This window comes from Calidifontibacter indicus (assembly GCF_003386865.1).
In the GTDB taxonomy this organism is placed as follows: Bacteria; Actinomycetota; Actinomycetes; order Actinomycetales; family Dermatophilaceae; genus Yimella; species Yimella indica.
This window is the reverse complement of record NZ_QTUA01000001.1, coordinates 3,240,579-3,297,196: the sequence shown is the minus strand read 5'-3', so window position 1 is coordinate 3,297,196 and position 56,618 is coordinate 3,240,579. Positions and strand designations below refer to the sequence as shown.

Below are 56,618 nucleotides of genomic sequence, written 5' to 3'. Positions count from 1 at the left end.
CGCTCGAGCGACAAGGAATGGACCGGACAGTGGAGCATCTCCTTCGTTGCGAAGAGCGCGGCCGGCAGGTCGCAGTCGAGCCTGCATCTCTTCGGCGACATCGCGCCGGTGTGGGCGAATCAGTCAGGCACGGTGCTCCGAACGGGAGAGACCGCCGACATCAAATTGGGCGTGACGCGCTCCGACGGCAAGGGGATCGACCCGGCGTCCTTGGGCGACAAGACGGTGCTCAAGGCTGACCTCGTCACCAAGGCCGGCAAGAGCACGCCGGTGGCGGCGAAGCTTACGAAGGCAGCGATCGCGGGAGCACACAAGCTCGACTTGGGCAACGTCGACCCTGGGCCGGCGGTGCTGCGGTTGACGCTGAACGTCACGACGAACTCGTGGAAGTCGGGTGCGAAGACCATCACGGGCACGTCTCTGGAACCTCAAGTGAAGGATTACGCGGTCACGGTTCAGCCACCGGCCTCGTACCCGCAGTTGCCGGCGCGGATCGACCTGGGCACCAGCGAGGGCGACGAACCGGTCAGCGGACGGATTCCATTGACCGGTGCCGGGTGTGGCTGGCTCGCCGAAGGCGCGAAGCTGACCGGTGCTCCGAGCGGCGTGACTGCCGCGGTGTCATCCGGGGTCAGTGCGTCGACAGCGTGCGCGAGCGGCGGAATTCCGATCACGGTCAAGCCATCTGGTGTTGGCAACGGTCTCCTTGCCGGCACTGTGACGGTGATGGTGCGGTCGAACGACGCGGGGGCGAAACCCGTTGCGCAGCAGGTAGATTACCGACTCGAAATGCAACGGCCGGTTGACAAAAAGGTCTTCTACCCGCTGCTGATCGGGCTGACCCTGCTGGGTCTGGCCATTCCCCTGGCCCTGCTCTACGCGGTGCGATACGCAACCACCAAGCTTCAGGGAAACGCGGTGGCCGTCGGTTCTGTGCGCGGGCCGGTGAACGAGGAGCACTCGTTCCTCACTCACGCAACAGTTCTGGACGAGTCGGGCGTCATGACCGTGCCGCTTTCCGGGCAACGCTCGGTGAATGCCGACGGCAAGGTGTTCAAAGCGAAGATGAGCCTGTCGCCGACCGAACCCGGTCGAGTGGTTGTCGAGCAACCGCGCACACCGGCAGCAGGAGAAGGCGGGCGTCAGATCGGCGGACGTGCGGTGCTCCCGCTCGCGCTGGCCAATACCTGGATGGTGTCGCTCGACGCGCAGAACCCGCACTCGGGCGACGTCGAGGTGACCTTCTTGACCACTCCAGATCGTTCCGGTTGGAGCGAGCTGGTCGCCGACGCGGCGACGTTCGTGCCGGACGTCGTGCGCAAGCTGCGTGCGGAACTTCCGGCGGACGGGTCCATTGCAGCACACACGGGCCAGGACGACTGGGGCTCAGGCGGATCGGACGGGTTTGGCGGATCGCCGGGGGCTGATCCGTGGAGTACACCGTCTGCTGCAGCGGACCCCTGGGGCGGTGCCGTCACGACAGCCGCGCCGCCCGAGGAGTCTCCCGGCACCTCGAGGTCCGCGGCGGATCACGACCCGTGGGCATGAGCAGCCCGACCAACGAGATCTGCAAGACAACCGAGTCTGGAGAAGGTGGACGATGCGCAAGTTCTTGATCGTGGGTTGCGGTGGTTCCGGTGGGGCGACCGTTCGCCTGTTGATGGATCAGCTGCAAGCCGACCTACGCCCGCTGGGTATCACCGAGTTGCCGGCCGCCTGGCAGTTCGTCCACGTCGACGTGCCGGTGGACCCGGACAAGGGGCCCGGTCAGTTGCCGGACATCGTCCGGATGGGCGGTGCCTACCAGTCGTTCAGCAGCCCCGGCAACACCTATAGTGCAACGGCGTCGAACGTCGAGGCCAAACTGAAAGCGTCGGCCGAAGGTCGACTTGACCCGCTGTTCGGGTGGGCGCCCCGCAACAAGGAGCGGGCAAACCAGGTAGCGGTGAACAACGGGGCGGGACAGTATCGCGCGGTCGGGCGAATGCTGACGCTCTCCCGGCTGCGGGAGACGCGTGAGGTGCTCGACGCCGCCGTGCGTCGCGCCGTGGCGCCGGACGCTTGGGGCCAGGTACCTGCACACGACCGTGGATCTGACGTGGTCTTCCCGATCGTTGTGGGCTCGATGGCCGGTGGCTCCGGAGCGTCGATGTTCCTGGATGTGTGTCGATTGCTCGGATCCATCCCGGGAATCTCACCGGCGACAATCGGGTGCTTCCTCTACACCGCGGATGTCTTCGGCAGCCTGGACGACGGGTTGCGCAAGAACGTCGAGGGCAACGCGATGGCGGCCATCCCGGAGCTGTTCGCCGCGATCTCGCGACTGAGCGACGACGTTGACAGGCAAACGTTTGAGACGTTCGGTGTACATCTCCCGCGCAACGGGCAGCCGCCGTTCGCCCGGGTACTTCCGGTAGGGCGCCGGGTCGGCGAAACCGGGGCATTCTTCGGGGACGGCACGCAGGAGGGCATCTACCGTGGGATTGCTCGTGCAATCAGCGGGGTGATGCAATCCGAACGCGCCTCGCAGCAGTACGTCGACTACTTCCTCGGCAACCCGACTCCTGTCGTCAGCCACAGTGAGCGTTTCGGATGGGGCATGAGCCCGTTGGCGCTGCCGTTCGGGTCGATGGGGTACGCCAGCCTGAGCCTGGGGCGCGATCGATACGCGCACTACGCGGCTCAGCGTCTGGCCCGCAGCGCCGTCGATCACCTGATTGCAGGGCACGAAGATCCGACGAACACGTTGCCGACCACAGAGCAGTTGCGGATGCTGCTGTCCAACCAACTCGCGGCAAGCATCGAGCGGGTCGGCCTGCCTGCCCAAGGCAGCGCCGCGGCAGACTGGTTCCGCGCAATCGCCTTCCCGCCCATGCAGGTGCAGGTCGGGGCACGGGACGCGCTTGCATCGGTGCGTCAAGGAGTTGCCGGCGTTCAAGGAGCCCAAGCAGCCCAATGGTTGGACATGGTGCGAGCGGGAGCCACCGGACGTCGCAACGCCGTGGCAGCCGAGCTCCAGCAGCAGGCCTATCGATGGGCAGAAGGATGGGCCACCACCCTGGAGACCGCGACCAAACGGGAGTTCCTTCGGGTCACGGCCCAGTTCGGCCTTCCCTACGCGCGCGAACTCATGCGCGAACTGCGGGGGGTTTGCGACCACACCATTGCCCAATTGAGTCAGGCCGGTGCCGCGGCCGACGCCGCCGATCCGCTTCAGCTGCCGCAGGAAGTCACGAGTCAAGTCAGTGCGCTCGGCAAGGCCGTCGTCGGCGCCGGGCACGCGCTTGTCGATGTCGTGCTCCGCGGGTGGCAGACGAGCACCGAGAAGAGGCTGCGACTCGAGGGTGCCAGGATCGGTGCCGAGGTGCTGCGCTCGTTCGCGGTCGATGTGCTCGGTGGTTTGGAGAATGTCGCGAACACGACGCTCGCGCTCCTGGAGTCACGCTCGGCGGAGACCGCACACCAAGCGGGTCTTGCGCAATTGCAGTCGACCGCCTACGTCGACTGGCCGGACGAGGGCGGCCTTGTACCGCCGCGGTTCGAGCATGCTCAGAACGAGGTGTTGCTCACAACCGCGGAGCACTTCCCGCAACACTTCGACGCGCACGTGCAGTCGGCCTCGTCGGACGGAATCTATCAACGTGGCCTGCGGACCCTGCGCGCAGAAGTCATCGGTGGAGAGTGGGAAACCACCGGCGCCGCCGAGCGATTCGAAGTGCTCGAACAAGTCGGCCACTGGCGCGCGCGAGTGCTGAACCGCTCCGCCGCCGACGGCGCACCGACCCCGTCGTCGACTCCGGTCTACAAGCTGCATCTCGATTGCAACGACCTCATCGGTCGCGCCGATGCGAGGGTGTGGGCGAAGGGCAGCCCCTTCGAGACGTTCACGAACCAGTCGATCAGCGCGTATCTCGCCGATCCCACCGTCGCCCAGGTCGAACAGGAGCAGCGCCTTGCGACGTTCGTCGATCGGTTCGTGATGGCGATGGACCTCGCACGTCCGGTCATCGGACTAGACCACGAGATGGTGCAGCGGTTGCACGGCGTGAGCGTGCGCTACTTCTTCACCTTCAGCGAAATGCCGTTCGACAAGAACTCGCCTGTCATTGACCGAATCATCGAGCGCATCACAGGGAACGCGAAGGTCACTGCGGACACCGCGCAGCGCATCAAGGACGCCGCGAACCGTAGCGAAGAAGTGCGCAAGATCGCCGTCTTCGGCAGCTACGAGAAATACGCCCCGCTGTGCTTTAGCTCGCTGCTCGACGGGGTGCGTGACCGGTGGGCGGGCAGCACTCCCGGGGAACAACACGCCTTGTGGCAGTGGAAGCGCACGCGCCCCCTCTCCGCAGCCGTGGCCATGTCGCCGGAAGAAGTGCTACGGGTGGTTGCCGGGTGGTACCTCGGTGGCGCACTGGGCCTGCTGGAGGTCTCGCAGGACCACATATCCGTGTCGTCGTCGCGTGGGTGGCTTCGGTTCCCACCGCAGCTGGCTACCGAGGAAGCGCGGCTACGCGACCCGATCGATGCACCGGCGAGCCTGCTCATGTCACACGCTTGGGCCATCGCTCAGTGCAGCGGAGATCCGGACCTGACTGCGCTTGCGCCCTACGAGGCGCTGCGGCACATCGTCGACACATCGCCCAGTACGGCAACGGCGTCGCCGGCCGAGATGAGCGGCGTGCAACTTCTGCGCGGAGCGGTCAACGGCGACGAACTGCGCATTGACGACCAACCGGTGCGACACCACGCGTTTGCCGCATCGCTCGACGGGACCGACCCGGAGGCGAAATTGGCGTCTTTCCGTGCGCAGCTCGCCTCGATGCGCGAGGTTGTGCTCGCGAACGGCATGGTGGAGGAAAGCAACGGTGGCTACGTCTCGAAGGTGAAGAAGGAGCAGGAGCTGATGCAGGCGCCGCTCTGGACGGAGATCGCCCCCATCGTCCTGAAGGCGTTCGACCTTCTCGACGAGATTGCCCAACACGCAGCGACCGCGTCCGCGTGGAGCACCGGCGCGACCGGAGGGGTGGTGAAGGACCTTGCCTTCTGATTCGCTCGTCATCGTCGCCGCCCGCCGAGTGCTGGCGACTCCACTGCGCGCAATCCTGCGTGACTGGGCGTCTCTCGGTCTCATCCACCCGGTGTTGCTCGTCGACCTTGACCAACATGTGTCGGACATCGCTGACCTGCCTGCGCTGGAAGTCGACGAGGCAGGAGCACGCATGGTGCGGCTGCAGGACCGGATTGCAGATGCAACTGTCGACCGCGTGCGGCTCGGCGTGCTGTCGTTCACCGCCGGCCAGGGGTCGGTCTCGGGCGAGCAGGCACAAGCGCTCGCCGCCGCGGTATCTGCCGGTCTGCCGTACGCGGCGCTGGTCCGGGTGGCAATCACTGTTGGCGCGCCGGAAGCGAACTTTGCCGACGCGATCCCGAACCTCATCGACTGGCAATCGATGGTGTTGTCTCCGGAGGACTCGTTGTCGCCGTTGCAGGGTGCGACCGATCTGCGGCCGAGCTTCGATGCACCGCAGTGGCACCTGCACGTCGCCGGCGCGGCAACATCGATCCTCGGCCTCTGGCGTGGGCAGTCCGACGCCGTCGTCGACGATGACGGCGTCGCCTCGGACGGCAGCGTCATGCCGGTGAGTGTGTTCAGCCGTTCCGTTGCGTCAGATGAGATCGAGACGGAACTGCGCGAACGGCTCGTCGCGCTGGGCGACCGATACCCGACACCAAGGGTTGAGAACCACCTCGCTGTCGCGGTCGACAACGAGCCGGCTGCGGCCGCGCAAATGGCGTCCGCTCTGCTCACCAAGCATCAGGACGTGCTGCCGCGAAAGCGGAATGTTGCTCCTGCGCCGCCGGCCAAGGAGATTGGGTTCGGTGAGGCACTGCGCCAGTTCTTCGCGTTCATGATGGCTGCCTTGAAGAATGCACCGCGGGCGTTCGCCGAGCACCTCGTGCGCAGCGCTGCTCGTGTGACCGCGGGCGCTGTTGATCACCTTGTGTACGGCTCCGGGAGCGGATTCGTCGTCGTTGCCCGCGGAGTGCGCGCCGACGGCTCGCCCGCCGGGTGGGACGAGATCGAGGAGCAACTCGACCAGACATTGCGGCATCAAGGAAACGACCTCGGCGTGCTCCCCCAACAGGCGCAGCTCTGGCGGGATTACGTCGGGGGCGGCCTGACATTGCTCGACGCCGGGAGACACGCACAGGATCTACCGCCGGTCACGCTGGGTGCGACATCCGCCGTCATCACGAACACCGCGATGGTGGCACCGGCGCCGAACGACTTCTACGAGTTGCCGGGTCACATCGGGGCCTACTTACCCAACTGGCGGCTCGAGGTGGCTGACGACGTAGGCGCGAACCGGCTCGCCGCGGGCCTGGACAATTTGGCTCGGTCGAATCCGCAACTCGCGCACGAGATTTCAGGCGAGAAGCAGCGCCTCCACCAGTGGTACCAACAGAACAGTCAGTCGTACGTGGGGCGCATCGGGTCGGTGCTCGGGGACGCATTTCGAGCGACGACGCAGGAGATCGAGTCGTTGGAGAAACGAGTCGAGGAGCTCAAAGCGATTCCCGACTTCACCGAGGACATCGCGGAGGATCAGCGCCGGCTTGCCAAGAAGTTCCGGTTCGTCGGCGCGGGCGGGCTGCTTCTCGTGCTGGCGACCATCGCTCTGATCGTGTTCAACGTGCTGGTGCTGCTGGTCGGCGCGGTTCTGGTGGTGGCCATTCTGGTCGGCACACTTGTCACCGGCTGTCTGCTCTACATGCGTGGTCAGCGCCGGCTGTACCAGTTCATCCACCGCAAGGAACAAGCCGCGAGCGCGCTCGAGACAGCCGTTCGTCACCGCACTGAGGCGCTGGAGGATCTGCGTCGCCTCGTACGCGTGTATCGACAGTATCTCGATTGGTCACGGGCTTTCGGGGCGTTCGTTCATGCCCCGCTCGGATCCGTTGACAAGACCGAGGTGGCCGGGCTGAGCATCGGTCAGGGAATGCCCAGAAGTATCAGGCTGGGTGTGGCACAACTGGATTCGGATGTGCTGGACGAGGTGCTGGGTTCGATTCGACGTGACCTCTTCCGGGCCGGCTGGCTCGGGGCGGCCTGGGACGAATATCTGGGAGCCGTGCCCGCCGAGCTCGGGCAGCAGCGTTATGCGATCCAGTCCGACCCGACGATGCTGGATCGGGATCCGAACCCCGACGGTGCCGGGCCGATCCTCACCAGATGGAGCCAGGCAGTCTCCCGGAACGCGGCCGGCCGCCCGACGCCGCGCGAGTTCCTCAGCCGTGCCGATGAGGTGCTTGCTGGGAACCCGGTTCTGCGGGACAGGTTGTTGTCCGAGGTTGCCTTCCGCGACTCTGTCACGGGCGAGCTCAAGGTGATGAGCAGGCTCGAGTTCGAGCAAGGCCTTGAGGTGCACGAGGCGCAAGGCCGGTTCCGTCACGGACTCATCTCCCGTAGCGCTACCAACATCGACGCTCCGATGGTGCGTCGCTCCGTCCCGCAGAGCCAGTTCGCCGGGCTTGCCCACGCGACGGTGCTCGTGCAGTTCGGTCATCGCCTCGACCGTTCGTCCTTCTGGGGACAACAGGACACGTTCTTGGGTGAGCCGGCACCTGGGCAGGCCGACAGGATCGATGGAACGGTCAGCGTGCCGGCGACGCAGCCTTACCAAGCCGACCCCTTCTCCCTCGGCGTCGGGGGTGGTCCCGGAACTGATCAAAACGGCGTGACCAGCAACGGACCTGATGCAGCAGCACCCGCAGGGCCGTCGGTAGACCGCTCAGATCCGTTCGGCTTCGGAACGGCTCGTCACGATGCCTGACTCGCTGGCTGTGATCTTTCTGGTCTGCACGGCGCTGCACTGTGCGATGTCAGGAGTCGCGGGCTATGCAGTGGCCCACCGCCGTGGCAAGCACCAGATCGCATCCGTCGTCGTTTGCGCCGTACTTCCCTGGCTCGGAGTGCTCGCACTGATAGCGGTGACCTCGGGTCGACTGCCAACGAACCGATCCCCACGAAACCCGTTGCGCTGGGCCGGGATTGTCGCGTTGGCTCTCGGGGGCGTCCTCGTTCTCCTCTCATTGGCTGACGACTGGGCGAGCGCGCACGGGACAGCTGACAAGTACCGCGAGACTCTCGGCGGAGGTCCGTCGGACAGCGGTGCGGGCACTGCAGTCATCGCCATGCTCGGACTCGTGCTCATCGCGTTCGCGGTGGCGGCTTGGCGACACGGCGGCCTGCGCTTCGCGATCCCGGTCGCCTGGGTCGCAACCTGCGTGGCATCAGTGCTCATCTCGGCCATTCTGGTCACGGATGTCCTGAACGACCTCGCCGGAGGAGTGGCGACATTCACCGGTGGGCAAGCAACAGCGTCCCTCGAGGTTGGCAGTGGGGCCTGGTGCGCGCTGGGCGGAGCGATCCTGTCGGTCCTTGGCGCCGTCGCGCTCATGTTGTCGGCAGGAGCACCGACATCCCGGTTCTCAGCACCGGCGCCGACCGCGGAATATGGCGTCTCCCGCCTGGACTCGTGGCAGCCGACTGGCGGTGCGGTGCCGGCGTCGGGTGCGTTCGGGCAGGCGGGGACGACCGGCATCGAGTCCGGTGGGCCGCACGCCGCAGGTAGCACCTTCTCGACGGAAGATTGGTAGGCCGAGATTGGACAGGGAACGTTTCGTCGCGAGCATTCGGCGGTTGGCCGAGGAACGTGGTTCGGCGCTGTCGCCCGACGACCTCACGCTCGCGGAGCTACTGGCTGGGGCATCGGTCGCAGGCGCCCGTGAGGTGCTGTGGACCGACCCCGGGATCGTCGACCTGTGGTCGGCTGCCAAGCGCGAAGTCGTCGCGGTCGACACTTCCGCACCGCCGACCGCCGTCGCTGACCCGCGTCGGGCACCCGGGACTCACCAGGTCGAGCCGGGCGTGGTCGCTCCGGAGCGGGAGCATGCGATGGCAGGTGGCGGCGGCTCCGCACACCAGACCGAAAGGTCGCACATGCAGGGCATGAGCGGAGGTGCTCCTTCGGGTGTCGACGAACGGGCGTCCCGGCTTTCGCAGTGGCGGGAAGACAAGGTGCGGCAGGACAGTCAGGTCGAGGCCCTGAGTCGGTGGGACATCAATACGCTGGCCGAGTCGGGCGCAACCACACCGGAGGAACTCCGGGAGGTTGCCCCACGCCTGAACGCTGCGGTGGTGGTGGAGCAGTACGCCGACGCCATTTCGAAGGTTCTCACGGCGACAGACGCCGGCGGGTCGGGTGTGGGGGCTGGGGTTGCGGCGGCAGCGCCCGCTCTTCACGAAGGGTCGGTCGGCGGCTCAGACGACGGGTCGGTCGAGGGTCCATGGATCGGCGACGGTTGGTTTGCGCCGACCGACTACTCGCAGATCGTCTCGGACGACGTTGTCCTTCCCGGCCTTGAGTGCTCGGTCGAGGGCGGTCGGACGCGGCTGCGGTGGCCAGGGACGTCCGATGGGGCATCCGAGGTGGTCGTGTATCGGGTCGTGGAGTCGCCAGACGGATGGGTCCGGGTCGCCCCCGAGGACGGGAGTCTCGTGGGTGTCACGACGCAGACGGAGGTGTCGACGGAGCACTTGGGCGCGCGTGGCGCAGTCAGCTACCTCACGGTGTGGGCCAACCTCGGCAGCGACGAACAGTCCGCCCGCGGTGCGCAGGGGAGGGTTGTTGCCCAAGGCGAGATCCTCTGGCCGGTCTCCGATCTCGAGCTGAGGGTGACTCCGGCGGACACCGTGGTCGGCACGGTGACGGCGGCGCCCGGGACGAAGCTTCGCGTGGTCCGGTTCGAACCTGGCGAACGCATCACGAGCAATCCCTCGCATGTGCCTTCCGATCTGTCGGTCGCCGACAGTGCGTTCACCGATCGTCGGCCTCCTCGAGCAACAGATCTCACCTATGCCGTTTACAGCGAGGTCGTGTTGCCGAACGGGCAACCGCGTACCTCGGAGTCATACGCCTCAGCCACCGTTCGCGTCGACGCCGCACCGCAGCCCGTGCAGCTGCACGTTTCCGGCAATCAGGACACACCGGGCACGTGGGATCTGGCGTGGGTGCCGCCCGACTTCGGTGAGGTCGAGGTTTATCTCACCGATGAACCGGTACCGCCAGGGCTCGGTGACGGAGTGCTGAGCAGGGAAGCACTCGAGCGCAATGGGCTGACCAGCGCCAACCGGCTGCCGAAGTTCACCGTGACCGAAGGCGAGCGGGTCGTGCTCAAGGAGTGCCACGTCGACCAGGACTGGGTGCGCTGCTATTTCACTGCTGTGCACGTCGTTGGCGACCGTCAATTGCGGGTCGGTCCGTCGGTGTCCCAGGTTCGCCCTGCGCCTCCGCGCCACGTTCAACTCAGTGAGCGAGTCGACAGCCAGATCCTGACGTTCGACTGGCCGCGTGGGGTCAGCATGGTCGAAGTCCATTCGGGCTCACGCAACCAGACGGCATTCGACGAAACCAGCGCCCGCGACATCATCGCCACGATCGACAGCCCGGACACCTATCTGCGGCTCGGCGGACTTCTCCTCACGAACCTCCCCGCTATCGGCTGCACCCTGCATCTCGTCGGGGTCATCTACGACGGAGGTCGTGCGATACGGTCCGCGCCGGCGACCGTCGACTATCCCGGCCTGGTCCGGCTGCGCTACCACGTTCGTCCCGCCAGAGCAGACGGAGCGCCGGTGACGCCCACCGCCCCGGCGGATCGCCTGCAGGTGCTCCTGCGTTCGGACGCGGACCTTCCGCAGGTGCACGTCGCCTTGGTGGCCAACGACCGGCGCTTACCGCTCTTCCCCGGCGACGGTGCACACCTGGGGGCCGAACTGGTGTCTCTCGCGGCGGGGAAGGCAGCCACGGTGTTCGAGCTCCCACTGGGCACGTCGCCTGCCTTCGTCCGATTGTTCGTCATCGACAAGGCGCAGGCCGACCGCGTAGCTGTCATCGACCCGCAGCTCAGTCAGATGTTGCACACGGTGCTTCGATGACAGGCCAACTCACGTACGCCATCGCAGATGGCGCTCGCGGTGGCCGGCAGGGTGGGTGGGGCGTCGTGGAGATCGGGGGAGCCCTCTCCGAGGACGCACAGGACCTCCTGGTGCGCGGGCGAACGGTGTCGCTGCCCCAGCGCGTGACACCGTTCGTCAGCAACGCCGAACTCGCGTCGCGTGCCGCCCGCTGGCGCGTTGTTCCGTTCGGGAACGGTAGTTCGCCGAGCGTGCTCGCGTGGCACAGCGTCGAGGCGGGATCGGACTCGACGGGTCGGCCGGGCAACGTCTTCACCCATGCGGCGCAGCTCGACCTGACCCCGCCTGCGCGCCCGATGGATTGGGCATTCAGCCCGGACTGGCTGCGCCCCTACGGCGTCACCGAAGTCTCCGAGGCGCGCCTTCCTGAGACTGTCCGGCTGCCGGCGGTGCAGCTACCGTTCATGGCCTGGTTGCACGGCGACACGGCGATGGCGCAGAACACCGTCGAGTCTGCGGTCGCGCGGGCCATGCCTGCGATCGTCGAGCATCGTCAGGTCGTCCTGGTCGTACCTGACCACCGCGACGCGGCCGGCCTGCTGGATTTCCTCGCGTGGTTGCTGCCCTTCGGCCGTAGTGCAATGACCCGCTGGGCATGCTACGAAGACGCGGCCAGCGCCGTAGACCTCGTCGACAGAGGTTTCGACATCATGACGGTGGAACGCAGCGAGCACGCACCCCGCACCTCGGCCGACGGCCGCGGGCTTGTCGTCGTCGACTGCACCGAGTCCGCCGAGGGCGACGACCGGTGGCTCGAGGTCGTCCGGGCGATGAGCGGGCGCGATCCGGGATCGTTGCGTGAGCTGCTCGTCGACCGCGATCACCGGCCGGACGCTGAGCGCGACCCCCTCGGTGCGCTCCGGCGCATGGTCGGCCTGGAGCCCGACCTCCCGCCCGAACCCTTCTTCGTGCACCAGCAACACTCCGCCTCGGAACCTGTCGTCGCCAGGTCGGCCGGAGGGGTTGAAACACGTCGGGGTGCGCCGACTCCCGAGCTCCCCGGCGTCGGCGGTGTTGACCTGTTGAAGGACCCGCCGTCTGTTTCGGAGCCGTTCGAACTGGCGGCGGCGACACAGGGCTCGAAGCACGGGGTGCTGCGGGGGTCGCCGTCGACCACGAGCGCGCAACAGGAGGCGCAGACGGAAGGGCTTGCCGAGGATGCGTTGGACAGCTACGACCTCCCGTCGCCGGGGTCAGCGCTAGCCGCACATCGGGTGTTGGCCGGTGAAGGTCTGTCGTATGCGCAGTTGGTCGCAAGTCGAGAATGGACCGCAGCGTTGCCGGCCGTCTCCCCGCTGTCGGGCTTGGCTCTTGCACACATCGCGGCTCAGGACCGCCTCGTGATGAGTTCGCTGACCCAGCTGCGGGCGGTCGCCGACGGAGCAGACCGCGTTGACGGCTTCGCGTTGCGGATGCGTGGACCGCTGTTGCTCGCGATCGGTCGGGCGGAACTCATCGAGCCCGACGCCGCACCTTGGCACGGGGGTGACGGTCTCGATCTGCTGCGCGGTTACGTCGCGGAGTTCGATCCGGACGAGCTGATGCCGTTCGCGTTTCAATTCAGCGGGCTGCGCGACGCGATCGACCAGATGAGTCGTCCCGATCTCGGGGGCAGCGGCCATGTCCTGCTCGCCCACCGCATGGACTTCGGGGCAACGAGTGTGTGGTCGACCGTGACCCGCTCCGGGGGCACGCTACGAGATGTGGTGTTGACCTTGCTCCGTGGCCTCGTGGGGTATCGGTGACATGGCCGACGCGTGGCAGACAGCAGGGCAGAGAACCAGGAAGAAGGACTAGGAGATGGCAATCGTCAATTTGACCGACGGTGCAGCTACGCCGCTGCCGGCTGCCCGGCTGCGGGTATCACTGTCGTGCTCGTCGGCGGCACAGCTTTCGTTGTCGAACGGCACCGCACCGGGGGCGACCGTGGCCCCGGTTGCCACGATTTCGGCCACCTCGATGATCGTTGACGCCAGCGACGGTCTGGCGCTCGTGGCGACTCCTGCGGTCGGTGTTGTCTTCCCCGAGGGCGCCACAGCGGAACTCACGTTGGTGGGTGCGGGGGCAGGGAACGTCACCGTGCGGCGATCGTCCTCGATCGGTGGGCGGCGGCAGGCTGTCCTGGCCGAATTCGTCGGTGGTGAGATCCATGCGGGCGGCGTGCCACAGGCCGTCGGCGCTCGGGTCGTCGAGCAGCCTTGGCACGCCGCCGGTCGGCAGGCGTACTTCGAAGCGGGCCGTAACGGCACAGGTCCCGGACGCCCGTGGGCGGCGGTCGTCGACTGCTCGGCGTCAATGCTGGCGGCGGGTCGACAGGCACAGGTCCGTCCGCTGCTGGAAGTGGTGTTCGGAGCTGCGATCACTCACGCTCAGGTGGCACCGGTCGAGGTGCTCGCACCATCCGGGGCCGGGTACCGCAACGTGGCTCAGTTGCTCGACGGCCCGACCGTCCAATGGTCGGATGTGCTCGGTGCGGTGCCGTCGCCGTGGCCACGGCTCACCCCGGCGATTCGTCAGGCGGCAGCACTCGCGGGCACCGACGGTGACGTGTTCGTGCTCTGTGACGGCGTACCTGCCGACGCAGCCGAACTGATCGAGTTCGGATCGCGAACCCCGGTCGCCCGGCTGCGCATGCTCGTGCTGGGAAGATCGCCGTTCGAGGCCCTCGCTGAAGATCGTCCATCGGCCGCCTGGGACGACGAGTTGGCGGCGCTGCGACCGTTGCACGAAGCCGGTCACGTCGTCGTGTCGTTGCAGCGTTCGCAATTGGACGCGTCGGCTGCTGGACAACTGATGCAGTCCTTGTTCCCGCTGGACCGGCCATGACAGCACATTCGATGGCATGCCCGACCTGTTTTGCGCCGGCATCCACCGCGGGGCGTTGTGGCTCCTGTGGATTCGACGTGCCCGCTGAGTGGTTGGCAGCGACCGATCGCGTCTCGATCGCCATGACTGGCGCACGGTCCAGTGGCAAGTCGGTGCTGATCGCGGTGCTGATCACGCAGCTGGAGGAATTTCTGAGCAGGCACCACGGCACCTACTTGCGACCGATCGGCGACGTCGGGCAGATGAGCCCGGAGATCGCGCGCGAGGCGCCGCCGTGGTTCTCCTCTCTCGGTGGCCGGTTCGCACAGAACTATTTGGTGCCGCTATACCACCAACGGGGCCTGCTGCCGGGTACCGCCCGGTTGGAAGAAGCCCGGGTCGAACCGTTGATCTGGTCCTTCCGGGTGGGAGAGCGCACCTGCTGTCTCTCGTTGATCGATGCTGCCGGCGAGGACTTCCAGGACCTGGAGCCCACCGACGAGCGCTTCAACTACCTGGGCAAGGTCGACGTGCTGGTCGCACTGATCGATCCACTCAAGGTGCCGCAGATCCGCGCCGCGCTCGCGGGCATCATCAACTTCCCGGCCGGTGCCGGCGACGACCTCAATGTCCTGCGGCGGGTTCTGGACGCTCGTGAACGGCACCTCGCGGCCGAGAGCTCGCACCAGACACTCGCGGTGGTGCTCAGCAAGTTCGACGTGCTCCATCAGCTCAAGGACATTCAGGCAAAGCCGTTCGACGACATCATGTTGCGCCCGGGCGCCGCCATGCGGAGGGATCCATCGATGAGCACCCGTTGTTACGACGAAGCAGACGGTCAACTCCTCGACGCCGAACTACGTGGCCTTTTGGAGTTCCTTCAGGGAGTCGGGCTGTTGAACGCCATTTCCCAGAGTCGAATGCCGGCGCGCCTGTTCGCGACGGCTGCCCTCGGTGTCGTGCCGGGTACGGATTCACTCGGGCGGGGCGGGATGAACCCGTTCCGGGTGCTCGATTTCGTCAAGGACGTGCTCACTCGAAGGGGCGTCATCGCATGACAGCTCTGGTGAAAGGGGCGAACGCAACGCTCCGGCGGACGGACGGAACGACCTGCGGAGCACTTCTCGTCGGGATCACGTGGCAGAACCATTCCGCGGAGGTCGATGTCTGCGCCTTGATCTGCGCTGCGGACGGCGCGGTGCTGTCCGATGGACACTTCCTGTTCTGGAATTCGCCGGCCAGCCCCACGGGCAATGCGATGGTCCGTTCCGCGCCGCTCGGCGGTTCGTCCTCAGTCGTCGACCGGGCACAGTTAGTCATCGACCTGAGCAGGCTCGAGCCAGACGTGGAGCGGGTGCTCTTGTCGATATCGACGCTCGTGCCGGGACAATCACTCGCCGCAGCCGGCGCTGTCGGCATCAGGGCCGTCGACCTCGAAGCTGAAGACGGCGAAGAGCTCTACACCTATGTGAATGCCGCCGGGTACACGACAGAACAGTGTGCGGTCGCTGCGGAGTTGTATCAACGACGTGGCGAATGGAAGCTGCGCATAGTCGACCAAGGCTATGCCGAGGGGCTCGCGGCGCTTGCGCGGGAGCACTCGGTCAACGTCGAATAGAGGGCGCGCTGGAGGAACCGGTGGATCGCTTCCTCCAACGCGCTACGAGCCTGCTCAGCCGACCTGCAGCCCGAACGACGTGATCACCTGAGCCAGACCACCGCTGGTGCCCTGGCCGGTCGCACGGAACTGCCAGTCGGACCCGTTGCGGGCGAGTTCACCGAAGATGAGTGCGGTCTCGGTCGAGTAGTCCTCGGTGAGGTCGTAGCGGGCCAACTCGCGACCCGATTCGTTGTCGACCATGCGGATGTAGGCGTTCTGCACCTGGCCGAAGTTCTGCCCGCGCGCCTGTGCCTCGTGGATCGACGCCACGAAGACCAGTCGATCGATCTCGGGCGGCAGCGCGGCGAGATCGACATTGATCGTCTCGTCGTCGCCCTCGGCGGCACCGCTGCGTTCGTCTCCGGTGTGCTGCACCGACCCGTCGGGGGAGGAGAGGTTCCCGTAGAAGACGAACCACTGATCGGAGTAGGCACGACCGTTGGTGCCGAGTCCCAACAAGGACGCGTCCAGGTCGAACTCGTAACCGGTGGTGGCGCGAGGGTCCCAGCCCAGGCCGGCGGAAACGGACCGAAGGCCCGGCGCCTCCTTGCTGAGGCTGATGGCTGATCCCTTGCTGAGGGCGATCGACATGACGGTGGCACACCTTTCCTTAGGCTTGGTGCCTAGCGTGCCTCATGACACCACACGCCACCCGCGGTGGGCTGTCGCGTGTTTTCAGGACATGCGATTCGCCCGCGTGGCTCATTGACTTTGCGTGTGAAGGACTCCGAAAACACCCGGCGTCCGATTCGTCTCGACAAGAACGATGCGTTTCGGACCGCTTCTGCGCCGTCGGCTACGCCGATCAATTTGAGCAAGCCCACCTCCGCGCCTGTTGCGTCATCCGCTACTTCGTGGCAAACCGCACACGCCCCGGTGCAGGCCTCATCTAGCGAGCAAGCGTCCTCGGCGCAGCCCGGGGGCAGCGGTGGTCAGGGTGTGCCTCCAGGCCCCATAAACAACAAGGGGTCCAACCGTGGGTGGGTCGCTCTCTCCGGTGCGGCAGCGGCAATCGCGCTCGTCGGCGTCGCCGTGCTCGCACTCGGTGACAACGGCAGTGGTGCCGCGTCGGCGGGGCGATCGACGGTCACGGTGACTGCCTCGGATTCCGGTGCGCCGGACGGCTCGGCTCAAGGAGTCGGGTCCGGCACACCGGGCTTGGCGACGGAGTCAACACAATCAGCGTCGTCCGAGACATCCCCCGAGACGCCCTCGGAATCGACAGAGGAGACGACGTCCGAAACCTCGTCGAGCGAATCTTCGGACGAGTCGCCCACCGATTCGACAGAACCGACCGATGACGGATCTGCCCTCGGCGCACTCGACACCGAGCGTTCTACGTCGTTGTCGACCGTTCAACTCGACGGCACCTGGGCGGCGCAGTTGGCGAGTCCGTACGTGGGCGCGGTCGACACACTGATTCAGCCCACACCGTTCACCGCGACGGACATCTACAACCAACACCAGCGTCTGAAGTCCGACCCCCGGTTCTCCACATACGGCGTCATCCTTCTGCGCCAGAACGATTTTGGTAAACGGTCGTCGGACGGCCGGGAGATCTGGGTGACGCTCGCCCTGCTCGATGCCTCGTCGGCCGATCAAGTGCGCGCGTGGTGTCGCACCACCTTCGCGTCCGAAGGCGCGAACTACACCAACTTCTGCCTTCCTCGGCAGATGGTGCCGTTACATTCCTGAGAGGTTGCGGAGGGATCCGAATGGGGACGAATCAAGTCATTGTCCGACTGGCTGCGCCGGTGTTGTTGGCGAGCGTGCTCGTCACCGGGTGCAGGTCCTCCGACTCCACATCTGCGCCGGCTGCCGAGGCTGGGTCGGTCGCCGCCACGACCTCTGGTGGTGACGCTCCCAGTGCGACGGGCGGCGGTGAGGGGACTCCGTCGTCGGCAGCGTCGTACTGCGCGGTCATGAACCGCTACAAGAAGCAGTATCTCGATACGTTCGCGTCAGCGAATAGCAACGTTGAGAAGACCTCCGACCCGGGCGCATTCGTCACCGGAATGCTGCAGGCGCTGATGGCAACCTCGGCCCTCCCGTCCATGTTCGCCGACATGGCAAAGGTCGCACCACCGGAGATCCAGAGTGACACTCAACGGGTCGCGGACGCGTTTTCCAAGCAACTTGGCAATGCTGCCGACGACCCGATGAATCCGGGAACTGCGCTCATGAAGAATCTTGCGGTCGGCATGACGGTGCTCGGACCGATCTCGAACGTCAACAGCTATGTCGCTGAACACTGTGGGTGAGGGAGGCCGGCTAATGTCCAGCTGCGTTGCTTGTGGTGCACCGGCCGGTGAGGTCGGAGTGGCGTGTGGGCTGTGTGGAACGGTGCGGCAGCCGACTGTGCGGGGAATCTCGTTGACCAAGGAGCCGATCGGACCGGCGCCTGCAGCGACTGTGCAACCGGCCGTTCAACCATCGATCGAGGCTTCCGGTCAGGCATCCATCGCCCGAGCGGACGCCTCCTCGCAGACACAGTCTTGGCAGCGACCGCCTCAGCAGGTCCGAGGGAGCGGGCACGCCACGCCGGCAGGTCCGTTGGGTGCCATCCACGCCCCGGTCGGGCTGCGCAGCGCCGCGGCACTCTTCGCGATCGCGGCCGGCCTTGGCCTCCTGAACGCATTCCCTGCGCTGCGTGACCTTCAGGGAGCACTCGGGGCATCGGAGCTGCGCACACCCGCTTACCTCTACCCGCTCACCCTGTCGACCGTTGCGGCGGTGCTGTTCGCAGCATGGTCCGCATTCGTTGCGTGGTCAGCCGGCCGTGGCCGATCGGCCACGGGATGGTCGGCCGCCGTGCTTGCCGTGCTCGCAGTGGCGGGTCTGCCGGGCGATCTGACAAGTTACGAGGCGGCAGCGCGGGCGGCCGCCCTCGGTGGCTGCGCAGCACTTGCCGTGGCGCGGCGGTCCGGCCATCCGGTGGGTGGCGATGCGATCGCCGTCCTTCGTGGCTTCCAACTCAGCGTGACCTGCGCCGCGAGTGCGGCGAGCGTGGGAGCGGTGGCCGCACTGCCACGCGTGTCGGCCGCCGGGGCGGGAGGCGTGTTCACGCTCCTGTTCCTGGTCGCATCGGCCGCCTTCGGGTGGATCGCCTACTCGGGACTGCGACGATCGCGGGCCAAAGACTCCCGTGTGTATGCCACCGGCGCCGTGATCGGGCTCCTGGTGGCGGTGCTTCTGTGCCCGAGCGGTGGCCTACCTCGCCCGGTCGCGTTCACCTTCGGGTCGACGGTCGCTCTTGCTGGATTGCTCTGGCTGGTGCCGCAGTGTCGGGAGTGGTTCGGTGACGCGCGCACATCGGTCGTTCCTGTTCCAGATGAACTGCGTGCCTTCGTTCGGCCGTCGCGGCCGTCGACCACCGCTGCGCGGGTGGCTCCCGCGGCGGCGGCCTCGGGAGCTCAGGGACCTTCGCCATCGGCCTCCGCCGGCTACATGGCGTTGACCCGCTCTGGATGGAACCGTGCCCTGCTTGCCGGCGGCGTCTGCGTGGCGGTCGCCGTGGTGGGGGTGATGTCCCGCCGACCCGGCGGCGCGTTGCTGATCGACATCGCGCTCACCATTTGGCTCGCAGGGGTCGTGTTCGCCCGGGCGTGGGTGCCTTCGCGGACCAGCGTGGTGGTCGGGGTGACCAGCGCGGCGATGAACATCTTGCGACCCAGCGGCGGCATGGGTGGTGACGGGAGCGCCGTCGTCGGTGCCGAACGGCGCGGCCGGACGGCGGCGGCTTTGGCGGCACCGCTTGCTGTCGGGCTGGTGGGTGCACTGGTCGTCGGAGCGGCGACGGTCGATCGGGCACAGTTGTGCTCCAGTTATCAGGCGGCGTCTACGCAGCTGAACGGTTACTCCGACTCGGAGTTCTTCGCGGCCATTTCGAAGTTGGGCAAGGACGCCAGCGCCTACGACGGCAAGGACGTCGACTCCACAACGACCGACTCCATCCACTCCGCCGGGTCCAGGCTCACTGCCCTGGGGGATCGAAGGTCGGTGTACGTCTACGAGGCACGATCCGCCATGGCCCCTATCAGCTCCGTGTGCCTCCTCGGTGAGTAGCACCTGCGGTGACCGACCCAAGGGCAGGCACCGCACGATTTGGGCGTAATGGTGCCTGCGGCGTAAGCTAGTGCGTCGGTTCAGTGTGCCTTCGTGTGCCCTGAATCCATCGAGGGTCCGCCCAACCGGGGCGGAGCCCGTTGACCAGTGAGTATGTGGAGGATATGGCCAAGAAGGACGGTGTCATCGAGATCGAGGGCACGATCGTCGAAGCTCTCCCGAACGCAATGTTCCGGGTGGAGCTCACGAACGGTCACAAGGTGCTCGCACACATCTCGGGAAAGATGCGTCAGCACTACATCCGGATCCTCCCCGAGGACCGCGTGGTGGTGGAGCTTTCCCCGTATGACCTGACCCGCGGCCGCATCGTTTTCCGCTACCGCTGATCGCAATCCGCATTCCGTCGCGTCCCGCCTTCGGGTGAGTCGCGGCCTGATCCGAAGACAGTAGGCAGATGAAGGTCCAGCCGAGCGTCAAGAAGATCTGCGACAAGTGCAAGGTGATCCGCCGCAACGGTCGGGTCATGGTCATCTGCGAGAACGCGCGCCACAAGCAGCGTCAGGGCTGACCAGACCCAGCACGAGTCGTGTCTTCGAGCAAGACGCAGACGAACAATTGAACACCACAACAGCAGCGCCCGACCCCGGAAAGTATGTGCGAATCCGGACGTCACCTTCGGCTCGGAGGCCGAAGACCCGCAGCACTCACTCCTGAGTGGACACGGGACCGGCGCCTGCACCAGACCTCCGGACGAAACAACAGGAGAAAGCCGAAATGGCACGACTCATCGGTGTCGACCTGCCGCGCGACAAGCGCGTCGAGGTCGGTCTCACCTACATCTACGGCGTGGGCAAGACCCGCGCCGCCGAGGCACTCGCCGCCACGGGCGTGAACCCGGACACCCGCGTTCGCGACCTCAGCGAGGAGGAGCTGGTTCAGCTCCGCGACCACTTCGAGCAGTACCGCCTCGAGGGCGACCTGCGTCGTGAGGTGGCCGCCGACATCCGCCGCAAGGTGGAGATCGGTTCCTACCAGGGCCTGCGTCACCGCCGCGGCCTGCCGGTGCACGGCCAGCGCACCAAGACCAACGCTCGCACCCGCAAGGGTCCGAAGAAGACGGTCGCCGGCAAGAAGAAGGCCAAGTAATCGCGGCCTGACGGCCAGTCCGGTGCGCACTGCCGCATCAACCCCATCGCTGAAGTCTTACCCGTAGGAGAAAGTTCATGCCTCCCAAGAGCCGTATGGCTGCGGGCGCCAAGAAGGTGCGCCGCAAGGAGAAGAAGAACGTTGCCGCTGGTCACGCATACATCCGCAGCACGTTCAACAACACCATCGTTTCGATCACCGACCCGACCGGTGCGGTGATCTCGTGGGCCTCGGCCGGCCAGGTCGGTTTCAAGGGCTCGCGTAAGTCCACCCCGTACGCCGCTCAGATGGCTGCCGAGGCTGCTGCCCGCCGCGCCATCGACCACGGCATGCGCAAGGTCGACGTCTTCGTGAAGGGCCCGGGTTCGGGCCGCGAGACCGCTATCCGCTCGTTGGCCGCTGCCGGCCTCGAGGTGGGCGCGATCTCCGACGTCACCCCGCAGCCGCACAACGGTGTCCGCCAGCCCAAGCGTCGCGGCTGAGCTGACGACAACTTCAAGGAGACAATGACATGGCCCGTTACACCGGTCCCATCACCAAGAAGTCGCGTCGTCTCAAGACCGACCTCGTCGGTGGCGACAAGAACTTCGAAATGCGCCCCTTCCCGCCCGGCCAGCACGGCCGTGGTCGGGTGCAGGAGAAGGAATACCTGACCCAGCTGCAGGAGAAGCAGAAGGCTCGCTTCGCCTACGGCGTCATGGAGAAGCAGTTCGTCCGGTACTACAAGGAGGCGGCCCGCCGCCCCGGTAAGACCGGTGAGAACCTGCTCATCATTCTCGAGTCGCGTCTCGACAACGTGATCTACCGCGCCGGTCTGGCCCGCACCCGTCGTGCCGCCCGTCAGCTGGTCACCCACGGTCACTTCGAGGTCAACGGCGTGCGCGTCGACGTCCCGAGCTACCGCGTCGAGCAGTACGACATCATCACCGTCCGCGAGAAGTCGCGCGAGAAGTTCCCGCTGCAGCTTGCCCGCGAGACCTTCGGTGAGCGTCCGGTGCCGGCGTGGATCCACGTCGCCCCGGGCACCCTCCAGGTGCTGATCCACCAGCTGCCGACCCGCGAGCAGATCGACGTGCCGCTCACCGAGCAGCTCATCGTGGAGCTCTACTCGAAGAACTGATCCTGTCTCCCGGGTTCGCCTGTGCTGCAGGCGAACCCGGGACTCAGTAATTCTTCATCGCACAACCCTGGCCAGGGAGACAGAGCCCGGTCAGGTTTCGTCAGGCGTCAAATAGCGGTCGCCTGTGGAAAGGAATCGAAGTGCTCATCGCACAGCGCCCCAACCTCTCCGAAGAGGTCGTTGCGGAGAACCGTTCGCGGTTCGTCATCGAGCCCCTGGAGCCGGGCTTCGGCTACACCCTCGGCAACTCCCTTCGTCGCACCCTGCTCTCGAGCATCCCGGGTGCCTCGGTCACCAGCCTGCGCATCGACGGTGTGCAGCACGAGTTCTCCACGATCCCCGGGGTCAAGGAGGACGTCACCGAGGTCATCCTGAACATCAAGGGTCTGGTCGTCTCCTCCGAGCACGACGAGCCGGTCGTCATGTACCTGCGCAAGCAGGGCCCCGGTGTTGTGACCGCCGCCGACATCGCGCCGCCGGCCGGTGTCGAGGTGCACAACCCCGACCTCGTGATCGCCACCTTGAACGACAAGGGCAAGATCGAGATGGAGCTGACCGTCGAGCGCGGTCGCGGCTACGTCTCGGCGCAGCAGAACAAGTCGGCTGACCAGGAGATCGGTCGCATCCCGGTCGACTCGATCTACTCGCCGGTGCTGGCTGTCACCTACAAGGTGGAGGCCACCCGTGTCGAGCAGCGCACCGACTTCGACAAGCTGATCGTCGACGTCGAGACCAAGAACTCGATGGCTCCCCGTGACGCGATGGCGTCGGCCGGTAAGACCCTGGTCGAGCTGTTCGGTCTGGCTCGCGAGCTCAACGTCGAGGCCGAGGGCATCGACATGGGTCCGTCGGCCACCGACGCAGCCCTGGCCGCCGACATGGCGCTGCCGATCGAGGACCTCGACCTCACCGTGCGCTCGTACAACTGCCTCAAGCGCGAGGGCATCCACACCGTGGGTGAGCTCGTCGGACGCAGCGAGGCCGACCTGCTCGACATCCGCAACTTCGGCACGAAGTCGATCGTCGAGGTGAAGGACAAGCTGCACGAGATGGGCCTGCAGCTCAAGGACAGCCCGCCCGGGTTCGACGCGAGCGCGATCGCCGACCGTTACGACGACGACGCTGACGAGATCAGCTTCGCCGAGGACGAGCAGTACTGAGCCGCAACGCTTCCGCGTTAGCAAAGACCAACAGGAGAAACCATGCCTACCCCTACCAAGGGCCCCCGTATCGGTGGCGGTCCGGCGCACGAGCGGCTCATCCTCGCCAACCTGGCGCAGGCGCTGTTCGAGCACGACCGCATCACCACCACCGAGGCCAAGGCCAAGCGCCTTCGCCCGCTGGCCGAGCGTCTGGTCACCTTCGCCAAGCGCGGTGACCTGCACGCCCGTCGTCGCGTGATGACCGTCGTCAAGGACAAGGGTGTCGTCCACCGTCTCTTCACCGAGATCGCGCCCGACATGGCCGAGCGCCAGGGCGGCTACACCCGCATCACCAAGATCGCCCCGCGCAAGGGCGACAACGCTCCGATGGCCGTGATCGAGCTCGTCCGTGAGCAGGTCAGCGCCAAGCCGAACCGCGCCGTCGTCGCCGAGGCCGAGGCTGCCACCAAGCGCGCCGCCAAGGACGCCGACGCCGCCGAGGCCGCTGAGACCACCGAGGCTCCGGCCGAGGCTCCCGCTGCCGGCTCCGAGCCGGCTGGTGGCGAGGCCGCCCAGCAGGAGGACTGAGTCCCCAGCACGCAGGCCGGCGCCGCTCCCGAGAGGGGGCGGCGCCGGTTTCGTTGTCCGGCGAGAAGTTTGCGCGACTCCGCGGCGCAGGTGCACGATCCTGCAAACACTCGCAGGTGGCGTGACGGCGAACTGAAGCCCCCGGGCGAACTAGAGTCCCTGAACATGGGGGCACAGTTGCAACCCGGGCAGGTCTTCGCCGGCTTCCGGGTGCACCACCGGCTGGGAGCAGGCGGGATGGGGGACGTGTACGCGGCCGACCATCCTCGACTGCCGCGTCGGGTTGCCCTGAAACTGCTCACCGCCGACACCACCGACCGGGGCGCCGCCGCTCGGTTCGAGCGTGAGGCCGAGACCATCGCCCGTCTCGATCATCCGAACATCGTCGACGTGCTCGACCGCGGCATCGAACACGGGCAGCCGTGGATCTCGATGCAACTCGTCGACGGCGTCGATGCCGCAGCGGTGCTTCGCGCCGAAGGTCCGATGCCGCTGCCGCGGGTGCTTCGGATCGGTATGCAGATCGCCGGGGCACTCGACGCCGCGCACCGGCGCGGGGTGGTGCACCGCGATGTGAAGCCGGCCAACATCATGCTCGCCCGCACCGACCACGAGGGGGAGCGGGCGCTCATCACCGACTTCGGCATCGCCCGCTGGCAGCAGCAGCCGCCGGTGCTGCGACCCGGCGCCGAGGGCGGCACGACGATGGCCGCGGCGGCCGACATCACCGGCCAGTTGGACGGCGTGCGCGCCACCGCCGCCTACGCCTCACCGGAGCAGTTGAGCGGTGAACCCACCGACGGCCGCTCCGACCAGTACTCGCTCGCCTGCACGCTCTATGCGCTGCTCACCGGTCACGGGCCGTATCCGGGCACGGTCGCGCGGGCGATCAAAGGCCACCTGACCGACCCGGTGCCGAGCCTGGAGCAGGTGCTGCCGCAGGTGCCGCACGGTGTCTCGGCCGCGATGGCGCGGGCGATGAGCAAAGATCCCGCGCGCAGGTTCGCCACCTGCGCGGAGTTCGTGCGGGCACTCAGCGCCGATGCCGTCCCCCCGGCACATGCCGGGCCCACCCGGTCGGCTCCATCGCCTGCCACCGGGGCCTCGACCGGAAGCGGGCGCCGGGGCACCCGCGCGCTCACCGCGTCCGTCGCCGCGGTGGCGCTCGCGGCCGGCGGCTACGGCATCTGGCACCTGACGGACGGCGGCACGACGGTGACCGGCGGGGGACCGACCATCGGCACCTCCACCACCGCAATCGCGACGACCACCTCCACCACGTCGGTGAACGCCGAGGACGCCCTGTGGGAGACCGGCACGCCGGTGCTCGGGTTATGGCCCTCGCTCTTCCCGCAGACCCCCACCGGCAAGGGTTACCAGGGCATGGTCTGCACCCCCAACGACGAGCGACCGTCCCACCGGGCGGTGCAGAACAAGTACCGCTTCGTCTGCGCGGCACGACCCGACGGCATCAACCAACCGGTGATCACGGTCGACCTCGTGGTCTACAACCCCGGCGACCGTGACCGCGCGGTCGCCGGCGCGGTCGGCTCGGTGCCCCCGCTGCCCATCCCGGCGCACGGCACCAAGCTGCGCACCTACCACCTCACCGACCCGGTCGCCGGGGCGTGGATCCTGGTGACCTACACCGCCGCCGACCGCAACGACTACGTCATCCAGGTCGGCACGCCCAAGGGCGAACTCACCTACAGCGAACTCTTCGACTGGATCGCCGCCGCGCCGTTCTGACCGAACAGCGCCTCGATGGTCTCCCGCAACGCGGCGGTCCACGGCGTCGGCGCCAGGCCGAAGGTCTGCTCGGTGTGGCGCGCATCGAGCAGGAACGGCCGCTCGAACTGGTGCTTGGTTTCATCCAGTGACCGCACGATCGGCGCGATCCGCATCGCCCCACGCACCGCAGCGGGTAGCAGCGACACTTTCGAGACGCCGCGTCCGGTGATCTGCGCGACGTCGGCCACCACCTCGCGCACGCTACGCGCGGGCGCCGTCGGCACATGCCAGACGTGTCCCCAGGAGCGGTCGTCGGTCGCGAGCGTCGCGGCGAGGCGTCCGATGTCGGGCAGGTAGGTCCAGGAATGTGGGGCATCCGCGGCGCCCATCATCAACCGCACCGCACGACCCGCCGCCGCGGGCTTCAGCACGTACGTGTTGAGGTAGGAGACCCCTGCGCCGGCGCCCGCCCCGAAGTAGTCGGACGCGCGCAGTTCGGTGGCGCGCACGCGTCCGGCGTCGTGTGCGGCCTTGGCAGCGGCCCACATGTCCGCACGCACCCGACCTTTGATGCCACGGGGCCGCAATGCTTTCGGGTCGTCGACCTCGACCATCGGGGCATCCACTCGGCCGTACCCGTAGAGGTTGCCGATAGTGACGAGCCCGGCGCCGGAGCGCTGCGCGGCGGCGAGGACGGCCTGCGCCATGGGCGGCCAGTCGCGGTCCCAGTGGGTGTACTGCTTGGGGTTGAGCGCGTTGACGATGCTGTCGACGCCGTCGGCCGCAGCCGCCAACGCGGCGGGGTCGGTGCACTCGACGGCGAGGGAGCGCACGTCGTCGAGACCGGTCGGTCGACCCGACCGCGAACCGACGGTGACGTCGTGCCCGGCGTCGCGCAGCACTTGCGCCGTGCTTCGCCCGATGCCGCCGTTGCCCAGAACCAGATGCTTGCCCATCGCACGTTCCTTTCGAAAATGAGAGCGGTGCTCTCTGTTGCGTTCAACCATCCTCTGCTTGGACAAGAAATGCAAGAGCAGTGCTCACAAACACGATCAGCGCTCGCTAAGGTGGTTGCATGACCCCAGGGAACGAGACCGCAGCCGGCGGCATCCGCGAGCGCAATCGGGCGGCGATCGAAGCCGAGATCCTGCGACTCGGGCATCTGCACCTGGCCGAGTACGGTGCAGCGGCGCTGTCGCTGCGCGCCATCGCCCGCGACCTCGGCATGGCCTCGTCAGCGCTCTACCGCTACGTCGCCAGCCGCGACGAACTGCTCACCCTGCTCATCGTCGACGCGTTCAACTCACTCGCCGACGAGGTTGACGCAGACCTGGCGTCGTTGCCCGCACGCCGGCGCAGTCCGGGGCAGCAATTCCGCGCGATCTCAGTCGCATTGCGACGCTGGGCGCTCGCCAACCCGCACGAGTTCGCGCTGATCTACGGCTCGCCGGTGCCCGATTACCGGGCGCCCGAGGAGCAGACCAACGAACCCGGCACGAGGGTGGTGCGTCATCTCGCTGGACTGCTCTCGCAAAGCCGCAGCAGGCGTCGCGGCGAAAACCGGGCGGTGTCGGCGGCCGGTCGCCAGCTGGCACCCGTGCTCGCCGACCCGATGTTCGACGATCTCGAGGTGGAGCCGAACGACCTGGTGCGGGGGCTGGCTGCCTGGTCGCTGGTGGTCGGCGCCGTCACTGCCGAGGTGTTCGAGCAGAACGGCCCCAACCTGAGCCTCGACCCCGGCGTGCACTTCGAGGCGATGGTTGCGCTCGCGAACTCGCTTGTCTTCGAACGCGACTGAGGTAACTCCTTGTCGCCGAGGGAACTCCTCGTCGGGAGTTGTCTCGGCGACGAGGAGTCACCTCGGCGGGTGGTCAGATCGGCAGGCTCGGCGGCGGGTCGGTCGGGGTGGTCTCCGACTCGAGCCACTGCGTGATCCACGGCTTGAGGTCGACCCCGATCGCGGTGGAGAAGTGCTTGATCAGGTCGTCGCGGGTGACGTTGCCGTACTTGCGCACCGTCGACCACGACTTGAGCGCGGCCCAGAACTTCTCGCCGTAGGCGGTGGCCATCGCGTCGTACATCACTGCGCCACAGACGTATACGTTCGAGGCGGCGAAGTCGTCCTTGTGGTACTTGCCGGGCGGACCCGACTCCCGGCGCAGTTGCTGGTCCATCGACTTGTAGCCGCCCATCGTGATGTCGTACGGCGTGATGTCGGCGTGGTCCTCGTACTTCGCCTGGACGAACAACGCGAGGCTCTCGTTGAGCCACACGTCGCGCCAGTCGGCGGGCGACTGCACGTCGCCGACCCACTGATGGGCGTACTCGTGGGCGAGCGTCGGCAGGAAGTACTCCTCCTGGGTCGCCGTCGACTGCCCCATGGTGTTGAGCGTCTGGGTCTCCATCGCCGAGTCGCCGGGCACCATGACCGACCCCGCACTGGCGAACGGATAGGGCCCGAGCACCGACTCGAGGTACTGCAGGATCTGCGGCGTCTGGCGCAGCCCGGCGATGGTGTTCGCCGAGTCGGAGCGGCCCTCGCGGTACCAGTAGTAGAGCGGCAGGTTGTTCGGTCCCTTGTCGGTGGCGAGGGTGTAGGGCCCGAACGCGACGGTCGTGAGGTACGACGACGCGGGCTGGTCGAGATGGAACTGCCGCACGCTGGTGTCGCCGCTGACCTGCTCTTGCCCGGGCACGCCGTTGAAGACGCCCTTCTGCCCCTCGTGCGCGGTGAGCGTCGCGTCGTAGAACGCCTTGTCGGCCGGCTGGTCGTTGACCGGATACCAGGTGAACGCGCCGAATGGCTCCTGCATCGTCCAGGCGGAGCCGTCCGGCTCGATGGTGAAGCCGAGCCCGTCGGTCTGGTCGCCGCGCTTCGAGGGCGCGACGGTGGTGGCGGGGGTGCCGCCGTAGTCGACGACCAGCACGTGCTGGGTGCCCTTCGGCACGGTGGCCGACACCACGAGAGTGTCGGTGCCGCGCTTGGTGGTGGCCGCACGTCCGTCGACCGTCGCCGAGCGGACGGTGAGCGCCGAGCCGAGGTCGAACTGCAGCTCCGAGCGGTCTTCGGTGACCCGGAAGGTGATCGTGGCCCGACCGGTGAGCGTGCGAGTGCTCGGCCGCCAGTCGAGGGACAGACCGTAGTGAAGCGTGTCGAGGTAAGGCTCGCCGCGCTGCGGGTAGTAGCTGTCTTCGACTGGGTGCGACTGTGCGGCAGTGAGATTGGTCGGGGCACTGGGCGGGTTGGGCAACTGCGTCGGGGCGGGTGCTTCGCTGCCCTGGGCGGTGGAACCGGTCGTCGCGGACGGCGGCTGGTTGGGGCCTTCGTGCACGGTCACCCGGGTGCTGCAGCCGACCAGGCTGAGCACCGTCATCGTGGCGGCGAGCGCACGGACGCGGCGTGCTGCGACTGGCATGGATCCCCCGGAAGTGTTGACGGACCCCCAGGCTAGACGCACACACCTCCCGCACACGCTGCACTTGCCGGCACACGCTGCTGTTGCAACAGCAGCGTCTGTCGGCAGGCGCAAGGTTTGCGGGAGGGGCGTGTGCTCAGGAGCGGAAGGCGCGGGCGAGGGGGACGATCGCGAGCACGAGCACCATCGGGATCGCGAAGCCGGCCGCGTCCGACGAGGGACGCGGCCAGGTAGGGGAGCGTCGCCACCGACACCGTCGACGCCGAGGCGAGGAACTGCTTGTCGAGGTAGGTGGGGCCCCAGGTGGTGATCGCGGTGTCGGCCATGTAGAAGAGCACCATCGCGGCGCCGACGAGCATGATCCGCCGCCACGGCACCGCGGCGCGGGCACCGCTGATCGCGGCGATCGGGCCACCCACGGCGAGGTAGGGCGCGAAGACCAGTAACACCGGAATCACCGCCAGCCCTAGAGCGGACGCCTCGAACGAAACCTAGTGCGTGGCAAGCGAACCCAGCGTGCCGATGATTCCGCCAAGGGTCCAGGCGCCGTGGAAGGTCGGCATGATCGGACGCCCGTATTCGTGCTCGACCGCCACGCCCTGCATGTTGGTGCCGGCGTCGACGAGACCGAGGGCCAACCCGTAGCCGGCCATCGCGGCCGCGACCGGCGCGATCGTCGAACCGAGGGCGAGCAGCGGCAGCATCACCGCCATCAGGGCGAACCCGAGTCGCAACGCCAGCGCGCTGCCCCGGCGCGGAGCGAGCCACTCGCCGAGCAGCGACCCCACCCCGGCCGCCAGCACCAGTCCGAGCAGCAGCACCGACATCGTGCCGGGCTTGATGTGGAGGGTGTCCTGGATCTCGGGAAGCTTGGTGGTGAGCGAGATGAAGACCAGGCCCTGACCGCAGAAGGCTGCCGCGACCGCGACCCGCTGCCGGCTGTGCGGGTGCCGCGCGGTCGCGACCATGGCATCGGCTGTCATGCGCCGCATCGTTGCACGCGGCAGGGCCCGCGCGGGGCGTATTGGACAACTGTCCAACTGGCGGCGCCCACTAGGCTGCGACGGTGCGACTGCGGGTGGACTTCGGGTACGACGGCACCGACTTCTCCGGGTGGGCCGCCCAGCCGGGCCGGCGCACCGTCGAGGAGGTGCTCGCCGGCGCGTGGGCGACCATCCTGCGAGCCGAACCGCCGAAGCTCACCGTCGCCGGGCGCACCGACGCCGGGGTGCATGCCCGCGGCGCCGTCTGCCACCTCGACGTCGACGAGCCGTTGCTCGCCGCACTGCCCGGGCGCTCGCAGCGCGGCCCGCTCGAGGCGGCAGTCACTCGGCTGGCCGGGGTGCTGCCCGCCGATGTCGTGGTGCACCGGGTCAGCGCGGCGCCCGACGGATTCGATGCCCGCTTCTCGGCCACCTCGCGCCGCTACCTCTACCGGATCGCCGACAGCGACGCCACGCACGACCCGCTGCGGCGCCGCGACACGGTCTGGCTGCGGCACCCCCTCGACCTCGACGCGATGAACGAAGCGTCGGCCTCGTTGCTCGGCCTGCGCGACTTCGCCGCGTTCTGCAAGAAGCGCGAGGGCGCGACCACGGTGCGCACCCTGCTCGCCTACGAATGGACCCGCGACGGCGACGGTGTGCTGCTCGGCACCGTGCGAGCTGACGCGTTCTGCCACTCGATGGTGCGCGCGCTGGTCGGCGCGGCCGTGCCGGTCGGCCACGGACGGCGTCCGGTCGAGTGGCCGGCCGAGGTGATGACGACCGCGGTGCGCGACCCCGGCGTAGCGGTGATGCCCGCGCACGGGCTCAGCCTTGAGGAGGTCACCTACCCGGCCGACTCCGAGCTTGCCGCCCGCGCGCAGGAAGCGCGCAACGTCCGCAGTCTGTAGTGGCTCGGGTCATCGGGAGGCTCGGCGGCCGTGCGGCAACTCGTGCAAGCGGCGGTCGATCGCGTGCAACTCCTCGGACGCCGCGCGCACCCCGCGGTGATGGAGGTCTGACAGTCGACTGGCAGACGGCCACCGAATATTGCACAATAGTTGTGCAATCGATCGGCAGGGATCTGACCCAGGCTCCGTTGAAGCATCGAATTCGGTTGCAGCGCAACGTTTCCATTCGATTTGGGGCCCCGTTGCGGCGTCCGTATCATTGAACGAGTGCCCGGCTGTACCCAGTCGGCGTCCGGCTCGCCCCGAGCTGAGCCACCACCGAACGACCAGAAGGAAAGACGAGTGCGTACTTACACGCCCACGACCGTCGGCGCCCAGGCCGACCGCAAGTGGCACGTCATCGACGCCACCGACGTCGTGCTCGGCCGTCTCGCGGCGCAGACCGCGACGCTGCTGCGCGGCAAGCACAAGCCGACGTTCGCGCCGCACATCGACACCGGCGACTTCGTCATCATCATCAACGCCGACAAGGTGGCGCTGACCGGTGCGAAGCTGGAGAAGAAGCGCGCCTACCGCCACTCCGGTTTCCCGGGCGGTCTGAAGTCGGTGTCCTACACCGAGCTCATGGCCAAGGACCCCGCGAAGGCCGTCGAGAAGGCCGTCCGCGGCATGCTCCCCAAGACCAGCCTCGGCCGCGCGCAGATCGCGAAGCTGAAGGTCTACGCGGGTGGCGAGCACCCGCACGCTGCCCAGCAGCCCGTTCCGTTCGAGATCAACCAGGTCGCGCAGTAAGCGCCCCGCGGTCACATAGCTTTCAAGGAGAATCGTGGCTGACCAGCAGTACGACAACGAGGCCCTCGAGGCCGACGAGCCGACCCTGAGCTCGTACACCAGCGAGTCCACCGAGGCTCCCACCGACGAGCCCACCCGCCGTCCGTCCGCTTCGGCGCCCGGCGCCGGCACCGGCCGCCGCAAGCAGGCCGTCGCCCGCGTCCGCATCGTGCCGGGCACCGGCGAGTGGAAGATCAACGGCCGCACCCTCGAGGCCTACTTCCCGAACAAGGTGCACCAGCAGATCGTCAACGAGCCGCTGACCCTGCTCGAGCTCGACGGCGCCTACGACGTGCTCGTCCGCGTGCACGGTGGTGGCCCCTCCGGCCAGGCCGGCGCCGTCCGCCTGGGTGTCGCCCGTTCGCTGAACGGTGTCGACGAGGAGCTCAACCGTCCGGCACTGAAGAAGGCCGGCTTCCTGACCCGTGACGCTCGCGTCCCGGAGCGCAAGAAGGCCGGACTCAAGAAGGCCCGCAAGGCGCCTCAGTACTCGAAGCGGTAATTCCGTTCGCCGACGAAGCCCCCAGCACGTAGCCCGTGCTGGGGGCTTCGTCGTTGCAGCTGCGCGGGTTGTCGAGATCCGCGCGCGTCATGACCCGCGCGGATCTCGACAGCCCGCGCGGTTGCTGCGACCCGAACGGGCCGCGACCTTCAGAGCCTTCTGAACCCGCCCGACGGACGCGCCGCAACGGGCGGACGCGGTCAGCGCGGGGGATCGACCGGGTAGGGCGCGAAGAACAGCGCCATCCGGCGGGCGCCCGGGCTGCCGGCGCCGATGCGGCGATAGCGCTCGTTGAGCTCGTCGAGTTCGGCCAGGTAGGCGACGAACTGCTCCTCGGTGGCGAGCACCGCCGAGTCACGCAGGCCGCACGACTCCTGCCAGATCGGCGCCCAGTCGTCCTGCTCGTCGATCCACCGGTGGGCCCGCTCGGCGAAATGGTCGACATAGTCGTGGTCGAGCCAGCGGTCGGTCGCTTCCTCGTCGTCGTCCAGTGGCGCGTCGAACTCGTCGTCGTCCTCGGCGATCGCCCACACCCGCGTCTTGGCGTTGCCGAGCCCGGTGTCCTCCACCAGACCCGCCGCTTCCAGCACCCGCAGGTGGTAGCTGATCACCCCGGTGTTCGTCTCGAGCACCCGCGCGAGCTCGGCGCCGGTGGCCGCGCCGTCGATGCGCAGATGGGCGACGATGCGGGAGCGCAGGGGGTGGGCCAACGCCCGTCGTGGCTGTGACATCGCCCTCGATTCTAGGGTCTCTTCGCTGGTCAGAAGCGTGCAGCGTGGCGTTTCGTCCGGGGCGGCGGTGCCCGGGCGTACACTCGATCGGATGCTCCGCCGAAGGGACGCGGAGGGTGCACGGGCAGCGGCCCAGCTGGGTGCTGCACAAGTCCGATCAAGGGTAGGTGAATTCGTGGCGCGACTTTTCGGCACCGACGGGGTGCGTGGACTGGCCAACGGCGACGTGATCAACGCCGACACGGCGCTGCGACTGGCCGAGGCGGCCGCGCGCGTCTTCGGGCGCACGATCACCGGCGGTGCACACCGCATGACCGCGGTCGTCGGACGCGACCCGCGCGCCTCGGGCGAGTTCCTCTCGGCGGCAGTGATCGCCGGCCTCGCCTCCAGCGGAGTCGATGTCTACGACGTCGGCGTGCTGCCGACCCCGGCGGTCGCGTTCCTCACCGCCGACCTCGAGGCCAACTTCGGCGTGATGCTCTCGGCCAGCCACAACGCGATGCCCGACAACGGCATCAAGTTCTTCGCCCTCGGCGGCCACAAGCTGCCCGACGCGGTCGAGGACCGCATCGAGGCCGCCATGGAAGAGCCCGCCGACCGTCCGACCGGTGAAGGAGTCGGCCGCGTCCGCCAGTTCACCGAGGGCGCCGAGCGTTACACCGCGCACCTACTCAAGGCGTTGCCCCACTCGTTGGATGGCCTGCACGTCGTGATCGACGCGGCCCACGGCGCCGCCAGCCAGGTCGGCCCCGAGGCGTTCCGCCGGGCCGGTGCGAAGGTCACCGTCATCGGCGCCGAGCCCGACGGGCTCAACATCAACGACGGCTACGGCTCCACCCACATCGACCACCTGCGCGAGATGGTGCCGAGCGTCGGCGCCGACCTCGGTGTCGCCTTCGACGGCGACGCCGACCGCTGCTTGGCCGTCGACGCCACCGGCACCCCGGTCGACGGCGACCAGATCATGGCGATCCTCGCCGTCGGTCTCAAGGAGCGCGGCGCGCTCGCCAACGACACGCTCGTCGCCACCGTCATGAGCAACCTCGGTCTGCTGAAGGCCATGGACCAGCACGGCATCAAGGTCAAGCAGACCGCCGTCGGCGACCGCTACGTGCTGGAGGAGATGCGCGCCGGTTCGTTCAACTTCGGCGGCGAGCAGTCGGGTCACGTCATCCTCACCGACGTCGGCACCACCGGCGACGGCGTGCTCACCGGACTCATGCTCGCCGCGCAGGTCGCCGCGTCGGGCCGCACCATCGGTGACCTTGCCACCGTGATGACCCGCCTGCCGCAGCACATGATCAACGTGAAGGGCGTCGACAAGGCCGCTGCCGGCACCCACCCGATCGTGCAGGACGCGATCCAGGCCGTCGAGGCCGAGCTGGGCGACGACGGACGCGTGTTGCTGCGCCCGTCGGGCACCGAGCCGGTGGTGCGGGTGATGGCGGAGGCGCCGACGCTGGAGCAGGCGAAGGCCGTCACCGTGCGCCTGGCCGACGTGGTGCAGCGCGAACTCGCGATCTGACACCACCCCCGGAAGGTTTGCAGGGTGCTGCGCGTGCGTCGCGTGTCGTGCAAACTTTCGGTGGTAGGGGGCTCGCGAGAGTTTGCAGGGTGCTGCGCGTGCGTCGCGTGTCGTGCAAACTTTCGGGGTCAGGTGGGGGTGATCTCGTCGCCGACGGCGATCTCGCCCTCGCCGTCCGGGATGAGGTGCACGGCCATCCAGGTCTTGCCGTCCCACTTGCGGAAGCCGGCGAGGGTGCGGATCGGGTCCTTGCCCTTCGCGTAGGTGACCGGGTCGATCGTTGTCATCACGCACCGGTCGATCGGCGCCGCCACCCGAAACGGCACGTCGGCGATCCGAACGTTCGACCAGCCGTCCTCGGCGAATGCCTCGGCGCCCTCGACGAGCACGTTCGCGCGGAAGCGGTGGTGATCGACGGGTTCGGTGGCGCGGTGCTGCAACTCCCGCACCGACGCCGCCCCGAGCAGGCTGACCGGCGAACCGTCCTGCAGCGCAGCGTGATCGCCGGGTCGGCTGTACGCCGGGTTGAGGCTGCGCGCCCGCGGGTCGGAACACCACACGAGGTGCAACCCCTGGGTGCCGAGCGCCCGGTCGAGCCACGCGTCGGCCTCGTCGCCGGCCGCCCGCACGGTCATCGGCGGACGGTTGAACATCCGCACCGACACCTCGGCGCCGGCGACCGGCCGATCGAGCTGCAGCGGCGTGATGGTCGGCGCGCTCAACCGGAGGTCAGAGTCGGTGAATCCCGTTGCCGCACAGTCGGCCACGATCGAGAACAGAGGCGGGAACTCGCGCGCGGTGATCATCTCGCCGAAGTCGTTGACGACCATCCACTCGCGGTCACCGGCGAGACCCGCCGGCCCGACGTACGCACGCTCGACGGGTCGGATCGCGGTCGATTTCACCGGGTGGATCGCCAGCGCGGCGACCTGGATCACGACTTGTTCCGGGTGCCCGGCAGGTAGCCGACGTCGATGACCGACTTCACGAACGGGCGCGCGAGGTCGAGGATGTGTGCGGCGTCGGGCACCTTCGCCCAGAACGGCGCGGTGGCGTGGTCGGTCTCGCGTTCGAGCTCGGCGTAGAGGGTCGCGCCGGCAGCGGTCATCGAGCCCTCCGAATCGAGAACTCCCTTGCGGCGCAACGATTCCACCGCAGCTTCCCAGTCCTCGTCCGACCAGCCGCGGGTCATCTGGCTGGCCTTGCGGCCGAGCGTACGGCGGCGCGGCGCCGGCTCCGGGTGGGGCGACTCGTGGAACACCAGCGCCTCGGTCGGGGAGAGCCCCGCGAGCACCAGGGAGGCGATGTGGTTGTCGCCGCGATATTCGCGGGCGACCGAGATCGCGTGCCAGAGCTGCAGGTGCGGCTCGTCGGGCCACGCGGCGAACGCCCACGCCGCGGCGAGCGGACGCCCGGCGTACGACGCCTCCGTGATGCCGGCCCGGATCGCGCCGACGATCGTCGACAGGTCGGGGGAGTCGACGGCGTCGCCGAGCGCGTCGCGCAACGCGTGGTCGAGCGCCCTCGTGCGGGCCGCCTCGACCTGCGGCAACCCGGCGGTCAGCGCCGCGTTCCAGCCGTGGTTCACGTACGCCGGGTTGAAGTTGTAGAAGGTGGCGGCCACCACCGGCGCCGTGCAGCGTCCGAGGGGCGCGCCGCGTCCGCCGAAGTAGAGGCCGAGTTCGTCGAGGCCCTGCGAGGCCGCGGCGTCCTTGAGGTAGGGGTTGAAGTAGGCGAGCACGTGGTAGGGCTCGAGGGTTTCGTAAGCCGCACGGGCCAGTTCGCTACTCATGCATCGACCCTAATCCCACGACGCATCGAGGGCACCGGGAGCTTCCGCGCCTCCGGCGAGCCTCGAGAGGTGCAAACCGCGGTTCGGCGCTGTCAGGTAGTGCAATCCGCGGGCTATCGAGCGCGGTTTGGACTACCCCGAACCCGGCAATCCGCGGTTTGCACTACCCGCGGGTCACACCTCGTTCAACAACCCCGTGTCGACGTCGTAGATGAAGCCACCGACCTCGGCGCGCTCGCCGATGAGCGGGTGGCTGCGCACCTTCTCCAGGTCGCCCAGCAGGGTGCGCCGCTGGTCGTCGATGACGTGGAAGCGCTGCCACGCGACGTTGGTGCCGGCGAGGCCGCTGATCTTCTCGTGCAGTTCGTCCTCGGTCTGGCTGGTCATCGCGCAGCGGGTGTGCGGGATGACCAGGATGCGGTCGACGTTCAGCAGGTAGACCCCGAGCACGAGCGCCTCGAGCGCGGCCTCGGTGACGCGGCCACCGGGGTTGCGGAAGATCTTCGCGTCACCCGGCTTGAGGCCCAGCATGCCGAGCGGGTCGATACGGCTGTCCATGCAGGTGACGAGCGCGACGCCCGCCTTGGCTATGCCGTCGAATCCCTCGAGGGAGAACGTTTCTGCGAACCTTCGGTTGGCATCGAGCAGGTCGTCGAAACTCATGGTGCAGTCCTCACAGTCCGGGGCGAGTGGTGATGGTGAACGCGGTCGGCTTCGCCGTCGCGGTGAAGAAGTCGTTGCCCTTGTCGTCGACCACGATGAAAGCGGGGAAGTCCTCGACCTCGATCTTCCAGACGGCCTCCATGCCGAGCTCCTCGTACTCTACGACCTCGACGTGCTTGATGCAGTCCTTGGCCAAGCGCGCCGCCGGGCCACCGATCGAACCGAGGTAGAACCCGCCGTGCGCGTTGCACGCGTCGGTCACTTGCTTGGAGCGGTTGCCCTTGGCGAGCATCACCATGGAGCCGCCTGCGGCCTGGAACTGGTCGACGTAGGAGTCCATCCGGCCGGCGGTCGTCGGGCCGAAGGAACCGGACGCGTAACCCTCGGGGGTCTTGGCCGGCCCGGCGTAGTAGACGGGGTGGTCCTTGAGGTACTGCGGCATCTCCTCGCCGGCGTCGAGCCGTTCCTTGATCTTTGCGTGCGCGATGTCGCGCGCCACCACCAGCGGGCCGCTCAGCGACAGTCGCGTCTTCACCGGGTGCTTCGACAATGCGGCGCGGATCTCGTCCATCGGCCGGTTGAGGTCGATGCGGACGACGTCGTCCGAGCCCTTCTCCTGCAGCTCCTCGTGCGTGGTGTCGGGCAGGAAACGCGCCGGGTCGGTCTCGAGCTGCTCGATGAACACACCCTCGGGCGTGATCTTGCCCAGGCACTGCCGGTCGGCCGAGCACGACACCGCGATCGCGACGGGCAGCGAGGCGCCGTGGCGGGGCAGCCGCACGACCCGGACGTCGTGGCAGAAGTACTTGCCGCCGAACTGCGCGCCGATGCCGAAGTTTCGGGTCAGCTCGAGCACCTGCTGCTCCAGGTCGACGTCGCGGAAGCCGTGGGCGGTCATCGAGCCGCTCGTCGGCAACTCGTCGAGATACTTCGCCGACGCGTACTTGGCTGTCTTCAAAGCGAATTCGGCGCTGGTGCCGCCGATGACGATGGCCAGGTGATAGGGCGGGCAGGCCGCGGTGCCGAGCGAGCGCAGCTTCTCGTCGAGGAACTTCAGCATGGCGTCCGGGTTGAGGATCGCCTTGGTTTCCTGGTAGAGGAACGACTTGTTCGCCGAGCCGCCACCCTTGGCCATGAACAGGAACTTGTAGGTCGTCTCGTGGCCGGCCTGCGTGTCGGCGTACAACTCGATCTGCGCGGGCAGGTTGCTGCCGGTGTTCTTCTCCTCCCACGTGGTGATCGGGGCCATCTGGGAGTAGCGCAGGTTGAGCTTGGTGTAGGCGTCGTAGACGCCGTGGGCCAGCGCCTCCTCGTCGGGTGCCGCGCCGTCGACCAGCACCTGGGCGCCCTTCTTGCCCATCACGATCGCGGTCCCGGTGTCCTGACACATCGGCAGCACCCCGGCGGCGGCGATGTTGGCGTTCTTCAACAGGTCGAGCGCGACGAACTTGTCGTTGTTGGACGCCTCGGGGTCGTCGAGGATCGACTTCAGCTGGGTGAGGTGCGCCGGACGCAGGTAGTGGGCGATGTCGTGCATCGCGGTCGAGGCGAGCAACTGCAGGGCGGACGGGTCGACCTCGAGGAAGGTGCGGCCGCCCGGGCCCTCCACGGTGCGCACGCCCTCGTCGGTCAACTTGCGGTAGGTGGTGGTGTCCGCGCCGATCGGCAGCAGGTCCTCGTAGGCGAAGTCGGCCATCGCGTGCTCCTTGGGGATCGTCCGTCGTCGTGACCCGAACTGCGACGAGGTGCGGCCCGGGGCTCGCTGCCAGGGTATTCCCGCGCTCCGGCAGCCCGGTTGGCAGGACCTCCCGCGTACGACCAGCCCGGGCGGGGAGTTCCGTCGTATCCGGATTGAGACGAAATCATTCCTGCGGGTCGGTGCCGAACGGTGGGGTAATCAGTAAGGTCGGTTTGTCGTGACATTAGTCACTGCAGGGTGATTGGACGTGCCGACCACCCCGAGTCGTTAGGAGCGATCACATGAGAGGCCGAACGCCACACAGGCGTGGCGCAGCGTTCATCGCCGCGTCCGCGCTGGTGGCCAGCATGGGACTCGCTGCCTGTGGCAGCGACAGTTCCTCGGGCGGGACACCCACCCTCACCTGGTACATTAACCCCGACGTCGGCAACGCCGACGCATCCAAGGGTGGACAGGCGACGCTGGCCAAGGAGTGCGCCGACGCATCGGGCGGCAAATACAAGATCAATGTGCAGTTGCTCCCCAACAGCGCGAGCGACCAGCGGCTGCAGTTGTTGCGCCGCCTCGCCGCGGGTGACAGCTCGATGGATCTGATGAGCGTCGACCCGGCGTTCAGCACCGAGTTCGCGGCCGCCGGTTACTACGCACCGGTGCCGGCGAACCTCGAGGCGCAGTTCAAGGAAGACCGCGTGCAGTCGTCGGTCGACGCCTCCATGTACAAGGGCAAGCTGGTGTCGGTGCCGTTCTGGGCCAACACGCAGCTGCTCTGGTACAAGAAGTCGGTGGCCCAGAAGGCGGGGCTCGACATGACCAAGCCGGTCACCTGGGATCAGCTGATCGAAGCGGCCAAGCAGACCAAGACCCAGATCGGTGTGCAGGCCAAGCTCTACGAGGGCTACTCGGTGTGGATCAACGCGCTCGTCGCCAGCGCCGGCGGCAAGATCGTCGACAACCCGGGCGCGACGTACCAGGACATCAAGATGGGCCTCGACTCCGCGGCCGGCAAGAAGGCGGCCGAGATCATTCGCAAGGTCACGACGTCCGGTGTCGCCGGACCTGCGGTGAGCTCGTCGACGGAGACCGAGTCCCTCGGGTTGTTCGACTCCAAGAGCGGCGGCTTCCTGGTCAACTGGCCGTACACCTACGGCGCTCTGGCGGCCACGCCGAAGAACGATGTGGGTGCAGCGCTCTACCCGCGCGTGTCGAAGGACGAGGAGTCCAAGCCGCCGTACGGCGGCATCCAGTTGGCGGTCGGTAAGAGTTCGAAGCACGTCGACGCCGCGTACCAGGCGGCCGCGTGCATCACGAACCTCAAGCACCAGACCGACTACATGGTGAAGTCCGGCAACCCGGCGAGCCGTAAGGCGGCGTTCGACGACGCTGAGGTGAAGAAGGCGTTCCCGAACGGCATCGCCGCGCTGATCCGCACCAACCTCGACAACGCGGTGCCGCGCCCGTTGACGCAGTACTGGGGCGACATCTCCACCGCGTTGCAGCAGCGGTTCAGCCCGCCGCAGTCGGTGAACGACAAGACCCCGGCGTCGACGCAGAAGTTCGTGCTCGACGTCCTCAAGGGAAAGGCACTGCTGTGAGTACTGCTGCGCCCGCCACCGCGACGGAGACTCGGCCGACCAAGAAGGCCGCGCTGTCCGATCGTGCCAAGGGGGAGCGTTCGCTCGGGTGGAAGCTGGCCGGTCCGGCGTTCGTCGTGATGCTGCTCGTGACGCTCTACCCGATCGGCTACGCGATCTACCTGTCGCTGTTCAACTACCGCCTCACCGACCCGGCCGGCCGTAAGTTCGTCGGACTGCAGAACTACATCACCGCGCTCGGCGACCCGCTGTTCCACGAGGCGTTCATGACGACCATCTTCATCGTCGTGGTGACGCTGATCTTCGAGCTGGTGATCGGTTTCGGGATCGCGCTGCTGATGAACAAGGTCGTCATCCCTCGGCGCACGCTGCGCACCGTCGTGCTGATCCCGTACTCGATCATCACCGTCGTCTCCGCGTTCGCCTGGTTGTACGCCGCACAGCCCGACACCGGCTTCATCAACCACTGGCTGCACACCCTGAGCTTCGGGGCGTGGAACGAGAACTACGACTGGTTCGGCGGACGCTGGAGCTCGCTGTTCATCATCTGCCTGTCCGAGATCTGGAAGACCACTCCGTTCATGTCGCTGCTGCTCCTGGCCGGTCTGGCCCAGGTCGACGGCTCCATGGAGGAGGCCGCCAAGGTCGACGGCGCCACCTGGTGGCAGCGGCTGACGAAGGTGGTGCTGCCCAACATGAAGGCGGCGATCATGGTCGCCACGCTGTTCCGCACGCTCGACGCCGTCCGCATCTACGACAACCCCTACGTGATGACCGGTGGCGCGAACAAGACCAACTCGCTATCGATGCTCGTCGGTCAGGAGACCGTCGGACGCGTGGAGATCGGCATGGGATCGGCGCTCGCGGTCCTGTTGTTCCTGCTGGTGCTCATCATTGCCGGCATCTTCGTCAAGGGCTTCAAGGTTGATCTGACTGGTGGAGGGAGGAGCTGACCATGGAGACCAATGTCAGCAACAAGACCAAGTGGGGCATGTTCGGCCTGTCGATCCCGATCATGATCTGGACGCTGATCCCGATCGTGTGGATCCTGGCCACCTCGTTGAAGAAGCCGGCCGACCTGTCCAACCCGGACAAGGCGCTGTTCGGCAACTTCTGGCCGAAGGAACCGACCCTCGACAACTACCGGCTGATCTTCACCGGCGGCGCGAGCGACCTGTTCAAGCCGGCGCTGTGGAACTCCATCATCATCTGTCTGATCGCCACGCTCATCTCCGTCGTCCTGGCGATGTTCTGTGCGTACGCGATCGCTCGCCTCGACTTCCCGGGCAAGAAGATGATCCTCACCACGGCCCTCGCGGTGTCGTTCTTCCCGGTCATCGCGATGGTGACGCCGCTGTTCAACCTGTGGCGTCAGATCGGCCTGTTCGACACCAAGGTCGGCCTGGTCATCCCGTACCTCGCGCTCACCCTGCCGCTGTCCATCTGGACGCTGTCGGCGTTCTTCCAGCAGATCCCGTGGGAGATGGAGCAGGCGGCCCAGGTCGACGGCGCCACCAGCTGGCAGGCCTTCGTCAAGGTCATCGCCCCGCTGGCCGCCCCGGGTGTGTTCACGACCGCGATCATCGCGTTCTTCACGGCGTGGAACGACTTCGTCTTCTCCAGCAACCTGACATCGTCCAACAGCGCCAGAACGGTGCCCGCGGCGTTGGCGTTCTTCACCGGCGCAAGTCAGTTCGAGAAGCCGACGGGCGCCATCTGTGCGGCCGCGGTCGTCGTCACCATCCCCGTCGTCATCCTGGTGTTGCTGTTCCAGCGCCGGATCGTCTCGGGCCTCACCTCCGGTGCCGTCAAGGGCTGACCGGGCCTTCCTCGTACGCCCTGTTTTCGAAAGGCAGATTCCATGTCAAGCATCGAGCTGAAGAACATCGTCAAGAAGTACGGCGACGGCTTCCCCGCAGTGAACGACGTGTCGCTGGACATCGCCGACGGCGAGTTCATGATCCTCGTCGGCCCGTCCGGTTGCGGTAAGTCGACCCTGCTGCGGATGGTCGTGGGTCTGGAGGACATCACCTCCGGTGACCTGCTGATCAACGGCAAGCGGGTCAACGACCTCGCCCCGCGCGACCGCAACCTGTCGATGGTGTTCCAGAACTACGCCCTCTACCCCCACCTCACCGTCGCCGAGAACATCGCCTTCCCGCTGCGGCTGGCCAAGGGTCAGCACAGCGAGCAGGAGATCCAGGCGAAGGTGAAGCAGGCCGCCGACATGCTCGAGCTCAACGAGCACCTCGAGCGCAAGCCGGCCAACCTGTCCGGTGGTCAGCGGCAGCGTGTCGCGATGGGTCGCGCCATCGTCCGTGACGCCGACGCGTTCCTGTTCGACGAACCGCTGTCGAACCTCGACGCCAAGCTGCGCGGTCAGATGCGCACCGAGATCGCCCGCATGCAGCGGCGCCTCGGTGTCACCACGATCTACGTCACACACGACCAGACCGAGGCGATGACCCTCGGCGACCGGGTCGCCGTGCTGAAGCGTGGTGTGCTGCAGCAGTGCGCCTCGCCGCGCGAGCTGTACGACCAGCCGGTCAACCTGTTCGTCGCGGGCTTCATCGGCTCGCCGCCGATGAACTTCCTGCCGGCGCGCGTCGAGGGCAACTCGCTGAAGCTGCCGTTCGCCACCGTACCGCTCGAGGGCGCGCTCGCCGAGAAGGTGAAGGGCAAGGACCTCGTGATCGTCGGTCTGCGCCCCGAGCACATCAAGGACGGCAGCCTCGGCGGTGAGGCGGGCGACGTGCGGTTCACCGCGAACGTCGACCAGACCGAATGGTTGGGCAACGAGCAGTACGCCTACATCCCGTTCGAGGCCGACCCCGCCGTGCAGGACAAGCTCGAGGAGCTCGACCGCGACCTCGACGGCGAGGGCATGCGCACCCAGATGATCGTCAACCTCGACTCCCGCTCGCGGGTGCTGGAGGGCGACGATGCGGAGCTGTACTTCTCGCCGTCGCAGATGCACGTCTTCGACCCGGAGACGGGCGAATGCCTGACCCGCGACGAGGAGAAGGCGGCGGCCATCGCCCGCGACTCCGAGCAGCAGCGCAAGGCGGCCCTGGAGCGGGCCAAGAAGCGCGAGCAGGCCAAGAGCGCCTGACGCGCAACTGATCGACGAGTGGCCGGGCAACTGCCCGGCCACTCGGCGTTCGGGGAACTGGCCGAACGGCCAGATGCGACTCGGTCGCATCTGGGAGTAGGGTCGCTGTCATGCACGTACCTGACGGATTCCTCGACCTGCCGACCTCGGTCGGCACCGGAGCCGTCGCCGTCGTCGGGGTCGGTCTGGCCCTGCGCGGCGCGCGGCGTGAGCTGAGTGAGGCCGCCGCCCCGTTGGCGGGGCTGGTGGCGGTGTTCGTGTTCGCCGCCCAGATGCTCAACTTCCCGGTGGGTGCCGGCACCTCCGGCCACCTGCTCGGCGGGGCGCTCGCCGCCATCCTGGTGGGTCCCTACACCGCGACGCTCGCGTTGACGGTGGTGTTGCTGGTGCAGGCGCTCATGTTCGCCGATGGCGGCATCACCGCGCTCGGCACCAACATCACGCTGATGGGGCTTGTCGGCGTGTGGTCGGGCTGGTTCGTGTTCCGCGGGGTGCAGGCGGTGCTGCCCAAGCGTCGCTCCAGCGTGCCCCCGGCGGCGTTCGTCGCCGCCGCGCTCAGTGTGCCGATCGCGGCGCTCACGTTCACCGGGCTGTACGCCATTGGTGGCGAGGCCCCGATCCCGCTCGGCAAGCTCGCCGTCGCGATGCTCGGCTGGCACCTGCTGATCGGCCTGGGCGAAGCGCTCATCACCACGCTCGCGGTGTCGTCCGTGCTCACCGCCCGACCCGACCTGGTCTACGGCGCCCGCCGGTACGCGTCCGCCGACGAACTGCAGATCCGCCGCGAAGAGGTGACCGCATGACCACCGACGTCTCCCGCTCCCAGGCACCCGCCAAGGCGCGCGTGTCGACCCGCACCCTGTTGATCGTCGGCGCGGTGGTCACGCTGCTGCTGGCCGCGGTCGTGTCCTACTACGCGTCGTCCAGCCCCGACGGGCTCGAGCACGTCGCCGGCAGCCTCGGCTTCGAAAGCGCCGCCAAGGAGCACCATGCGGCCGACTCGCCGTTCGCCGATTACGCGGTGACCGGGGTGTCGGATGCGCGTCTTTCCGGTGGACTCGCCGGTGTCGTCGGTGTCATCGCCGTCGGCCTGGTGATGGCCGCGGTGATCTGGCTGGTGCGCCGCAGCAGCCGCTCCGGCACGACCGACTGAGGTGGGCGCAGGCCACAGCCACGCCCCGGTCGCCGTGACCGGCACGTCGCCGGTGCATCGTCTGCCGCCGCAGGTGAAATTGGTGGCGCTCGTCGTGTTCGTCGTGTCGGTCGTGGCGACGGCGCGCGACTCCTGGTGGTGGTTCGCCGGTCACGCCCTGCTGCTGCTGGCGGCGATCGCCGTCTCCCGGGTGCCGCTGCGAAACCTCTTGTCGCGCATGTGGATCGAGCTGCCGTTCGTGGTGTTCGCCGTGCTCATGCCGTTCGTGTCGACCGGGGCTCGCACCGAGGTGCTCGGCGTCAGCGTGTCGGAGCCGGGGCTGCACGCGGGCATCGCGCTGCTGATCCGCGGCACGCTCGGTGTGCTCGCGTCGCTGCTGTTCGCGGCCACCACCGAGGCACCGGACGTCGTGCGCGGCCTCGACCGGTTGCACCTGCCGAACCAGCTGGTGCAGATCCTGAGCTTCACCGTGCGCTACCTCGACGTCGTCACCGACCAACTGCGGCGGATGCGGATGGCCCGGGAGGCGCGCGGGTTCCAGGCGCGCTCGGTCGGGCAGTGGCCGGTGCTCGCCTCGACCGCCGGCGCGCTGTTCATCCGCTCGTACGAGCGCGGTGAACGGGTGCATCTGGCGATGCTGTCGCGCGGGTACGGTGGGCGGATGCCGCGCGCCGAGGGAGAACACGTCGCGCCCCGCCGCTGGGCCGACGGCCTGCTGCTGTCAGCACTCGCCGTCGTCGTCGCGATCGGAAGTCATCTGACATGAGCGTTCCTGTCCTCGACGTGCGTGGGTTGGCCTTCGCCTATCCCGACGGCCACCAGGCGCTCTTCGGCGTCGACCTGCATGTGCACCGCGGCGAGCGGGTGGCGTTGCTCGGGCCCAACGGGGCCGGCAAGACCACCCTGGTCTTGCAACTCAACGGCATCCTGCGCGCCGGGGCGGGCTCGGTCGCGGTGTCCGGGCTGCCGGTGGAGGACAAGAACATCCTGGAGATCCGCCGCCGCGTCGGCGTGGTGTTCCAAGACCCGGACGATCAGTTGTTCATGCCGACGGTGCGCGACGACGTCGCGTTCGGCCCGCGCAACCTCGGGCTGAAGGGTGCCGACCTCGACCGCCGGGTCGCCGACGCGCTCGAACAGGTCGGCATGAACGACTTCGCCGACCGTCCGCCGCACCACCTGTCCTTCGGGCAGCGGCGCCGGGTCGCGATCGCGACCGTGCTGGCCATGCAGCCGGAGATCCTGGTGATGGACGAACCCAGCTCGAACCTCGACCCCGCCTCGCGCCGCGAGATCGCCGAGATCGTGCGGTCGCTCGACGTGACGATGCTGATGGTCACGCACGACCTGCCCTATGCCGTCGAGTTGTGCGAGCGGTCGGTGATCCTGTCCGGTGGCGTGATCGCGGCCGACGGCGCGACCACCGATCTGCTGGCCGACGCCGAGTTGATGCGCACCCACCGGTTGGAGCTGCCGTTCGGTTACGACCTGGCCGGGTTGGGGCGCTGAGTTCGCCCGCGTCCGGCCGGGCGCGTGAGGCTGCTCGCGTCAGGCTTCGAGTTCGGCGCGGGTCGGCGGGTTGGCCCCGGCCCGGCTGACCGTGATCGACGCCGCTGCGGCGGCCCGGTCGAGCGCCGGCTGCACCTGCTCCCAGCCCGCGCGGCGGAAGTCGTCGCGTTGGGCGAGGCCACCGAGCAGCCCTGCGTCGAGCAGCCCGCTGAGTAGACCGGCCATGAACGAGTCGCCCGCCCCGACGGTGTCGACCACCGAAACGGGTTGTCCGGCAACGGTCTTCACGTCGTTGCCCACCCCGCCGGCAGGCAGGTGGGCGAGTGCGCCGGCACCGCCGCGGGTCACGACGACCAGCGACGGTCCGAGCTTGGCCCATAGCCGAGCGACCTCCTCCAGCGGCGCCTCGTCGCCGTACAGCCAGTGCACGTCCTCGTCGCTCGCCTTGACCACATCGGCCAGCCCGACGAGCTGCTCGATGTCGGAGCGCACCTGCGCCGGGTCGCCCATCAGCTGCGGACGGCAGTTGGGGTCGTAGGAGATCGTGCCGTGCGCACGCTGCGCGAAGCAGGCCTCACGCACGGCCGACGCGCCGGGTTGGAGCACCGCCGCGATCGACCCGGTGTGCAGGTGGCCGGTCGTTGGCACGGCGTGGGGGAGTTGCCAGTCGATGTCGAAGCGGTACGTCGCGGCGCCGGTGTCGTCCAGCGTCGCCTCGGCGGTCGCCGTCCGCGGTGCACCATCGCTGCCCGCGAGCAGGGCGACGTGGTCGCGGTCGAGGTGGTCGCGGATCGCTGCGCCGCGCTCGTCGGTGCCGAACCACGCCGCTAGCGTGGTCGGGTGCCCGAGCCGGGCCAGGCCCACCGCGACGTTCAGGGGCGATCCGCCGACGTGCTCGGCGACGTCTCCGCCGACCGACCGGACGACGTCGACCAGTGCCTCGCCGACGACGACGAGGCCCTGGTCGGTTGCGTCGGTTGCGTCGGTCGCGTCGATCATCGGATGCTCACCGTTTTGCCGACCCTGCACTCAGCGGTAGTCGTCGAGCTTGGACGGCCGGTGCTCGGCGTCGATGACCCGGATCGTGCCGCTCTTGCTGCGCATCACCAGCGACTGGGTGTGTGCGCCGCCGTGGTGGTAGCGCACGCCCTGGAGCAGTTCACCGTCGGTGATGCCGGTGGCCACGAAGAAGCAGTTGTCGCCCTTCACCAGGTCGTCGGTCGACAGCACCGCGTCGATGTCGTGGCCGGCGTCGATCGCCTTCTGCTTCTCGTCGTCGTCGCGCGGCCACAGACGTCCCTGGATCACGCCGTCCATGCACTTCATCGCGCACGCGGTGATGATGCCCTCGGGGGTGCCGCCGACGCCGAGCAGCAGGTCGATGCCGGTGCCCGCGCGAGCCGCCATGATCGAACCCGCGACGTCGCCGTCGCTGATGTACCGGATGCGGGCGCCGGCGTCGCGCACCTGCTGACCGAGCTCCTCGTGGCGCGGACGATCGAGCATCACGACCGTGACGTCGGAGCGGTTCATGCCCTTGGCCTTGGCCACCCGGCGGATGTTCTCGGCAACCGGCAGGCGGATGTCGACGACATCGGCGGCCTCGGGGCCGGCGGCCAGCTTGTCCATGTAGAAGACCGCGCTCGGGTCGTACATCGAGCCGCGCTCGCTCACGGCCATCACCGCCACGGCGTTGTTCATGCCCTTCGCGGTGAGCGTGGTGCCGTCGATCGGGTCGACCGCGACGTCGACCTCGGGACCGGTGCCGTCGCCCACGCGCTCGCCGTTGAACAACATCGGGGCGTTGTCCTTCTCGCCCTCACCGATGACGACGACACCGTTCATCGAGACGGTGGCGATGAGTTCGCGCATCGCGGCGACGGCTGCACCGTCGGCGGTGTTCTTGTCCCCGCGGCCGACGTACCGGGCTCCGGCCATGGCGGCCGCCTCGGTGACGCGAACCAGCTCGAGGGCAAGGTTGCGGTCGGGCTTGATCGTGAACGACGGCTGCTCGGACATGGATCTCCTTCGATCGGGCGCTGGCACTTCCCGACTCTATCGGTGCGATTCCGCGTCCGTGGGGTGGATGAGGGACGATGGTGGGCGTGACCGCCCCGCAGACCACCACCGAATCCGTCCAGTCGCCGCCGCCGAAGCGGCGCGGCATGTCCGGCACCGCCAAGAGCATGATCATCTCGATGGTGCTGGTGGTGCTCGCGGTGCTCGGGTGGACGGCGCTGGTGCCGCGGGTCAACAAGGTCGACCGGCCGGGCGTCGACGTCGCCGGTATCGCCCGGGAGACCGCGATTGCGCAGAAGTGGACGGTCACCTATCCGCAGCCGGCCCCGAAGGGATGGATCCCGGCGAACGTGCGCCTGGTGACCTTCCAGAACCAGCCTGCGACCTGGCAGGCCGGCTACGACCTGCCCGACAGCAAGTACATCGCGGTGCAGCAGACCGACAAGCCGAACCAGTTGTGGACCGACCACCAGACCAACTACGGCAAGCCCGAGGGCACCGTCGAGGTGGCCGGCGTGAAGTGGACCAAGGTGTATCGCAACAGCAACGACCAGTCGTCGCTGGTGCGCTCCGAGCCGCTGAACGGGCTGGCCACGATCGTCACCGGCCGCGCCGACTGGAGCGAACTGCAGCAGTTCGCGAGCCTGCTCAAGCCCGCCGCGACCTCCTAGGCCCCGCCCCACCCGCAGACGCTGCACTTCCGAACCCGCCCCCCCGCGAACGCAGCGTGTTCAGGGAGATTGGGCGGTGGGAGGGGCTGATGGTCGGTGAGTGCAGCGGTTGCTAGTGGTCGGCTTTGTCGCCGGTGAGTTGCTCCACCCGGCCCTGCGCGTCGTCCAGCCACTTGTGGCAGTGCGCGGCCAGCGCCTCGCCGCGCTCCCACAGCCGCATCGACTCCTCCAACGGCACCGAGCCGGCCTCCAACTGCGCCACGATGCGGGCGAGTTCGTCGCGGGCGTCCTCGTAACCGAGTTGCGCGACATCGGCATTGCGGTCGTCCCCGCTCTTCTTGGAACTGCTCGCGGCCCCAGTGGTCTCGGTGGTCACCGCGTCGTCGCCGGCCGGGACGTCGGAGGAGACGTCGGGGGAGTTGTCGTCGGGCATGCGGGCCAGCCTACGACGAGGCCACCGGGCGCACCGCGAAGTCGCCCCTGGCCACGGTCACCCGCAGCAGGTCGTCCGTCGACACCTCGGCCACGTCGGTCACCACCGTGCCGTCGACCTGCCGGACGACGGCGTATCCACGTTCCAGCGTCTGCTGGGGCGAGAGCGCCCGCAGCTGACCCTGCAGGTGGGTGATGCCGTCGTGGGAGCGTTCGAGCCGGTGTGCGAGGCGCACCCGGGCGCGCTCCTGCAACCGCTGCACCTCCTCGCGCCGACTCGCGACCATCGTCTGCGGGTGGGCCAACACCGGACGGCTGCGCAGCAGGTCGATGCGTTGGCGTTCGTGGGCGATCCGACGGGTGAGGGCACGCGCGCCGGTGTCGCGCAGCCGTGCCACCAGCGTCAGTTGCTCGCCGAGGTCGGGCACGATCAGCTTGGCCGCGTCGGTGGGGGTGGAAGCGCGCACATCGGCGACGAAGTCGAGCAGCGGACTGTCGACGTCGTGCCCGATCGCACTGACCACCGGGGTGCGCGCGGTCGAGACGGCACGCACGAGGGTCTCGTTGGAGAACGGCAGCAGATCCTCGAACGACCCGCCGCCGCGGGCGATGACGATGACGTCGATCGCGGGGTCGGCGTCGAGTTCACCGAGCGCCCCGCTGACCTCGTCGACGGTCGAAACACCCTGCACCGCCACCTGACGGATCTCGAAAACTGCCTTCGGCCACCGGCGTCGCACGTTCTCGACGACGTCGCGCTCGGCGGCGCTGTTGCGTCCGCAGATGAGCCCGATGCGGTTGGGCACGAACGGAATCGGGCGTTTGCGCGACGCGTCGAACACACCTTCGCTGCGCAGCAGGTGCTTCAGACGTTCGACCCGGGCGAGCAGTTCGCCGATGCCGACCGCGCGGATCTGACGCGCGTCGAGTTGCAGCGTGCCCTGCTTGGCCCAGAAGGTCGGCTTGGCCTGCATCACCACCCGTGCACCCGGCTGGACGGCGGGACCCATCGCGTTGAGCGTGTTGACGTGGGTGGTCACCGACATCGAGATCTCGGCGTCGATGTCGCGCAGCGTGAGGAAGACGGTCGGCGACCCCGGACGGCGGTTCACCTGCACCAACTGTCCCTCGACCCAGACCGGCGACATCCGGTCGACGTAGTCGCCGATCTTCATGCTGAGCAGCCGCAACGGCCAGGGCTGTTCGGCGGTGGTGTCGGCGGCCTTGTCGGGCAGGCGTCCGGGGGTTGCGGGGGTGCTCACCCGGCCGAGGATAGGTGCCGGCGGCGACGGCTCGGCGGCGAAGTGCGCCCGACATGCGGAAGGTCCCGCCGACGCCCTCCCCTGAGTGGCGCCCGCGGGACCCTTCCATCACCCCGTAACCGCGATGCCCCCGTGCACCGCGTCGCAACAACAGACGGCGATGCCCGCCGGATCGGTTGCCTTCCCTCCGCAGAATCTCGGATGTCGAGACGGTGGTGTCGTACGGTGCAGGAATTCGGGCTGCTCGCGCACTCACCTACGATGGAGCACATGAGTTCGACGACCGAGTCCCTGCCCGGCACCGACCGCAGCACCGCGAGCAAGCGGGTGCTGCTCGCGGCTCCGCGCGGATACTGCGCCGGAGTCGATCGGGCGGTGGTCACCGTCGAAAAGGCGCTCGACCTCTACGGCCCGCCGGTCTACGTGCGCAAGGAGATCGTGCACAACAAGCACGTGGTCACCACCCTGGAGAAGCGCGGCGCGATCTTCGTCGACGAAACCCAGGAAGTGCCCCACGGCGCCACCGTCATCTTCTCCGCACACGGTGTTGCGCCGATCGTGCACGAGGAGGCAAAAGCCTTGTCGCTCAAGACGATCGACGCGACGTGCCCGCTGGTCACCAAGGTGCACCGCGAGGCCAAGCGGTTCGCGTCCGACGACTACGACATCCTGCTCATCGGCCACGAGGGGCACGAGGAGGTCGTCGGCACCTCCGGCGAGGCGCCCGAGCACATCACCCTCGTGCAGAGCCCCGACCACGTCGACGAGGTCGAGGTGCGCGACCCGGAGAAGGTCGTCTGGTTGTCGCAGACGACGCTGTCGGTCGACGAGACGATGGAGACCGTGCGCCGGCTGCGGGAGAAGTTCCCCAAGCTGCAGGATCCGCCGTCCGACGACATCTGTTACGCCACGCAGAACCGTCAGCTCGCGGTGAAGCAGATGGCACACGAGACCGACCTGATGATCGTGGTCGGCAGCCGCAACTCCTCCAACTCGGTGCGTCTGGTCGAGGTCGCCCTCGAGCACGGTGCCCGCGACGGCCACCTGGTCGACTACGCCGACGAGATCGACGAAGCCTGGCTCACCGGTGTCACCACCGTCGGGGTCACCTCAGGGGCATCGGTGCCCGAGATCCTCGTGCGCGACGTGCTGGAGTTCCTCGCCGAACGCGGCTTCGACGACGTCGTGCCGATCGTCGCGGCCGAGGAGAGCCTGCTGTTCGCGCTGCCGAACGAGCTGCGCCGCGACCTCAAGGCGAAGAACGGTGCGAACGCCGACAAGGTGCGTCACGACGCCGGTTCGCTGCACTGATCACCTCTCGGCTCCCTCTCGACTGAGCCGCCCGGCACGCGCATCGCTCCCACCAGAATCCGCGTGAGTTTGTGGCCTTCGTTCACGCGGCGAAGGCCACAAACTCACGCGGATTCTGCTGTTGGCATGGGTCGGCGCAGACGCAGGGCGATCGTGCGGACGACGCGGGCCAGCGTGGTGCCGACGACGAGCCCGAGTGCGATGGCGAGGATCACCCCGGCGGCGAGGGTGGCCGTCGGGGCGGAGAGCGCTGGTTCGAGGCCGAGTTGGGCGACCGAGACGAGGCCGACCGATCCCGGCACGAGCAGCCAGAAGCTGGGCAGGAACAGCACCATGCGCGGCACGCCGCGGCGCAGCACGGCGACCGACCAGGCGGTGACGCTGGCGACGGCCGCCCCCGCGAACGCGCCGGGCCAGGCGGCGTCGGTCCAGGCCTGCACGACCAACTGGGCGGTCATCGTGACGGCCAGCACCGCGAAGATCCACGGCGCCAAGGCGCGCGGCACCGATTCCTGCAGGCAGATGCCCGCGGTCACGAGCACCAGGCCGACCGCCGGACTCCACCAGCCGAGGTCGTCGACGCGGGTGTTCTGCAGCGCGTCGCCGCCGACACCGAGCAATGCGGCCGCGCCTATGATGCCGACCGCGAACATCACCAACTGGGTTGCACCCGAGGCCAATCGGGCCGATCCGCTGACCGCCGCACCGTTCACCAACTCGGAGAGACCAGTGACGATCGTGGCGCCCGGAAGCAGCACCGCGACCGGTGGCAGCAGGGTGCGCAGCGGGCTGGTCACGTAGCCGTGCCGGTGGGCCCAGAAGGCCGCCAGCGACACCCCGAACGCGGCCAGGCACGGCAGTAGCGCGGCGGGGAGCAGCCCGCGTGCGGCGAGCCGCATCAGCATCGCGACGAACGGCGCGGTGAGGGCACCGAAGGCCACGGCACTCCACGACGGTTGGAGGATGAGGGCGAGCCCGATGCCGACGCAGAGCGCACCGAGGTACATGCCGCCGATCGGGAAACGGTGGGGTTGGGCGCGTAGTCCGCGCAAGCGGATGAGCGCGTCGTCGGGGTGCATCGTGCCGGCCAACAACCCCTGTTGGATGTCCGCGACGGCCGCCGACTGATCGAGCCGCAGCGGCCCTTCCACCGACTCGTAGGTCGAGGGGGTGCCGAACCCGAGCGACAGGGTGACACCCACCGGCTGGGCGTGCAGTTGGACGCCGGGCTGACCCAGCCGGGTGCCGATGGCACGGATGCTCGCCTCGACCTCGTGCGACGACGCACCGCCGGCGATGAGCGCCGCCGCCAGATAGACCAGCAGTTGGCGGGTGCGGTCGTCGCTCGTGCTCACCGCAGGATCATCCCGCACGCTCGCGGCTCGCACCCTCGGACCCGCCGTCGGACCCGCCGCCGGCCGGCCCGAGGTCGAGTTGCGGTCGGGCGACGTCGTCGTCGAGGGCGTCGATGAGTTCGGCCGCGGTCAGCGGGCGCGGCGCCTGCTCGACGGGTTGCACCTGCGGCACGGCTTCCGATGCCAGGCCGAGGTCTTCCATCCGGCGGGCCGAGACCAGCACGCGCGCCTCGAGGGTGCCGACCATCGCGTTGTAGGCCTCGACCGAGCGGCGCAGCGTCTCGCCGACGCGATGGGTGTGCTTGCCGAGGGTGCCGAGTCGCTCGTAGAGCTCGCGCCCGATCGTCAGCAGTTCCTGGGCGTTGCGTTCCAGCGCGTCCTGCCGCCACACCAAGGCCGTGGTTTGCAGTGCGCTGAGCAGGGTGGCGGGGGAGACCAGCAGCACGCGTTTGGCCATCGCTCGGTCGAGCAGGTCGGGGTCGGTGCGCACGGCCGTCGCGAGGATCGCCTCCGAGGGCACGAAGCACAGCACCGCCTCGGGGGTGGAGTCGAAACCGCTCCAGTAGTCCTTCGCCGACAGCGCCTCGACGTGACCGGTCAGTGCCGCGCTGTGGGCGCGCAGCAGCCGGTCACGTTCGGCGTCGGGGGTGTCTTCGACCTGCGCGGCGAGGAAGTGCTGGATCGGCGCCTTCGAGTCGATCACCAGCACCTTGCCGCCGGGCAGGTGCACGACGGCGTCGGGCCGAATCTGTTTGCCGTGGCGGCTGGTCGAGCGCACCTGCTCGTCGAAGTCGCACTTGGGCAAGAGCCCGGCGTGCTCGAGCACCCGGCGCAACTGCATCTCGCCCCACGCCCCCGAGGTGTTCGACGACTTCAGCGCACCGCTGAGCACCGCGGTCTGTTGGTGGAGCGCACCGGTCGTCTCGGCGACGGTGCGCAGCTGGGCCCCCAGCGCGCCGTACTGCCGGCTGCGATCGCGCTCGAGTGCCTCGACCTGACGCTCGACGCGGGCGAGCGTCGACGACAACGGAGCCAGCGCCTGGGCGGTCTGCTGGTCTTCGCCGAGGGCCGTCTCGAGGTCGACGACGCGCTCGCGCAGCAACTGCCGCTCGGTGTCGGCGCTCGCGAGCCGCAACTCCTGACGCGGACGCAGCACCAGCCAGAGCACGGCGGCGCCGAGCAGGAGACCCAGGGCGAAGGTGAGTACCGGAAGCATGTCGTCACCTTGGCATCCGGCACCGACAACCGGGTGACAAGCAGGCTACAACCGCGCGATAACCGGCGGCGACAACGCGCCGCGAGGCGCCCGGACGCGGTAGGTTTCGCTGCGTTCGAGCGAGTACCCAGTTCGAGCAAAACCCCCAGGAGGATCGAGGATCCATGTCGAGCGTCGCCGAGCCCTCGGTCACCGAACCCGCGCAGCTCACCCGCAGCCAGCGCCTCGACCGGCTGCCCTTCACCCGGTTGCACGGTCGGTTGCTCGGCGGATCGGGCATCGGGTGGGCACTCGATGCGATGGACGTCGGGCTCATCTCCTTCCTGATGGTCGCCATCAAGAAGGAATGGGGACTGTCGACCGGCCAGGTTTCCTGGCTGGCGTCCGTCGGTTTCATCGGCATGGCGGTCGGGGCCTCGCTCGGCGGTTACCTCGCCGACCGCATCGGCCGTCGCAACGTCTTCGCGCTCACGCTGCTGGTCTACGGCCTGGCCACCGGGTTCTCGGCCCTGTCGCCCGGTTTCTGGGTGCTGCTGGCGTTCCGGTTCGTCATCGGTCTCGGCCTCGGCGCCGAACTGCCGGTGGCGTCCACGCTGGTCAGCGAGTACGCGCCCGCGCGCATCCGTGGCCGCATGGTGGTGCTGCTGGAATCGTTCTGGGCCGTCGGGTGGGTGCTCGCGGCGCTCATCGGCTACTACATCGTGCCGAAGGACAACGGCTGGCGCTGGGCGCTGCTGTTGGGCGTCGTCCCGGCGCTGTACGCGATGTACGTGCGCCGCGGACTGCCCGAATCGGTGCGCTTCCTCGAGCGGGCCGGGCGGATCGACGAGGCGGAGCAGTCGGTGCGCCGGTTCGAAGAGTCGGCCGGCATCGCACCCGTGCCCTCCCCAAACCCCGAGAAGGTGACCAAGATGTCACCGAAGGCGTTGTGGGAGAAGCGTTTCGCCGGGCGCACGGTGGCGCTGTGGCTCACCTGGTTCGGGGTGAACTTCTCCTACTACGGCGCGTTCTTGTGGATCCCGACCTTCCTGGTCGCACAAGGGTTCCCGATGGCGAAATCATTCGAGTTCACGCTGTGGATCACCCTCGCCCAGTTGCCCGGCTACGCCGTCGCCGCCGTCCTGATCGAGAAGGTCGGCCGGCGCTTCACGCTCGCGTCGTTCCTGCTCGGATCGGCCGTCGCCGCGATGGCCTTCGGGCAGGCCTCGTCGGAGTCGACGATTCTGCTGACCGGGTGCCTCCTGTCGTTCTTCAACCTCGGCGCGTGGGGCGCGCTGTACGCGGTCACGCCCGAGGTCTACCCGACGATGCTGCGCGCGACCGGCAGCGGCAGTGCGACGGCGTTCGGACGGATCGCGTCGATCATCGGACCGTTGCTCGTGCCGTGGGTGCACGACAACCACGGCACCGGGCCCACCTTCGTGCTCATCTCGGTGTCGTTCGCGGTGGCGATGCTGGCCGCGCTCGGGTTGCCCGAGAGGAAGGGAAAGGAATTGCAGAACAGCTGATTGCGCACCGTCGAGGTCGAAGGCCCGCCGAAAGAGTTCCAATCCGTCGCAGCGTTCGTGTCGAACCACCCGTGAAGGATCGGAACTCATCGACGGTGACAGTCGGTCAGCGCAGATGTGGCTCCGCGTACGACGGTCGGCAACGCGCCGTCCGGAATCCGAGGAAGGCCCGCGACGAACGCCAAGAAGTATTTCGTCGTCCCTGTCGCCGCGCTGGCGGCAGGCGTTGCCACATTGCCGGCGATGCCGGCAGCCCACGCAGACAGCGGTTGGACCTATCAAGCCGATCTCGCACCGATCAACGGATCCGGTGCGGCGGGATGGTTGACCCTCAACGGCAACCAGGCCACCGTGACCGAGGAAGTGAACGGTCTCGCGCAGACTTTCATGGATGCGCCCTACCCGCACGTCCAGCACATCCACGGCGGTGCGATGGGCATGTGCCCCGACATGTCGGCAGACACCAACGGCGACGGTGTCGTCAGCACGACGGAGGGAGCCCCGCATTACGGCGGCATCGTCACCACTTTGTCGGCCAAGGGTGACACCAGCCCGGCTGCCGGCACGGACGTCACGCTCGCCCCGAGCGGATCGGCATACACCTACAAGCGCACCATCACGCTCGACAGCAAATCGGTGGAGGCGTTGAAGAACGGCACCGCGGTGATCGTCGTGCACGGGCTCGACCCCGCGAAGATTCCCGCGGCCGCGCGCGCGGCGAAGAGCGACTTGGTGCCTTCCTTGCCGTTGGCAGCGACGTCGCCGGCACTGTGCGGCAAGCTCACCCGGTCGCAAATGACCGACATGCCGTCCGGTGGAGTGCCGACCGGCGGCGGTAGCACGGCGGACGGCTCGACCGGCGCCTACTACGCCGGTGGCGGAGCGCTGCTGCTCGGGGCGGGTGCACTGCTGGCGACCCGTCGCCAGTTCGGCAAGCAGTCCTGACCCGCGCTGCAATCCGGCGAGCGGCAGAGCCATGCGAATCGACAACGTCCGATCGTCGGTACGAGGTCTCCTGGTGGTCGGCGCGGTGTTGATGGCGCTCGTCGGATTGCTGCTCGTGGTGCAGGCTGTGCGGACACCGGCACCACCGAGCCGACCTTCGACCGCCGCCGCACTGCCGG

At 68.0% G+C, this 56,618-nt stretch carries 53 protein-coding genes (1 of these 53 only partly in view); 37 read left to right on the top strand and 16 right to left on the bottom strand.

What is annotated here, in order from left to right; translation table 11 throughout:
* From DFJ65_RS15635 to DFJ65_RS15595, 9 genes are all read left to right on the top strand, one after another.
* A protein-coding gene (locus DFJ65_RS15635; protein WP_245950459.1) for a VWA domain-containing protein crosses the window boundary here: on the top strand, nt 1-1,548 show its 3' portion. Its footprint begins 1,122 nt before the window's first position; 1,548 of the gene's 2,670 nt are visible here — the last part of the coding sequence; the start codon falls outside the window, past its left edge; it ends in the stop codon at nt 1,546-1,548.
* Between the two features lie 52 nt (nt 1,549-1,600).
* Nucleotides 1,601-5,050: a tubulin-like doman-containing protein gene (locus DFJ65_RS15630; protein ID WP_115923821.1), complete on the top strand. Its 3,450-nt coding sequence runs from the start codon at nt 1,601-1,603 to the stop codon at nt 5,048-5,050.
* Nucleotides 5,051-5,141: 91 nt separating this feature from the next.
* Complete coding sequence (locus DFJ65_RS15625) at nt 5,142-7,838, top strand: hypothetical protein (RefSeq protein WP_170144127.1); 2,697 nt, start codon at nt 5,142-5,144, stop codon at nt 7,836-7,838.
* A complete protein-coding gene (locus tag DFJ65_RS15620) occupies nt 7,831-8,664 on the top strand; it encodes a hypothetical protein (RefSeq protein ID WP_147301427.1) in 834 nt (277 codons plus the stop codon). Before DFJ65_RS15625 ends, DFJ65_RS15620 begins: the two co-directional genes overlap by 8 nt.
* Nucleotides 8,665-8,707: 43 nt before the next feature.
* Complete coding sequence (locus DFJ65_RS15615) at nt 8,708-11,005, top strand: SaeA-related protein (protein ID WP_115923818.1); 2,298 nt, start codon at nt 8,708-8,710, stop codon at nt 11,003-11,005.
* Nucleotides 11,002-12,789 (top strand): GAP1-N2 domain-containing protein, encoded by a 1,788-nt coding sequence (locus DFJ65_RS15610; RefSeq protein ID WP_147301426.1) that lies wholly within the window; start codon nt 11,002-11,004, stop codon nt 12,787-12,789. Before DFJ65_RS15615 ends, DFJ65_RS15610 begins: the two co-directional genes overlap by 4 nt.
* Nucleotides 12,790-12,844: 55 nt before the next feature.
* Complete coding sequence (locus DFJ65_RS15605) at nt 12,845-13,870, top strand: hypothetical protein (RefSeq protein ID WP_147301425.1); 1,026 nt, start codon at nt 12,845-12,847, stop codon at nt 13,868-13,870.
* 11 nt (nt 13,871-13,881) lie between these two features.
* A complete protein-coding gene (locus DFJ65_RS15600; RefSeq protein WP_147301424.1) occupies nt 13,882-14,907 on the top strand; it encodes a hypothetical protein in 1,026 nt (341 codons plus the stop codon).
* Nucleotides 14,904-15,467, top strand: coding sequence for a TerD family protein (locus DFJ65_RS15595; RefSeq protein ID WP_115923814.1), 564 nt, complete (start codon nt 14,904-14,906; stop codon nt 15,465-15,467). The genes DFJ65_RS15600 and DFJ65_RS15595 overlap by 4 nt, the downstream gene beginning before the upstream one ends.
* Nucleotides 15,468-15,521: 54 nt before the next feature.
* Here the strand turns inward: DFJ65_RS15595 and DFJ65_RS15590 are convergent, their stop codons facing one another.
* Nucleotides 15,522-16,100 (bottom strand): TerD family protein, encoded by a 579-nt coding sequence (locus DFJ65_RS15590; RefSeq protein WP_115923813.1) that lies wholly within the window; start codon nt 16,098-16,100, stop codon nt 15,522-15,524.
* 126 nt (nt 16,101-16,226) lie between these two features.
* On the opposite strand from DFJ65_RS15590, the gene DFJ65_RS17235 reads away from it, so the two are divergent.
* The 11 genes from DFJ65_RS17235 to DFJ65_RS15535 all read left to right on the top strand — a co-directional run bounded on the left by DFJ65_RS17235 (nt 16,227) and on the right by DFJ65_RS15535 (nt 25,319).
* On the top strand, nt 16,227-17,204 hold the full coding sequence (locus DFJ65_RS17235) for a hypothetical protein (RefSeq protein ID WP_147301423.1): 978 nt from the start codon (nt 16,227-16,229) through the stop codon (nt 17,202-17,204).
* A gap of 227 nt (nt 17,205-17,431) precedes the next feature.
* Nucleotides 17,432-17,770 carry a hypothetical protein gene (locus tag DFJ65_RS15580; RefSeq protein ID WP_115923811.1) on the top strand — a complete coding sequence of 113 codons (339 nt, stop codon included), beginning with the start codon at nt 17,432-17,434 and terminating at the stop codon, nt 17,768-17,770.
* 292 nt (nt 17,771-18,062) lie between these two features.
* Nucleotides 18,063-19,574 carry a hypothetical protein gene (locus tag DFJ65_RS15575; protein ID WP_115923810.1) on the top strand — a complete coding sequence of 504 codons (1,512 nt, stop codon included), beginning with the start codon at nt 18,063-18,065 and terminating at the stop codon, nt 19,572-19,574.
* 164 nt (nt 19,575-19,738) lie between these two features.
* Nucleotides 19,739-19,960 carry a translation initiation factor IF-1 gene (gene infA, locus DFJ65_RS15570; protein WP_006946284.1) on the top strand — a complete coding sequence of 74 codons (222 nt, stop codon included), beginning with the start codon at nt 19,739-19,741 and terminating at the stop codon, nt 19,958-19,960.
* Nucleotides 19,961-20,028: 68 nt separating this feature from the next.
* On the top strand, nt 20,029-20,142 hold the full coding sequence (gene rpmJ / locus DFJ65_RS15565; RefSeq protein WP_019286332.1) for a 50S ribosomal protein L36: 114 nt from the start codon (nt 20,029-20,031) through the stop codon (nt 20,140-20,142).
* Between the two features lie 206 nt (nt 20,143-20,348).
* On the top strand, nt 20,349-20,720 hold the full coding sequence (gene rpsM, locus DFJ65_RS15560; protein ID WP_115923809.1) for a 30S ribosomal protein S13: 372 nt from the start codon (nt 20,349-20,351) through the stop codon (nt 20,718-20,720).
* Between the two features lie 77 nt (nt 20,721-20,797).
* Nucleotides 20,798-21,202, top strand: a complete 405-nt coding sequence (rpsK, locus tag DFJ65_RS15555; protein WP_115923808.1) for a 30S ribosomal protein S11 — start codon at nt 20,798-20,800, stop codon at nt 21,200-21,202.
* Nucleotides 21,203-21,231: 29 nt separating this feature from the next.
* The gene (gene rpsD, locus DFJ65_RS15550) at nt 21,232-21,840 is read left to right on the top strand and encodes a 30S ribosomal protein S4 (RefSeq protein ID WP_115923807.1); all 609 of its coding nucleotides are present in this window, start codon (nt 21,232-21,234) and stop codon (nt 21,838-21,840) included.
* 140 nt (nt 21,841-21,980) lie between these two features.
* The gene (locus DFJ65_RS15545) at nt 21,981-23,000 is read left to right on the top strand and encodes a DNA-directed RNA polymerase subunit alpha (RefSeq protein ID WP_115923806.1); all 1,020 of its coding nucleotides are present in this window, start codon (nt 21,981-21,983) and stop codon (nt 22,998-23,000) included.
* 42 nt (nt 23,001-23,042) lie between these two features.
* Nucleotides 23,043-23,570 carry a 50S ribosomal protein L17 gene (gene rplQ / locus DFJ65_RS15540; protein WP_115923805.1) on the top strand — a complete coding sequence of 176 codons (528 nt, stop codon included), beginning with the start codon at nt 23,043-23,045 and terminating at the stop codon, nt 23,568-23,570.
* 165 nt (nt 23,571-23,735) lie between these two features.
* On the top strand, nt 23,736-25,319 hold the full coding sequence (locus DFJ65_RS15535; protein WP_115923804.1) for a serine/threonine-protein kinase: 1,584 nt from the start codon (nt 23,736-23,738) through the stop codon (nt 25,317-25,319).
* Here the strand turns inward: DFJ65_RS15535 and DFJ65_RS15530 are convergent.
* Complete coding sequence (locus DFJ65_RS15530) at nt 25,277-26,257, bottom strand: NAD-dependent epimerase/dehydratase family protein (RefSeq protein WP_170144126.1); 981 nt, start codon at nt 26,255-26,257, stop codon at nt 25,277-25,279. The two genes, DFJ65_RS15535 and DFJ65_RS15530, sit on opposite strands and share 43 nt — an antisense overlap.
* A 119-nt stretch (nt 26,258-26,376) precedes the next feature.
* Here DFJ65_RS15530 and DFJ65_RS15525 point away from each other — a divergent pair, with 119 nt between their 5' ends.
* Nucleotides 26,377-27,099 carry a TetR/AcrR family transcriptional regulator gene (locus tag DFJ65_RS15525; protein WP_115923802.1) on the top strand — a complete coding sequence of 241 codons (723 nt, stop codon included), beginning with the start codon at nt 26,377-26,379 and terminating at the stop codon, nt 27,097-27,099.
* Nucleotides 27,100-27,172: 73 nt separating this feature from the next.
* On the opposite strand, the gene DFJ65_RS15520 is transcribed toward DFJ65_RS15525, so the two are convergent.
* From DFJ65_RS15520 to DFJ65_RS15510, 3 genes are read right to left on the bottom strand one after another with little or no spacing between them, the layout of a single operon-like run.
* Nucleotides 27,173-28,717, bottom strand: coding sequence for a M1 family metallopeptidase (locus DFJ65_RS15520; RefSeq protein WP_115923801.1), 1,545 nt, complete (start codon nt 28,715-28,717; stop codon nt 27,173-27,175).
* A gap of 32 nt (nt 28,718-28,749) precedes the next feature.
* Complete coding sequence (locus DFJ65_RS15515; protein WP_115923800.1) at nt 28,750-29,175, bottom strand: hypothetical protein; 426 nt, start codon at nt 29,173-29,175, stop codon at nt 28,750-28,752.
* A 33-nt stretch (nt 29,176-29,208) separates the two neighbouring features.
* The gene (locus DFJ65_RS15510) at nt 29,209-29,700 is read right to left on the bottom strand and encodes an MFS transporter (RefSeq protein ID WP_147301422.1); all 492 of its coding nucleotides are present in this window, start codon (nt 29,698-29,700) and stop codon (nt 29,209-29,211) included.
* A gap of 83 nt (nt 29,701-29,783) precedes the next feature.
* Between DFJ65_RS15510 and DFJ65_RS15505 the strand changes: the two genes are divergently transcribed.
* The 3 genes from DFJ65_RS15505 (at nt 29,784) to rpsI (ending at nt 31,944) form a co-directional block, all read left to right on the top strand.
* Nucleotides 29,784-30,611: a tRNA pseudouridine synthase A gene (locus DFJ65_RS15505; protein ID WP_115923798.1), complete on the top strand. Its 828-nt coding sequence runs from the start codon at nt 29,784-29,786 to the stop codon at nt 30,609-30,611.
* Between the two features lie 342 nt (nt 30,612-30,953).
* Nucleotides 30,954-31,403 carry a 50S ribosomal protein L13 gene (rplM, locus tag DFJ65_RS15500; protein WP_115923797.1) on the top strand — a complete coding sequence of 150 codons (450 nt, stop codon included), beginning with the start codon at nt 30,954-30,956 and terminating at the stop codon, nt 31,401-31,403.
* A gap of 34 nt (nt 31,404-31,437) precedes the next feature.
* Nucleotides 31,438-31,944: a 30S ribosomal protein S9 gene (gene rpsI, locus DFJ65_RS15495; RefSeq protein ID WP_115923796.1), complete on the top strand. Its 507-nt coding sequence runs from the start codon at nt 31,438-31,440 to the stop codon at nt 31,942-31,944.
* A 200-nt stretch (nt 31,945-32,144) separates the two neighbouring features.
* On the opposite strand, the gene DFJ65_RS15490 is transcribed toward rpsI, so the two are convergent.
* A complete protein-coding gene (locus tag DFJ65_RS15490) occupies nt 32,145-32,675 on the bottom strand; it encodes a winged helix-turn-helix domain-containing protein (RefSeq protein ID WP_115923795.1) in 531 nt (176 codons plus the stop codon).
* Nucleotides 32,676-32,850: 175 nt separating this feature from the next.
* Here DFJ65_RS15490 and glmM point away from each other — a divergent pair, with 175 nt between their 5' ends.
* On the top strand, nt 32,851-34,200 hold the full coding sequence (gene glmM, locus DFJ65_RS15485) for a phosphoglucosamine mutase (RefSeq protein WP_115923794.1): 1,350 nt from the start codon (nt 32,851-32,853) through the stop codon (nt 34,198-34,200).
* Nucleotides 34,201-34,328: 128 nt separating this feature from the next.
* Here the strand turns inward: glmM and DFJ65_RS17590 are convergent, their stop codons facing one another.
* From DFJ65_RS17590 to DFJ65_RS15465, 4 genes are all read right to left on the bottom strand, one after another.
* Nucleotides 34,329-35,138 carry an MOSC domain-containing protein gene (locus DFJ65_RS17590; protein WP_170144125.1) on the bottom strand — a complete coding sequence of 270 codons (810 nt, stop codon included), beginning with the start codon at nt 35,136-35,138 and terminating at the stop codon, nt 34,329-34,331.
* Nucleotides 35,135-35,992 (bottom strand): SCO6745 family protein, encoded by an 858-nt coding sequence (locus DFJ65_RS15475; RefSeq protein ID WP_115923793.1) that lies wholly within the window; start codon nt 35,990-35,992, stop codon nt 35,135-35,137. Before DFJ65_RS15475 ends, DFJ65_RS17590 begins: the two co-directional genes overlap by 4 nt.
* Before the next feature lie 174 nt (nt 35,993-36,166).
* Complete coding sequence (locus DFJ65_RS15470; RefSeq protein ID WP_115923792.1) at nt 36,167-36,655, bottom strand: beta-class carbonic anhydrase; 489 nt, start codon at nt 36,653-36,655, stop codon at nt 36,167-36,169.
* A 10-nt stretch (nt 36,656-36,665) separates the two neighbouring features.
* Nucleotides 36,666-38,351: a fumarate hydratase gene (locus tag DFJ65_RS15465; protein ID WP_115923791.1), complete on the bottom strand. Its 1,686-nt coding sequence runs from the start codon at nt 38,349-38,351 to the stop codon at nt 36,666-36,668.
* Between the two features lie 284 nt (nt 38,352-38,635).
* Between DFJ65_RS15465 and DFJ65_RS15460 the strand changes: the two genes are divergently transcribed.
* The 8 genes from DFJ65_RS15460 to DFJ65_RS15430 all read left to right on the top strand — a co-directional run bounded on the left by DFJ65_RS15460 (nt 38,636) and on the right by DFJ65_RS15430 (nt 45,720).
* Complete coding sequence (locus DFJ65_RS15460; protein ID WP_115923790.1) at nt 38,636-39,946, top strand: sugar ABC transporter substrate-binding protein; 1,311 nt, start codon at nt 38,636-38,638, stop codon at nt 39,944-39,946.
* Entirely contained in the window at nt 39,943-40,899 is a 957-nt protein-coding gene (locus DFJ65_RS15455; RefSeq protein ID WP_245950321.1) for a carbohydrate ABC transporter permease, read from the top strand. The genes DFJ65_RS15460 and DFJ65_RS15455 overlap by 4 nt, the downstream gene beginning before the upstream one ends.
* Nucleotides 40,900-40,901: 2 nt before the next feature.
* Nucleotides 40,902-41,765 (top strand): carbohydrate ABC transporter permease, encoded by an 864-nt coding sequence (locus DFJ65_RS15450; protein WP_115923789.1) that lies wholly within the window; start codon nt 40,902-40,904, stop codon nt 41,763-41,765.
* Between the two features lie 42 nt (nt 41,766-41,807).
* Complete coding sequence (locus tag DFJ65_RS15445) at nt 41,808-43,058, top strand: ABC transporter ATP-binding protein (RefSeq protein ID WP_115923788.1); 1,251 nt, start codon at nt 41,808-41,810, stop codon at nt 43,056-43,058.
* Between the two features lie 110 nt (nt 43,059-43,168).
* Nucleotides 43,169-43,861, top strand: a complete 693-nt coding sequence (locus DFJ65_RS15440) for an energy-coupling factor ABC transporter permease (protein ID WP_170144124.1) — start codon at nt 43,169-43,171, stop codon at nt 43,859-43,861.
* Nucleotides 43,858-44,211 carry a PDGLE domain-containing protein gene (locus tag DFJ65_RS17585; RefSeq protein WP_170144123.1) on the top strand — a complete coding sequence of 118 codons (354 nt, stop codon included), beginning with the start codon at nt 43,858-43,860 and terminating at the stop codon, nt 44,209-44,211. The genes DFJ65_RS15440 and DFJ65_RS17585 overlap by 4 nt, the downstream gene beginning before the upstream one ends.
* 1 nt (nt 44,212) lies before the next feature.
* Nucleotides 44,213-44,977, top strand: a complete 765-nt coding sequence (gene cbiQ / locus DFJ65_RS15435) for a cobalt ECF transporter T component CbiQ (RefSeq protein ID WP_115923787.1) — start codon at nt 44,213-44,215, stop codon at nt 44,975-44,977.
* Entirely contained in the window at nt 44,974-45,720 is a 747-nt protein-coding gene (locus DFJ65_RS15430; RefSeq protein WP_115923786.1) for an energy-coupling factor ABC transporter ATP-binding protein, read from the top strand. The genes cbiQ and DFJ65_RS15430 overlap by 4 nt, the downstream gene beginning before the upstream one ends.
* 39 nt (nt 45,721-45,759) lie before the next feature.
* Here DFJ65_RS15430 and DFJ65_RS15425 read toward each other — a convergent pair whose 3' ends face one another.
* Together DFJ65_RS15425 and glpX are read right to left on the bottom strand one after the other, a co-directional pair.
* Nucleotides 45,760-46,719: a carbohydrate kinase family protein gene (locus DFJ65_RS15425; protein WP_115924385.1), complete on the bottom strand. Its 960-nt coding sequence runs from the start codon at nt 46,717-46,719 to the stop codon at nt 45,760-45,762.
* Between the two features lie 30 nt (nt 46,720-46,749).
* On the bottom strand, nt 46,750-47,739 hold the full coding sequence (gene glpX / locus DFJ65_RS15420; RefSeq protein WP_115923785.1) for a class II fructose-bisphosphatase: 990 nt from the start codon (nt 47,737-47,739) through the stop codon (nt 46,750-46,752).
* A gap of 86 nt (nt 47,740-47,825) precedes the next feature.
* On the opposite strand from glpX, the gene DFJ65_RS15415 reads away from it, so the two are divergent.
* Entirely contained in the window at nt 47,826-48,410 is a 585-nt protein-coding gene (locus DFJ65_RS15415) for a DUF4245 domain-containing protein (RefSeq protein WP_170144122.1), read from the top strand.
* Between the two features lie 112 nt (nt 48,411-48,522).
* On the opposite strand, the gene DFJ65_RS15410 is transcribed toward DFJ65_RS15415, so the two are convergent.
* Nucleotides 48,523-48,843 carry an exodeoxyribonuclease VII small subunit gene (locus tag DFJ65_RS15410; RefSeq protein WP_115923783.1) on the bottom strand — a complete coding sequence of 107 codons (321 nt, stop codon included), beginning with the start codon at nt 48,841-48,843 and terminating at the stop codon, nt 48,523-48,525.
* 10 nt (nt 48,844-48,853) lie between these two features.
* Nucleotides 48,854-50,104 carry an exodeoxyribonuclease VII large subunit gene (xseA, locus tag DFJ65_RS15405; RefSeq protein ID WP_115923782.1) on the bottom strand — a complete coding sequence of 417 codons (1,251 nt, stop codon included), beginning with the start codon at nt 50,102-50,104 and terminating at the stop codon, nt 48,854-48,856.
* 270 nt (nt 50,105-50,374) lie between these two features.
* Between xseA and DFJ65_RS15400 the strand changes: the two genes are divergently transcribed.
* Nucleotides 50,375-51,415, top strand: coding sequence for a 4-hydroxy-3-methylbut-2-enyl diphosphate reductase (locus DFJ65_RS15400; RefSeq protein ID WP_115923781.1), 1,041 nt, complete (start codon nt 50,375-50,377; stop codon nt 51,413-51,415).
* Nucleotides 51,416-51,519: 104 nt separating this feature from the next.
* Here DFJ65_RS15400 and DFJ65_RS15395 read toward each other — a convergent pair whose 3' ends face one another.
* Together DFJ65_RS15395 and DFJ65_RS15390 are read right to left on the bottom strand one after the other, a co-directional pair.
* Entirely contained in the window at nt 51,520-52,770 is a 1,251-nt protein-coding gene (locus DFJ65_RS15395; RefSeq protein ID WP_115924383.1) for a threonine/serine exporter family protein, read from the bottom strand.
* Between the two features lie 7 nt (nt 52,771-52,777).
* Nucleotides 52,778-53,986: a DNA recombination protein RmuC gene (locus tag DFJ65_RS15390; protein WP_115923780.1), complete on the bottom strand. Its 1,209-nt coding sequence runs from the start codon at nt 53,984-53,986 to the stop codon at nt 52,778-52,780.
* A gap of 164 nt (nt 53,987-54,150) precedes the next feature.
* Between DFJ65_RS15390 and DFJ65_RS15385 the strand changes: the two genes are divergently transcribed.
* Nucleotides 54,151-55,494 (top strand): MFS transporter, encoded by a 1,344-nt coding sequence (locus DFJ65_RS15385; RefSeq protein ID WP_115923779.1) that lies wholly within the window; start codon nt 54,151-54,153, stop codon nt 55,492-55,494.
* Between the two features lie 243 nt (nt 55,495-55,737).
* On the top strand, nt 55,738-56,439 hold the full coding sequence (locus DFJ65_RS15380) for a hypothetical protein (protein ID WP_245950320.1): 702 nt from the start codon (nt 55,738-55,740) through the stop codon (nt 56,437-56,439).
* Nucleotides 56,440-56,618 lie beyond the last annotated feature (179 nt).

What these genes read in the sequence shown, in the direction of transcription:
- DFJ65_RS15580 (WP_115923811.1), top strand. Translation starts at nt 17,432, where the DNA reads ATGAACCGCTACAAGAAGCAGTATCTCGATACGTTCGCGTCAGCGAAT.
- DFJ65_RS15390 (WP_115923780.1), bottom strand. Translation starts at nt 53,986, where the DNA reads ATGCTTCCGGTACTCACCTTCGCCCTGGGTCTCCTGCTCGGCGCCGCC.
- DFJ65_RS15590 (WP_115923813.1), bottom strand. Translation starts at nt 16,100, where the DNA reads ATGTCGATCGCCCTCAGCAAGGGATCAGCCATCAGCCTCAGCAAGGAG.
- DFJ65_RS15440 (WP_170144124.1), top strand. Translation starts at nt 43,169, where the DNA reads ATGCACGTACCTGACGGATTCCTCGACCTGCCGACCTCGGTCGGCACC.
- DFJ65_RS15425 (WP_115924385.1), bottom strand. Translation starts at nt 46,719, where the DNA reads ATGATCGACGCGACCGACGCAACCGACGCAACCGACCAGGGCCTCGTC.
- rpsM (WP_115923809.1), top strand. Translation starts at nt 20,349, where the DNA reads ATGGCACGACTCATCGGTGTCGACCTGCCGCGCGACAAGCGCGTCGAG.
- DFJ65_RS15470 (WP_115923792.1), bottom strand. Translation starts at nt 36,655, where the DNA reads ATGAGTTTCGACGACCTGCTCGATGCCAACCGAAGGTTCGCAGAAACG.
- rpmJ (WP_019286332.1), top strand. Translation starts at nt 20,029, where the DNA reads ATGAAGGTCCAGCCGAGCGTCAAGAAGATCTGCGACAAGTGCAAGGTG.
- DFJ65_RS15535 (WP_115923804.1), top strand. Translation starts at nt 23,736, where the DNA reads ATGGGGGCACAGTTGCAACCCGGGCAGGTCTTCGCCGGCTTCCGGGTG.
- DFJ65_RS15630 (WP_115923821.1), top strand. Translation starts at nt 1,601, where the DNA reads ATGCGCAAGTTCTTGATCGTGGGTTGCGGTGGTTCCGGTGGGGCGACC.
- DFJ65_RS15430 (WP_115923786.1), top strand. Translation starts at nt 44,974, where the DNA reads ATGAGCGTTCCTGTCCTCGACGTGCGTGGGTTGGCCTTCGCCTATCCC.
- DFJ65_RS15490 (WP_115923795.1), bottom strand. Translation starts at nt 32,675, where the DNA reads ATGTCACAGCCACGACGGGCGTTGGCCCACCCCCTGCGCTCCCGCATC.
- DFJ65_RS15620 (WP_147301427.1), top strand. Translation starts at nt 7,831, where the DNA reads ATGCCTGACTCGCTGGCTGTGATCTTTCTGGTCTGCACGGCGCTGCAC.
- infA (WP_006946284.1), top strand. Translation starts at nt 19,739, where the DNA reads ATGGCCAAGAAGGACGGTGTCATCGAGATCGAGGGCACGATCGTCGAA.
- rpsD (WP_115923807.1), top strand. Translation starts at nt 21,232, where the DNA reads ATGGCCCGTTACACCGGTCCCATCACCAAGAAGTCGCGTCGTCTCAAG.
- DFJ65_RS15400 (WP_115923781.1), top strand. Translation starts at nt 50,375, where the DNA reads ATGAGTTCGACGACCGAGTCCCTGCCCGGCACCGACCGCAGCACCGCG.
- DFJ65_RS15530 (WP_170144126.1), bottom strand. Translation starts at nt 26,257, where the DNA reads ATGGGCAAGCATCTGGTTCTGGGCAACGGCGGCATCGGGCGAAGCACG.
- DFJ65_RS15510 (WP_147301422.1), bottom strand. Translation starts at nt 29,700, where the DNA reads ATGACAGCCGATGCCATGGTCGCGACCGCGCGGCACCCGCACAGCCGG.
- DFJ65_RS15610 (WP_147301426.1), top strand. Translation starts at nt 11,002, where the DNA reads ATGACAGGCCAACTCACGTACGCCATCGCAGATGGCGCTCGCGGTGGC.
- DFJ65_RS15600 (WP_147301424.1), top strand. Translation starts at nt 13,882, where the DNA reads ATGGCATGCCCGACCTGTTTTGCGCCGGCATCCACCGCGGGGCGTTGT.
- DFJ65_RS15460 (WP_115923790.1), top strand. Translation starts at nt 38,636, where the DNA reads ATGAGAGGCCGAACGCCACACAGGCGTGGCGCAGCGTTCATCGCCGCG.
- DFJ65_RS15520 (WP_115923801.1), bottom strand. Translation starts at nt 28,717, where the DNA reads ATGCCAGTCGCAGCACGCCGCGTCCGTGCGCTCGCCGCCACGATGACG.
- DFJ65_RS15605 (WP_147301425.1), top strand. Translation starts at nt 12,845, where the DNA reads ATGGCAATCGTCAATTTGACCGACGGTGCAGCTACGCCGCTGCCGGCT.
- DFJ65_RS15445 (WP_115923788.1), top strand. Translation starts at nt 41,808, where the DNA reads ATGTCAAGCATCGAGCTGAAGAACATCGTCAAGAAGTACGGCGACGGC.
- rpsK (WP_115923808.1), top strand. Translation starts at nt 20,798, where the DNA reads ATGCCTCCCAAGAGCCGTATGGCTGCGGGCGCCAAGAAGGTGCGCCGC.
- DFJ65_RS15475 (WP_115923793.1), bottom strand. Translation starts at nt 35,992, where the DNA reads ATGAGTAGCGAACTGGCCCGTGCGGCTTACGAAACCCTCGAGCCCTAC.
- DFJ65_RS15465 (WP_115923791.1), bottom strand. Translation starts at nt 38,351, where the DNA reads ATGGCCGACTTCGCCTACGAGGACCTGCTGCCGATCGGCGCGGACACC.
- DFJ65_RS15595 (WP_115923814.1), top strand. Translation starts at nt 14,904, where the DNA reads ATGACAGCTCTGGTGAAAGGGGCGAACGCAACGCTCCGGCGGACGGAC.
- rplQ (WP_115923805.1), top strand. Translation starts at nt 23,043, where the DNA reads ATGCCTACCCCTACCAAGGGCCCCCGTATCGGTGGCGGTCCGGCGCAC.
- glpX (WP_115923785.1), bottom strand. Translation starts at nt 47,739, where the DNA reads ATGTCCGAGCAGCCGTCGTTCACGATCAAGCCCGACCGCAACCTTGCC.
- DFJ65_RS15385 (WP_115923779.1), top strand. Translation starts at nt 54,151, where the DNA reads ATGTCGAGCGTCGCCGAGCCCTCGGTCACCGAACCCGCGCAGCTCACC.
- DFJ65_RS15525 (WP_115923802.1), top strand. Translation starts at nt 26,377, where the DNA reads ATGACCCCAGGGAACGAGACCGCAGCCGGCGGCATCCGCGAGCGCAAT.
- DFJ65_RS17585 (WP_170144123.1), top strand. Translation starts at nt 43,858, where the DNA reads ATGACCACCGACGTCTCCCGCTCCCAGGCACCCGCCAAGGCGCGCGTG.
- DFJ65_RS15410 (WP_115923783.1), bottom strand. Translation starts at nt 48,843, where the DNA reads ATGCCCGACGACAACTCCCCCGACGTCTCCTCCGACGTCCCGGCCGGC.
- DFJ65_RS15380 (WP_245950320.1), top strand. Translation starts at nt 55,738, where the DNA reads ATGCCGGCAGCCCACGCAGACAGCGGTTGGACCTATCAAGCCGATCTC.
- DFJ65_RS15450 (WP_115923789.1), top strand. Translation starts at nt 40,902, where the DNA reads ATGGAGACCAATGTCAGCAACAAGACCAAGTGGGGCATGTTCGGCCTG.